Consider the following 46,395-nt stretch of genomic DNA (forward strand, 5'->3'; position numbering starts at 1 on the left):
AGACGACCGACCGATGAGCAGTACCGAACTCCGTCACACCGCGCTGGATGCCCTCCACCGCTCGCTCGGTGCGACGATGACCGACTTCGCGGGCTGGGACATGCCCCTGCGCTACGGCTCCGAGCGCGACGAGCACGTGGCCGTGCGCACCAGGGCCGGCCTCTTCGACCTGTCCCACATGGGCGAGATCACCGTGACCGGCGCCGAGGCGGCGGCCCTGCTGAACTTCGCCCTGGTCGGCAACATCGCCTCGGTCGGTGTCGGCCGCGCCCGCTACACCATGATCTGCCAGGCCGACGGCGGCATCCTGGACGACCTGATCGTCTACCGCCTCGCCGAGACCGAGTACATGGTCGTCGCCAACGCCTCCAACGCCCAGGTGGTGCTGGACGCGCTGACCGAGCGCGCCGAGGGCTTCGACGCCGAGGTGCGCGACGACCGTGACGCGTACGCGCTGATCGCCGTCCAGGGCCCCGAGTCCCCCGGCATCCTGAAGTCCCTCACGGACGCCGACCTGGACGGCCTGAAGTACTACGCGGGCCTGCCCGGCACGGTGGCCGGCGTCCCCGCACTGATCGCCCGCACCGGCTACACCGGCGAGGACGGCTTCGAGCTGTTCGTGAAGCCCGAGCACGCCGTGGAGCTGTGGCAGGCGCTGACCAAGGCCGGCGAGGGCGTCGGCCTGGTGGCCTGCGGCCTGTCCTGCCGGGACACGCTGCGCCTGGAGGCGGGCATGCCGCTGTACGGGCACGAGCTGACCACGTCCCTGACCCCGTTCGACGCCGGGCTCGGCCGGGTGGTCAAGTTCGAGAAGGAGGGCGACTTCGTGGGCCGCGAGGCGCTCACCGAGGCCGCCGCCAAGGCCGAGCAGAACCCGCCGCGGGTGCTCGTCGGTCTGATCGCCGAGGGCCGCCGCGTGCCGCGCGCCGGGTACTCCGTCGTCGTGGGCGGCGAGGTGATCGGCGAGGTGACCTCCGGCGCCCCCTCTCCCACCCTGGGCAAGCCCATCGCCATCGCGTACGTCGACGCGGCGCACGCTGCGCCGGGCACCGAGGGCGTCGGTGTGGACATCCGCGGGAGCCACGAGCCGTACGAGGTCGTGGCGCTGCCGTTCTACAAGCGCCAGAAGTAGACACTGAGCGCGGTCCGTCCCAAGGACGTGACGCTGCGCACATTCACCTGCTCCTCAGCAGTCCCAGCAGTCCCCCATTCATCAGCACTCCCGCGCGTACAGGAGAATTCAGGCCATGAGCAACCCCCAGCAGCTGCGCTACAGCAAGGAGCACGAGTGGCTGTCGGCCGCCGAGGACGGCGTGTCGACGGTCGGCATCACGGAGCACGCGGCCAACGCGCTCGGCGATGTCGTCTTCGTCCAGCTCCCGGAGGTCGGTGACACGGTGTCCGCGGGCGAGTCCTGCGGTGAGCTGGAGTCGACCAAGTCGGTCAGCGACCTGTACGCCCCCGTGACCGGTGAGATCACCGAGGTCAACCAGGACGTCGTCGACGACCCGTCGCTGGTCAACTCGGCCCCCTTCGAGGGCGGCTGGCTGTTCAAGGTACGCATCACGGACGAGCCGGCCGAGCTGCTCTCCGCCGACGAGTACACCGCCTTCACCGCCGGCTGAGGAGTCGTAGCCGTATGACTGTCCTGAACACGCCCCTGCACGAGCTGGACCCGGAGATCGCCGCCGCGGTCGACGCCGAGCTGAACCGCCAGCAGTCGACCCTGGAGATGATCGCCTCCGAGAACTTCGCACCGCTCGCGGTGATGGAGGCCCAGGGCTCGGTCCTCACCAACAAGTACGCCGAGGGCTACCCGGGCCGCCGCTACTACGGCGGCTGCGAGCACGTCGACGTCGCCGAGCAGATCGCCATCGACCGGATCAAGGAGCTGTTCGGCGCCGAGTACGCCAACGTGCAGCCCCACTCCGGCGCCTCCGCGAACCAGGCGGCCCTGTTCGCGCTGGCCCAGCCCGGGGACACCATCCTCGGCCTGGACCTGGCGCACGGCGGCCACCTGACCCACGGGATGCGGCTGAACTTCTCCGGCAAGCAGTTCAACGTGGTCGCGTACCACGTGGACGTCGAGACCGGTCTGGTCGACATGGCCGAGGTCGAGCGCCTGGCCAAGGAGCACCGCCCCAAGGTGATCATCGCGGGCTGGTCGGCATACCCGCGCCAGCTGGACTTCGCCGAGTTCCGCCGGATCGCCGACGAGGTCGAGGCCTACCTGTGGGTCGACATGGCGCACTTCGCGGGCCTGGTCGCCGCCGGTCTCCACCCGAACCCGGTCGAGTACGCGGACGTGGTCACCTCCACGACCCACAAGACGCTCGGCGGCCCGCGCGGCGGCATCATCCTCGCGAAGCAGGCCTTCGCGAAGAAGCTGAACTCGTCCGTCTTCCCGGGCTTCCAGGGCGGCCCCCTGGAGCACGTGATCGCGGCCAAGGCGGTCTCCTTCAAGGTCGCCGCCTCGGAGGACTTCAAGGAGCGCCAGCGCCGTACGGTGGAGGGCGCCCGGATCCTCGCCGAACGGCTGACCGCGGCCGACGCCCGCGAGGCCGGTGTGAACGTCCTGTCCGGCGGCACCGACGTGCACCTGATCCTGGTGGACCTGCGCGAGTCCGAGCTGGACGGCCAGCAGGCCGAGGACCGCCTCCACGAGGTCGGCATCACGGTCAACCGCAACGCCGTCCCGAACGACCCGCGCCCCCCGATGGTCACGTCGGGTCTGCGGATCGGCACGCCCGCCCTGGCGACCCGCGGCTTCACGGCCGAGGACTTCGCCGAGGTCGCGGACGTGATCGCCGAGGCACTGAAGGCGCCTTCCCCCTTCGGTGAGGCCGAGGCGGAGGCCCTGAAGGCCCGGGTCAAGGCCCTGGCCGACAAGCACCCGCTGTACCCCGGTCTGAACAAGTAAGTCCGAAGTACCCCGGCACCGCGCACACTGGACACAGAAGACGCGCGCGGTGCCGGGCGGTGCCCACCCCGCACCACACCCTGAGCACCACCCCCCGTATTGAGGAGTTCCCCGTGGCCATCTCGGTCTTCGACCTGTTCTCGATCGGCATCGGCCCGTCCAGCTCCCACACGGTCGGCCCGATGCGTGCGGCGCGCATGTTCGCCCGGCGACTGCGCAACGAGGACGTGCTGGAATCCGTCACGTCGATACGCTCCGAGCTGTACGGCTCACTCGGCGCGACCGGCCACGGCCACGGCACGCCCAAGGCGGTGCTGCTCGGCCTGGAGGGCGCCTCGCCGCGCACGGTGGACGTGGAGAACGCGGACCAGCGGGTGGAGGACATCAAGGCGACCAAGCGGCTGAGCCTGCTCGGCGAGCACGAGATCGCGTTCGACTTCGGCGCCGACCTGAAGCTGCACCGCCGCAAGGCGCTCCCGTACCACGCCAACGGCATGACGCTGTGGGCGTACGACGCCGCGGGCACGGAACTGCTCTCCAAGACGTACTACTCGGTCGGCGGCGGCTTCGTCGTGGACGAGGACGCGGTCGGCGCGGACCGCATCGTGCTGGACGACACCGTCCTGAAGTACCCCTTCCGCACCGGCGACGAGCTGCTCCGCCTCACGAAGGAGACGGGTCTGTCGATCTCCTCGCTGATGCTGGAGAACGAGCGGGCCTGGCGCACGGAGGAGGAGATCCGGACCGGCCTGCTGGAGATCTGGCGCGTGATGCGCGAGTGCGTGCAGCGCGGCATGTCCCGCGAGGGCATCCTGCCCGGCGGTCTGAAGGTCCGCCGCCGCGCGTCCGTCACGGCCCGCCAGCTGCGCGCCGAGGGCGACCCGCTGGCGCACGCCATGGAGTGGCTCACGCTCTACGCGATGGCCGTGAACGAGGAGAACGCGGCGGGCGGCCGCGTGGTCACGGCCCCCACGAACGGCGCGGCCGGCATCATCCCGGCGGTCCTGCACTACTACATCAACTTCGTGCCCGGCGCCGACGAGGACGGCGTGGTCCGCTTCCTCCTGGCCGCCGGTGCGATCGGCATGCTCTTCAAGGAGAACGCGTCCATCTCCGGCGCCGAGGTCGGCTGCCAGGGCGAGGTCGGCTCCGCCTGCTCGATGGCTGCCGGCGCCCTCGCCGAGGTCCTCGGCGGCAGCCCGGAGCAGGTCGAGAACGCGGCCGAGATCGGCATGGAGCACAACCTCGGCCTCACCTGCGACCCCGTCGGCGGTCTGGTCCAGATCCCCTGCATCGAGCGCAACGGCATGGCCGCGGTGAAGGCGGTCACGGCCGCGAAGATGGCGATGCGCGGCGACGGCTCCCACAAGGTGTCCCTGGACAAGGTCATCAAGACCATGAAGGACACCGGCGCGGACATGAGCGTGAAGTACAAGGAGACGGCCCGGGGCGGACTGGCCGTCAACATCATCGAGTGCTGACCCCTCCCCCGCCGGCCGGCTCTCCCGCGTGACGTCCGGTTCCGGTTTCCACTGCCCGTGTTCAACTGCGCTTGAAAAACGCCCACTTCGCGAGGCCGATGTTCCTCCAGGGGCTACCGTTCAGTAACCGATCTCTCCTACGCTGCCGCCAACTCAGCGACAGCGAAGGGGAGTTCACACATGCGCGCGGTTCGTGTGGTGAGACGGGCAGGGGTGTTCCTGGGTGCCGCCGCCCTGCTGATGGCGGTGCCGGCGAGTGCCCATGGGGCGGAGCCGAAGTTCTCCGGGACGACGGCCATCGGGACGCACAACGCGTACGACAAGGCCAAGTACACCTACTTCGCACAGGCGTTGGACTCGGGCGCCTCGCTGCTCGAACTGGACGTGTACGTGGACAGCATCAGCCATCGCTGGCGCGTCAGTCACAGCAATCCGTTCGGCGACAACAACAACTGCGAGGCCGCGAAGACGCCGGGCGAGCTGTACAGCAAGAGCCGGAACCAGGATCTGGGCAGCTGCCTGGACAACATCGCGGCCTGGAACCAGCTGCACCCCGACCACCCGCCGATCGTGTTCAAGGTCGAGATGAAGGTCGGCTTCAACGGCAAGGGGGGCCTCGGCCCGGACGAGTTCGACACCCTGGTGTCGCAGAAGCTCGGCAGCAGCGTGTACAAGCCGTCCGACCTGCTGGGCGGGACGTACTCCTCCCTGGACGCGGCGGCCAAGGCCGACGCCTGGCCCTCCCGCGACTCCCTCCGGGGCAAGTTCCTCTTCGAGCTGATCCCGGGCACGGTGGAGCAGTCCAACCCGTTCGACCACTACTGGACGGACGAGGAGTACGGCGACCACCTCCGCGACCTGTACGCGGCGGGCAGGATCGGCGAGGCACAGGCCTTCCCGGCCGTGCTCGGCGCCGCGAACGGCGACCCGCGCACCAGCCGTTACGACGCCTCGATCAGGCCCTGGTTCGTGTTCTTCGACGGTGACGCGGCGACGTACGTGAACAACGGCTACGACACCTCGCTCTACTCCGCGAACCACTACATCCTGATCACCACGGGCGCCGACGGCGTATCCCCCGCGATCTCCTCGACCGATCCCACGGACGCCGAGGTCGCCGCCCGGCTCGCCCTGCTGGCCAAGGACCACGCGAGCATCATCACCTCGGACTGGTCGGCCAAGTCGGCGTCGGTCCTGGGATCGGTGACGCCCCGGAGCTGACTTTTCGGCTGCAACGGCGGATCTCCCGTGCCAAGGTGGGGCATAAACACGTCAACTCCTGTCCCCCCACCGGCACTCAAGGGAGTCCCCTCATGCTGCACGGCATCGACGTCAGCGCGTACCAGTCGTCGTCGTACGACACGGACGGCCTCTCCTTCGTCTTCATCAAGGCGACGGAGGGGCGTTCGTACGTGAACCCGAGACTCGCCGCCCAGGCCAAGCACGGCCGCGACGCCGGACTCGTCGTCGGCTACTACCACTTCCTGTGGCCGGGTCATATCGCCGCCCAGGCCGAGTACTTCGTCAGGCACGCCCCCGAGCGGGCGGGCGACCTGCTCGCCGTCGACTGGGAGACGACCAGCGACGGCTCGCACGCCAGCAACGCGGAGAAGGACCTGTTCATCCGCACGGTGAAGGAACTCCGCCCCCACAACAAGGTGTTGCTCTACGCCAACCGGGAGTACTGGCTGAACGTGGACGTCACCTCGTACGCCGGCGACGGCCTCTGGATCGCCGACTACGTGAGCGCGGGCCACCCCCGCATCCAGGCCAAGTGGCGCTTCCACCAGTACAGCAGCGAGCCGCACGACAAGAACGTGGCCGCCTTCGCCGACCGCAGCGCTCTGCGGGAGTGGGCCGCCGGCGACTGAGCCCTGCGTCGCCGGCGAGGACGAGGCCCGTGCGGCCGGGCGACCCGGACGTCAGCCGCGGAAGTCCGCCGGGCGCTCCGGGGACGCCTCCGCCAGGGCGTCGCGCACGGCCTCCAGGCCCGCCTGCAGGCCGTACACCGGGGTGCCCGGCTGCTGGCGCCAGGAATTGTCGAGGCCGCCCGCATCGACCGTGTCGAAGCCGAGTTCGTCGATGAGGTCGCGGACGACCTGCTTGGCGGCCCGGTCGTCGCCGGCCACCGGGAGGGCCATGCGCTCGGGGTCGCCGGCCGGGCGGGGACGGTCGAGGATGTCCTGGGCGTAGGTGCCGTTGAACGCCTTGATCACGGGGTGTCCGAGGTGCCGTTCGGTCCAGCGGCTCTCGGTCAGGCCCTCGTCCTCGATGCCGGCGATCCGGCCGTCGCGCTGCTGCGGGTAGTAGTTGTTGGTGTCGATCACGGCGACGCCCTCGGCCGCCCCGGCCAGCAGGCCGGCGGGGAGGTCCGGGACCCGGTTGAGGGGAACGGTGACCACGACGACCTGGGCGCCCTTGGCGGCCTCCGCCGCCGGGACCGGGGTCGCGCCGGTCTCCTCGGCCAGTTCCTTCAGGGTCTCGGGGCCACGGGAGTTGGCCACGGACACGTCGTGGCCGAGGGCGGTGAGCCGCCGGGTCAGGTTGCCGCCGATGTTCCCCGCGCCGATGATGCCGATCTTCATGACAGAGCCTTCCGGGTCGATGCATGTGCATACGTCAGTCGTCGGCGACAACCTCGGGGGGAACGGGAGTATTCCGGTGACTGGGCCAGGCGGGCGCCCCCTCGCGGTACGTCCTCAGACCCGTACGACGATCTTGCCCGTGTGCCGGTTGGACTCCATCAGACGGTGGGCGTCCCGGATCCGGTCGAGACCGTCGAAGACCTCGCCGAGGACCGGGCGGAGGGTGCCGTCGGCTAGGCCGGAGGCGAGGTAGTGGGCGGCGCGCCGACGGCCTTCGACGCTGCCGGTGAGGGCGATGTTGGCGTAGCCGTGCACGGTGAGCGGCCACTGCCGGGGCAGCAGGATGGGCCGCTCGTCGAGCCAGCCGCAGGAGACCAGGGTCCCGTCCCGGACGATCGCGCCGCCCAGCTCCGCGAAGCCGTCGCCGCCGATCGCATCGAGGACGATGCCCCCGTTATGTTTTTCGCGGTCCTGCAATGGGGCCGCTGGCCTCCGGGCCCGGTATGACTGTGTCCCCTCTGTCGAATGGATGACCTGGGGGGTGGTGTCGCCGGGCCTGGGAGGTGCCGTCGGAGACGCTGATGAGAGACCCGGCCACCGCCCAGTCCGGCGCAATGCCGGGCAGAGACGTGGGCGGCAGGTCTGCATAACGTGGATGCGCGAGCACGGTGCCATTGCCGAGGCCGGTACGGTCAACCACCTGGAAAGGGTGCGATGTTAGACACCGAAGGCGTGGGCGTCTTCCTCGGGATGGACGTCGGCAAGACCGCCCACCACGGCCACGGACTCACCCCGGCCGGGAAGAAGGTCTTCGACAAGCCGATGCCCAACAGCGAGCCGAAGCTGCGGGCCGTCTTCGACAAGCTCAAAGCCAAGTTCGGCACCGTCCTGGTCATCGTGGACCAGCCCGCATCCATAGGCGCCCTGCCTCTGACCGTCGCCCGCGACGCCGGCTGCCAGGTCGCCTACCTGCCCGGACTCGCGATGCGACGGATCGCCGACCTCTATCCGGGAGAGGCGAAGACCGACGCCAAGGACGCAGCGGTCATCGCGGACGCCGCCCGCACCATGCCCCACACCCTGCGGTCTCTGGAGCTGACCGACGAGATCACCGCCGAGCTGACCGTGCTGACCGGCTTCGACCAGGACCTCGCCGCGGAAGCCACCCGCACCTCCAACCGGATACGCGGTCTGCTGACCCAGTTCCACCCGTCGCTGGAGCGAGTCCTGGGCCCACGGCTGGACCACCCCGCCGTCACCTGGCTCCTCGAGCGATACGGATCCCCCAACGCTCTGCGGAAAGCCGGACGCCGCAGACTCGTCGAAGTGATCCGCCCCAAGGCCCCGCGGATGGCACAGAGGCTGATCGACGACGTCTTCACAGCCCTCGACGAACAGACCGTCGTGGTCCCGGGAACCGGCACCCTCGACGTGGTCATCCCGTCGCTGGCCCGCTCGCTCGCCGCGGTCCACGACCAGCGCCGGGCCCTGGAGGCCCAGATCAGCACCCTTCTGGAGGCCCACCCTCTTCACCCGGTCCTGACCTCGATGCCCGGAGTCGGAGTCAGGACCGCCGCCGTCCTGCTGGTCACCGTCGGCGACGGGACTGGCTTCCCCAGCGCCGCCCACCTCGCCTCCTACGCCGGCCTCGCCCCCACAACAAGGTCGTCCGGGACCTCGATCCACGGCGAACACGCACCTAGAGGAGGAAACCGGCAGCTCAAACGCGCCATGTTCCTCTCCGCCTTCGCCTGCATGAACGCCGACCCCGCCTCACGCACCTACTACGACCGGCAAAGAGCCCGCGGCAAAACGCACACCCAAGCCCTCCTCCGGCTTGCCCGCCAACGCATCAGCGTCCTGTTCGCCATGCTCCGCGACGGCACGTTCTACGAGTCAAGAACCCCCGCCGTCACCCTCGCCGCATGACCACCCAAAACCGCTTCAAACCCAACACCACGTCCTTGACGAAGGACATAGAGACACCCCCCCCGCCCGCCGGTCAGTCGCCTGGCCTCCTCGACCACGTCCTCGTCGGCGCTGACGATCACGTGCTCCGCGCCGAGGCCGAGCAGCCGCTGCCGCTTGGCCTCGGTGCGGGTGGTGACGATCGGGACGGCTCCCGCCCGTCGGACGACCTGGATCGCCGCGGAGCCGACCCCGCTGGACACCCTGCTGCTGTACATCCTGCGGGCCTGGTGGGAGAGCGAGCGCGCGGCCGGGCGGGCACGGGGCTGGTCGGCGGCGCTGGCCGACCCGGCGGTCGCGGCGGCGCTGCGCGCGCTCCACGGTGACCCGGCGCAGGCTTGGACGGTGGCGCAGCTCGCCGCTGCCGGCGGCCTGTCCCGTGCGGCCTTCGCCCGTCGCTTCACCGCGCTGGTGGGCGAGCCGCCTCTGACGTATCTGACCTGGTGGCGCATGACGGTCGCCGGACGGCTGCTGCGCCACGACGACCTGTCCCTGCGCCAGGTGGCCGCCCGCACCGGCTACACCTCGGAGTTCGCCTTCGCCAAGGCGTTCAAGCGGGAGTACGGGGTGGCGCCGGGCCGGTACCGGCGCGGGGAGGCGCAGGCATGACGAAGGGGGTGCCCCTCCCCACGGGACGGGCACCCCCTTCGGGCGGGTCACTTGTTCAGGTAGGCCCAGAACTCGTCGAACGACAGGACCTTGTCGCCGTTCAGGTCGCGGGTCTTGATGATGGCCTCGGCGACCGTGTCGGTGACGTTCCAGTCGCCCCCCTGCGCCAGCGCGTGCTTGAACTCGGCAGCGGTGATGACACCGTCGCCGTCCGCGTCGATCCGCTGGAACTGCTTGCGTGCTTCCTCGATGTCGGCCACCGATCCGCCCCTTTTGTTCGTGGTTCTCATGCCGTGTCGGCGTACTGTCGCTGGTCAGATTAACGGCCGCCGCGAGCATGGAGTGCAGCGACCACCCACAGCCCGCCGTCGGTGGAAAGTCCGGTGCCGTTGTCGATCACGTGTGCGAGTCTGGGCCTTCCGGTCGGTGGAGACTCGAGGAGCACGGTTTTGGAGACTTTGCGGGACATTCTCGACGCGGCGGCGCAGGGCGCCTTCCCGCCGGCGGACGGCGGCACGACGGTCGTTCCCCAGCCCTCGCCACGGGACGCCGGTGTCCTGGCCTTCACCGCCCACTCGGTCGTGTTCACCGACGAGGATCCGGCCTGGGTGCGGGAGACGCTGCGCGCGGTCACCGAGGAGTGCGACGCGCTGGCCGCCACGATGAACCCGCGCTTCCTGACCGCGCTGACGGACCGCACCGGGCGCCGTACGGACACGGTCGACGTGATGCTCGTCGGATCCCCGCTGCCGGGCCGTCCGGCGCTCGCGCTGCGGGAGATCGCCGACCCGTCCCACCCGCGGGTGGTCAGCTCGCGCCGGCGGCGCGACGACGTCCGGGTGTGGACCGCGGAGGGTGGGGTGCTGGTGCTGGGGCGCGGGGTGGCGGGCCGGCTGGAGGTGGCGGTCGAGGTGGACGACGCGGTACGGCACCGGGGGCTGGGCCGGGCGCTCGTGACGGCGGCGCGGCAGCTGGCCGACGAGCCGGTGTGGGCCCAGGTGTCGGCGGGGAACGCCCGCAGCATGCGGGCGTTCCAGGCGGCCGGGTACCGTCCGGTGGGCTCGGAGGTGCTGCTTCAGCGGAAGATGCCGGTGTGCCCGAGTGAGTAGCGGCCCGGCTGCGGGTAGACGGCGAGGCCGTGCGGTCCGCTGCCGACCTTGATGCGGGCCAGTTCGGAGCCGGTGCGGGTGTCGATGGCGTACACCTCGGAGTTGTAGCGGCCGGAGAGCCACAGCACCTTGCCGTCGGAGGAGACCCCGCCCATGTCGGGGCTGCCGCCGCCGGGCAGATGCCACTTCTTGGTCAGCCGGTTCTCGGTGAAGTCGAAGATGGAGATGGTGCCCTCGCCGCGGTTGGAGATGAACATCTCCCGGGAGTCCCGGCTGATGTACAGCCCGTGGGCGCCCTTGCCGGTGGCGAGGAAATCCGGCTTGCCGAAGGTGTCCCCGTTCACGATCCACATGCCGTTGGCCACCATGTCGGCGATGTAGAAGAGCTTGCCGTCCGGGGAGACCTTGACGTCCTGCGGCATCGCGCCGTGCAACGGCAGCTTCTGGTGGGCGACGACCTCCATCCGCGCGGTGTCGACCTTGAGGAGTTCGCCGCTGAACTCGCAGGAGACGATGAAGTACCGGCCGTCCAGGGAGAAGTCGGCGTGGTTGACGCCGTAGCAGCCGACCGGGAGTGCCTTCGCGACCTTCATGGTGTGCGCGTCGCGGAAGACGAGCTGACGGTCCATGGAGGCCATGACGATCGCGTACTTGCCGTCGGGCGTGAAGTACAGGTTGTACGGGTCGTGCACGGCGACCGGCCGGCCGGCCTTCCCGGTCCTCGGGTCGATGGGGGTGAGGCTGTTGCCGAGGTCGTTGTTGACCCAGAGGGTCTTCAGGTCCCAGGACGGCACGACGTGCTGGGGCTGCCGGCCGACCGGGATGGTCTTGAGGATCCGGTAGGTCTGCGGGTCGATGACCGTGACGGTGTCGGAGTTGGTGTTGGGGACGTACACCCGGGACGGGAAGTCCTTGACGACCGGGGAGAGTCGGTTCGGCCGGTCGGCCGCGTAGACGTCGGTCGGGTCCAGCACCGGGGGCATCCCGGGCAACCCGTCCACCTGCTGCCTCTTCACCTGCGGCTGGGCGGGGGCCTTGCTGCCGAGGGCCTCGCTCTCCCTGGTCTGGGCGTCACCGCTGCACGCGGACAGCAGTGCCAGGGCGGTGAGGGCGGCTCCGGCGGCCAGGAGGCGGGCGGCTTTCGTGGTTCGCATCAGCTCAGCAGCTCCGTGGTGGTGACCGCGCGCAGGTGGCGGCGGTCGAGTTCGTGGAGTACGGCGGGGAGGGCGGCGACCGTGTCCGGGTATCCGAAGTGCAGGCTCACCACCGATCCGCCCCGCACTTCGGCGAGGACCTTGCGGGTGACGGCGTCGGCTCCGGGGCGGGTGTAGTCGAGCGAGTCGACGTCGTACGACAGCACGTGCGGGTAGCCCGCGGCGCGGGCCAGCCGGGTGACCAGCGGGGAGGCCGTCGGGGAGCGGGAGGGCCGGAACCAGGTGCCGATCGACCCGGTGAGCCGCTTCAGCCGGTCCGCGCAGTCGGTGATCTCCTTGCGGGCCTCCGCCTCGGCCATGGCGTTGACGGAGATGTGCCGCTGGGTGTGGTTGCCGAGGTCGTGGCCGCCGTCGAGGATGCGGCGGGCCAGGCCCGGGTACTGGTCCAGCCAGCTGCCGACGGCGAGCACGGTCAGCCGGGCGCCGTGCTGTTCGGCCGTGCTGAGCAGGGACTCGGCGAAGTCGGGGTCGCCCTGCCCGTGAAAGGTGAGGGCGACCTGGGGGCGGGTGCGCGGGCCGTGGGTGATCTGGGCGGGCAGGCCGGTGTAGGCGCGGGGGGCGGGGGCGGCGTGCGGGGTGGCCGCGGGACGGCCGGACGCGTCGGCCGGTGGGGCGGACCCGGGATGCGCGGCGGTCGTCGCGCCGGGCCGGGCCTCCTGGCCCGCGCCGCAGCCGGCGGCGAACGCGCCCCCGGTGACGAGCCCGGCACCCGCGCGCAGCACCCCGCGTCGGTTGGTCGTGGTCACCCGCACCATTTAAGGGGCGTTGGGTAAGAAAACGGCCGATTGCGCCGATCGAGGGGCGATTTCGGGTCGCAGTCCTACGCAAGGCCGAAGGCCACCAGGTGCCCGTCCCTGGTCCCTACGTAGACGCGGCCGCCGTCGGTGGCGGGCAGGGACCACTTGGACGCCGTTTCGATCGGGAAGGAGCGGCGCAGGTGCAGGGTGCCGTTGACGGGCACGGGGTCGTAGACCCGCAGTGCGCTGGCGGAACCTGATTTGTTGACGGTCCAGACCAGGGCGGAGCCGGGCGTCGTCCCGTTGGAGGTGACCACCGGGGAGGACGAGCCGTAGCCGAAGTTCTCGGCGCTGGTGCCGGCGCTGGTCAGGACCGGGGTGCCGGCGCTGTTCACCGAGTACTTCAGCGCACGCAGCGGCGAGCGGCCGCTCCCGGTGTCGGTGGCCACCGTGTACACGTAGCCGCCGTCGCCGCCCCAGACACCGGGGTGACCCCAGATGCCCTCGAACGGTCCGGCCACGCTCACCGGGTTGTCCGTGCCGTTCGGCCCCTGGCCCATGCCGCCCAGATGGTCCCGGTCCAGCAGGAAGACGCGGCCGTCCTTTGCGACCTGGACCAGCAGCCGCGGGTGCGCGGTGGTGCCGAAGCTGTTCGGAAGAGCGGCCGGACCGCCCGAGCCGAGGTCGGTGTCGTTCGCGTCCAGGGTCTTGTTGTCGGTCGGGCTGAAGAAGTTCCTGGCCGAGAGGGTGCCGTCACTGTTCACGCCGAGCCGCACCACCGACTCGCCGAGGCCGGCCGGGGGCAGGTAGCCGGGTCCGGCGCTCGGCGAGGCGCCCGTTCCGGAGCCGTTGCCGGTGGCAAGGAAGATCCGGCCGTTGCCGTCCGAGACCAACCCGCCGCCGCTCTGCCAGATGCCGGCCTCCTTGCCGTCGGAACCGGCCTCGGCGGACCACAGGGTGAGCTTGCGGCTGGCGACGTTCACGCCGACCACCTGGCCGACGTACGGGCCGTGGTCGCAGTACGAGGCGAACCCGGCGTACACCGACCCGTTGAGCAGCAGCAGGCCGGGCCGCTGCGATGCCGTGAGCGGGTTGAACGGGTGGCCGGGGCTGTTGGTGGGCGTGCCCTTGACGGTCAGCGGCCAGCCTGCGCGCTCGGCGCCGGTGGAGGCGCTCAACGCGTGGATGTACCAGTGCGGGTGCAACGCGTCCGGGCCGTCGTTCACCTTGCTGGTGAGGTAGACCGTGTTGGACGACGCGTCGTACACCGGCGTGGCGGTGATCCCGGTGAGCCCGCTGTCGCAGTTGACGGCCAAGGTGGGCCAGGCCGGACCGAGCTGGCGGGTCCAGCTCGTCTTCCCGGTCGCGGCGTCGATCCCGTAGACGTAGTTGTTCTGTGTGGCGACGACCACGTTGGTGCCGGTGACCAGCGGCTGGGCCGCCACCACGCCGTTGACCGCGGTGGACCAACGCTGCCCGAAGGCGGACGACGACACCACGGACGGCGAGAGCTTCGGCTCGTGCGAGTCCCACCCGGTGCGCAGGTTGTTCACCGAGATGGTGGATTCGACGGCCTGCGACGGACCGGCGATCCCGAGCAGCAGGAGACCCGTCAGCGCGGCCGCCCTGGCCTTCGGCCGCAGCAGCCCTCGCCGTTCTCCTGCTCGTCGGTGCGTCGGTGAAGCGACTCGCGCCATGTGATCCGCCCTTGTATCCGCCTGCTTGGACGCCGGCATCCGGCCGAGGGCCATTGTGGTGACCGAAAGTCACATGACCGGCACCCCGAGGGGGCGTGGCGGAGGATTCATTCGCAGGGACCACACCGCCGGGTCTCCTCGACCCGGCTGCAGGGCCTGTCGCCCTAGCGGTCGGCGACCCGCATCTCGAACCAGGTGGTCTTGCCGCGCGGCAGGAGGTCGACGCCCCAGCGGTCGGACAGCTTGTCCACCAGGAACAGGCCGCGGCCGCTGACGTCCATTTCCTGAACCGGCATCAGACAGGGCAGCCCGCGGGAGGGATCGCGGACCTCTACGCGGATCCAGCCGCGGCGGCGGCGCATCCGGAGGCCGAAGACCCGGGCCCCGGTGTGCCGTACGGCGTTGCCGACGAGTTCGGAGACGAGCAGGACCGCGTCCTCGGTCATCTTGGGGGTCAGCCCCCACTGCCGCAGTACGACGACCTGGGCGAGCCGGCGCGCGGTGGCCGCGGACTCCGGGCGGGACGGCAGCGGCACCTCCGCCTCCGTCGGGTTGCCGAACAGTTCGAGCGCCTTGAGCGCCTGTTCGTCCTCGACCGCGGGCGACCAGCGCGCCGCGGCCGCACGGCTGTGTCCCCGCGGCTGTTCGATGCCCTCCAGCCCCGCCATGCCCCCATGATGGCCGTCCGGAGCCGTCTCCGTGGCCGTTCCGGAGGAATACGCCCCCCTCATGCCCCTGCCGCGCTCGGGCCTGTCGGCATATGCCGATGGCATTTCCGATCTTGGAGCAGCCCATCTGACCTGCGGCGACGGCTCACTTTCGGGCAATCGACGGACTCCCTCGACGAGGCAGGTTTAAGGTTGCCTTAAGGCTCCCATAAACTGCCCCATCGGGGGACCCGGATCAGACAAGGCGTCAACTGCAAGCCCTACCGGGGACGTTCACCGGTGAACTTCACAGGAACTTCGCCTTGCCCGGCCCCTCCTCGACGAAGCTGCGCATGCCCCGCTCGCGGTCCTCGGTGGCGAACAGACCCGCGAACCAGTTCCGCTCGACGGCGAGTCCGGTGTCGATGTCGGTCTCCAGACCGGTGTCGATCGACTCCTTCGCCGCACGCAGCGCGATGGCGGGCCCCTGGGCCAGCCTGGCGGCCCAGGCGTGCGCCTGCTCGTAGACCTCGGCGGCCGGGACGACCCGGTCCACCAGGCCGATCGCGAGAGCCTCGTCGGCCTTCACCATCCGTCCCGTGAAGATCAGGTCCTTGGCCTTGGAGGGACCGACGAGGCGGGGCAGCCGCTGGGTGCCGCCCGCGCCCGGGACGAGACCGAGCAGGATCTCGGGCTGGCCGAGCTTGGCGTTGTCGGCGGCGATGCGGTAGTCCGCGCACAGGGCCAGCTCGCAACCGCCGCCGAGCGCATACCCGGTGACGGCCGCGACGACGGGCTTGGGGATGCGGGCCACGGCGGTGAAGGAGTCCTGCAGGGCGCGGGCGCGCAGGACCATCGCGGTGTGGTCCATCGCCTGCATCTCCTTGATGTCCGCGCCCGCCGCGAACACCCGCTCGCCGCCGTAGATCACCACGGCGCGCACGTCCTCGCGGCGCGTGGCCTCCTCTGCGAGTTCCTTCAGCCGGTCCTGCGTGGCGACGTCCAGCGCGTTCATCGGGGGCCGGTCCAGCCGCAGCGTTCCGACACCTTCGGCGACTTCGAGATTCACGGTCATGCGCAGCAGGTTAACGGGGACTAACGAGTGCGGGCCCGGTGCCGTAGGTCACAGCGCCGGGCCCGTAGCTCAGAGGAGGCTCACTTCTTCCAGTCGGCCCAGGACATGTTCCAGCCGTTGAGGCCGTTGGCCGGGTCCACCGTGCGGTCGTGGGAGTTCTTCACGACCACCACGTCGCCGCTCATCGAGTGGTTGAAGAACCAGGCCGCCGGCACGTTCTTGTCGTAGCCGCCGCGCACGTCACGCAGGCCCACGCAGCCGTGGCTCGCGTTGTAGTTGCCGAAGGCGTCGCCGCCCCAGTAGTTGCCGTGGATGAAGGTGCCGGAGTCGGTCAGGCGGATGGCGTGCGGGACGTCCTTGATGTCGTACTCGCCGCCGTAGCCCACGGTCTCGCCGTTCATTCGCGTCACCGTGAGCTTCTCACGCATGACCATCTGGCCGTTCCAGGTGTCGTAGCCGGGCTTTCCGGTGGTGACCGGGATGGTCTTGATGACCTTGCCGTCCTGGGTGACCTTCATCGTGTGCTTCTTGGCGTCCACGATGGAGACCTGGTTGCGGCCGATGGTGAACTTCACCGTCTTGTGCTGCTCGCCGTAGACGCCGTCGCGGCCCTTGACGCCGTCGAGGTCGAGGTCGACGGTGACCTTCGTGCCGGCCTTCCAGTACTTCTCGGGGCGGAAGTCCAGGCGGTCGTTGCCGAACCAGTGGCCCTCGACGTCGACGGCCGGCTCGGTCTTGATCCTGATGGCCTTCTCGACGTCGTCGGGGTTGGTGATGCCCCGGGTGAAGTGGACCGAGAACGGCATGCCCACGCCGACGGTGGAACCGTCCTCGGGGGTGAAGGAACCGACGAAGGTGCTCTGCGGAGTGAGCGTCGTGAAGCTGGAGTCCTCGGCGGCCTCGCGGCCCGCGGAGTCCTTGGCGACCGCGTGCACCGTGTACTTGGTGCCGGCGGCCAGATGGGTCGACGGCGTCCACGAGGCGCCGCCGCCGGCTATGGCACCGTCGACCTTCGTGCCCTTGGCGTCCTTGACGGTGACCTCGGTCAGCTTGCCCTTGCTGACGTTCACCTTCAGGGCGCCGCTGGTGTCGACGCCCGTGGCACCGGACTTGGGCGAGATGCTGACGGCGGCCGTCGACTGCTTGCCCTGCTGCGTGCTGGAGTCCTTGCCCTTCCCGTCACCGGAACCGGACCGGGCCCCGGACCCCGAGTCACCGCCGCCGCACGCGGTGAGGGTCACGAGCAGGGCGCCGGCTATGAGCGCCAGCCCCTTACGGCCTCTCTCCCGGCCCCCCACCGACGCCCCCGAAACAGGCCGCACGTTCACTTGTTCTCCCCTCGCCGGGCCAGGTCAGGCCCGCTCCCCACCACACTTGGTGTGCGCATGTTAACCGCAGGGTTTTGAGCGAGGTGTCAGGTGAATGTCACCGTTCAGTCGCAAATTCAACCGGCCGCCCTCGCCCGCAACCCCGTCCCTCATCTGGTTACTTGACCGCGCTGCCCGCTTTCCACTCCTTCCAGCCCATGTTCCACCCTCCGAGTCCGTTGTCGGGAGAGACTGTTTTGTCCTTGCTGTTGACGACCTCGATGACGTCTCCGACCAGGCTGCGGTCGAAGAACCAGCCCGCCGGAGTGTCCGAACTGCCGCCCTTGACGTCCCTCAGCCCGACGCAGCCGTGGCTGACGTTGACCCGGCCGGGAGCGTCCGGGGACCAGTAGTTGCCGTGCAGGAAGGTGCCGGAGTCGGTGAGCTTCATGGCGTGCGGGACGTCGGGGATGTCGTACTCGCCGCCGAAGCCGACCGTCCGGCTGTTCATGCGGGTGACCTCGAGCATCTCCATCACCACCATCTTCCCGTTGTAGGTGGTGGTCTCGGGCGCGCCCGCGGTGATGGGCACGTTGGCGAGCAGCTGACCGTCGCGCCGGACCTCCATCATGTGCTCGGCCGCGTCCACCAGGGAGACCTGGCTGCGGCCGACGGTGAAGGTGAACGTCTTGTCCTGCAGGCCGAAGGCGCCGGGCGCCCCTTCGACGTCCCTGAGGCCGAGGTCGACGGTGACCTCGGTGCCGGGCTTCCAGTAGCGCTCGGGCCGGAAGTCCAGGCGGTTGTTCCCGAACCAGTGCGGTCGGATCTCCACGGGCGGGTTCGCGGTGACCCGTACGGCCCGTTCGACGGCGGCGCGCTGGGTGATCTCCCGGCTGAAGGAGAGGGAGACGATCATTCCGGTGCCGACGGTGGAGCGGTTCTCGGGGGTGACGTAGCCGATGAACCGCTCCGCGGGGACGAGGGTGGTGAAGGTGGAGTGCCGGGCCGAGCGCCGGCCCTCGGCGTCCAGCGCGACCGCGTCCACGGTGTACTTGGCGGCGAGCGCCAGCCGTTTGTCGTCCGGTGCCCAGCTGAGCCCGTCGGCGCTGATGTGCCCGGGGACCGGGGAGTCCTGCGCGTCCTGGGACTTGACGACCTTCACCTTCTCCAGGCGCCCGTCGGGCACCCGTACCCGTAGCCGCTCCCCGGGTTTGACGGCCGTTCCGCCGTCGTCGGGGGTGACCCGGATGACGTCCTCGGCAGCCGGATGCTTGCCGAGGACCCGGTCGAAGTCCAGTCCGCCGGGGCTGCCCGAGGAGCAGCCGGCCAGCAGACCCGCCCATGTCAGTACGGCGGCCAGCGCGGCCCCCGCGCGCCGTGCGCGCCCGTTTACGTGCCTCACGTGGGACTCAACGACCGGGCACGCTCCTGGGAAACGTGAGTGCGACGCCAGGGCTGGGCAGAACAGTGGGGAGGACGACGGGGAGCCTCCCCCCGGAGGGGGTACCCCAGCCCGCGTCGGAGCCGTCGGGGCGCAGCCGTACCGGGCGGCCGAGCGTGTCCTGGGCCGGAAGGGTCCGGGCACGCCCGGCCCTTCGGCGCGGCCGACTGCGCCCCGGGGGCGAGCCACTGAAAGAGGGGCCGACTGGTGACGAGCGCAGCCGAGCAGCGGGCACTGGCCGAGGGGCGGGCCGCCGAGAGCGGGCACCCGGCGGCCCTGGTGGACGGCGTCCGTCGCGCCCTGCCGGCCGCCCCGCCCGCGTGGCCGGGTGCGCCGACTCCGCTGGGGGCCCGGTTCCGGGTGGGTCCGGACGGGGTCGCGGGCACCAACTTCGCGCTGTGGGCGGGCGGGGCGGAGGCGGTGCGGCTGTGTCTGTTCGACGAGCGGGGCCGGGAGACGCAGATCCCGCTGACCGAACTGACGCACGAGATCTGGCACGGCTTCGTCCCGGGCGTGATGCCGGGGCAGCGCTACGGCTATCGCGTCGGCGGCCGCTGGGACCCGTGGACCGGCGCCCGCTGGAACCCGGCCAAGCTGCTGCTGGACCCGTACGCGCGGGCGGTGGACGGCGAGTTCGGGCTGCCGCCCGAGGTGTACGGGCACGTCCGGGACTGGCCGCAACAGCATGTCGCCGACACCGTGCGCGACGACCGGGACTCGGCGCCGTACGTCCCCAAGGGCGTCGTGGTCCACGATGACGACGACTGGGCCGACGACCGCCGCCCCAAGACACCGTGGGCGGACTCGGTGATCTACGAGCTGCACGTGCGCGGCTTCACCAAGCTGCATCCCGGCATTCCCGAGGAACTGCGCGGCACCTACGCGGGTCTGGCGCACCCGGCCGCGATCGAGCACCTGGTGAAGCTGGGGGTCACGGCCGTGGAGCTGCTCCCCGTGCACCAGTTCGCCCACGAGGACCACCTGCTGCGCCGCGGCCTGAAGAACTACTGGGGCTACAACTCCATCGGCTACTTCGCCCCGCACGCGGCCTACGCGGCCTCCGGTACGACGGGCCAGCAGGTCGGCGAGTTCAAGCGGATGGTCCGCGCGCTGCACGCGGCCGGCATCGAGGTCGTCCTCGACGTGGTCTACAACCACACCGCCGAGGCGGGCGAGCTGGGCCCCACGCTCTCCCTGAAGGGCATCGACAACCGCGGCTACTACCGCCTCCAGGACGATGCCCGCCGCTTCGCCGACTACACCGGCTGCGGCAACACCCTGCACGTGGTCCAGCCCCAGGTCCTGCGGCTGATCACGGACTCGCTGCGCTACTGGGTGACCGAGATGGGCGTGGACGGCTTCCGCTTCGACCTGGCGGCGGCCCTGGCCCGCTCGATGCACGACGTCGACATGCTGTCGCCCTTTCTGGCCGTCATCGCCCAGGACCCCGTGCTGCGCCGGGTCAAGCTCATCGCCGAGCCGTGGGACATCGGCTCGGGCGGCTACCAGGTGGGCGCGTTCCCGCCGCTGTGGACGGAGTGGAACGACCGCTACCGCAACGCCGTACGCGACTTCTGGCGCCATGCCCTGCCCGACGTACGGGAGATGGGCTACCGGCTGTCCGGCTCCAGCGACCTGTACGCCTGGGGCGGCCGCCGGCCGTACGCCTCGGTCAACTTCGTCACCGCGCACGACGGTTTCACCCTGCGCGACCTGGTGTCGTACGACACCAAGCACAACGAGGCGAACGGCGAGAACAACCGGGACGGCACCGACGACAACCGGTCCTGGAACGGCGGGACGGAGGGCGGGACGGACGACGAGCGGGTACGGGCCCTGCGGCGCAGGCAGCTCAGGAACCTCCTGACGACCCTGCTGCTGTCCACCGGCGTGCCCATGCTGGTCGCCGGCGACGAACTCGGCCGCACCCAGCACGGCAACAACAACGCCTACTGCCAGGACAACGAGATCAGCTGGCTGGACTGGACCCTGCTGGACGACCCGGCCTGGCGCCCCCTGTTCGACCTGACCTCCCGGCTGATCGCCCTGCGCCACCGGCACCCGGTGCTGCGCCGCCGTGCCTTCTTCTCCGGCCGCGCCCACTCGGCGGACGGCCTGCGCGACCTGGCCTGGTTCACCTCCCGGGGCGAGGAGATGACCGAGGGCGACTGGTACGCACCCGCCGCCACGCTTGGCATGTATCTGTCCGGACGGGACATCCCGGGCCGGGACGAACGGGGCGCGCCGGTCCTGGACGACAGCTTCCTCACCGTGCTGCACGCGGGCGAACGGCCGACGGGCTTCGTCCTGCCGGGCGCGCCCTGGGCGGAGCGGTACGAGGTCGTGGTCGACACCTCGCGCGAGGAGCAGTCCGAGGCGCCCGGCACGGTCCACCCGGCCGGTACGGAGATCACGGTGCCGGCGCGGGCGGTGCTGCTGCTGCGCGTCGACCGACACTGTGCGAGTCCTGTGCGTGACGCGGATCACGCCGGCCGAGTGCAGCGCGGGAGGGGGTCCAGGGCCTTTCCCCCTGTGGAGACAGTCGGCGAGAACGGGGACCACGGGAATGGAGCAGGCTCGGGCAGGTGAGTACGACGCGTTCGTGACGGCCCGCTGGTCGGTGTTGCTCCATCTCGCACGTCTGCTCACCGGAGGGGACCGGCATCGCGCCGAGGACCTGTTGCAGGAGTCCTTGGTCAAGCTGTGGTTCGTCTGGCCGAAGGTCGCCGACGAGGCGCCGGAGGCGTATGTGCGCAAGGTGCTGGCCCGGGCCGCGGCCCGCTCGGCGCGCCGGCGCTGGTGGGGCGAGCGGCCGGTCGAGGAGCTGCCCGAGGTCGCGGCGGCCGGCGACATGTCCGCGAGCGTCGCCGAGCGCTCCCGGCTGGAGGAGGCGCTCGCCCAGCTGACGCCGCAGCAGCGGGCTGCCGTCGTCCTGCGCTACTACCAGGACCTGCCCGACCGGCAGGTCGCTCAGACCCTGGGCTGCCCGGTGGGCACGGCCCGGTCCCACGCCGCGCGCGGGGTGGCCCGGCTGCGCCGGCTCCTGGCCGACGTCATCGAGCCGGTGGGGTGAGGAAAGAAGTCATGGATCACTTCGAACGGCAGCTGACGCAGCTGATGCACAGCACCCAGGAACACAGCCCCTTCGAGGCCAGGAACCAGGACCGGCTGTACGCCGGCGTGCGCACCCGGCGCCGGGTGCGGGCGGCACGCCGGGCCGCCGGTTCCGTGCTGGCGGCCGCGGGGCTCGGCCTCGGCCTGTTCCTGTGGCCGCACCCCCCGGCCACGGACCGGCCCAGCGCGCCCCACCCGCGGCCCGCCGTCAGCCCGTCGCCCGCCCCGAGCACGTCGCCCTCGCCGGACGACTCGCCGAGCCCGCCGCCCAGTTCGACGGCGACCACCCAGGGACCGAACCCCGGCGGAACCATGGAGACCTCGGTACCGCCCGCGACGTCCACGACCACCGACCCGGCCTCCGGCCCGCCCACCGGCACGACCACGGCGACCCCCCCGGAACGGGACTCGAACACCTCACCCCCGCCCACGGACACCGCAAGCCCGGACGACTCGTCGGACCCGCCCTCCCAGGTGGCCAGCCCGACCGGCTGACACGCCGCCCTCCTCCGTCACTTCACCGCCGCGCGCTCCCTCAGCGCGCTCCGCACTCAGGAACAAAAGGTACCTACGTGATAAATCTCCGCCCGCGTCGGGCCACACCGTCGAGGACTCCGCTGCCCCGGCGCGCCCCTCTGCCGACCGATCACGAGGAGCCCGTCCTGGACCTGGCCGTGCCGGTGTTCAACGAGGAGAAGGACCTGGAGCCGAACGTCCGGCGGCTGCACGCGCACCTGCGGGACACGTTCCCCTACCCGTTCCGGATCACCGTCGCCGACAACGCCAGCACCGACCGCACCCCGCACATCGCGGCCCGGCTCGTGGAGGAGCTGGCCGAGGTGGAGTGCATACGGCTGCCCGAGAAGGGGCGCGGGCGGGCGCTGCGCGCGGCCTGGTCGGGCTCCCGGGCGCCCGTGCTGGCGTACACCGACGTGGACCTCTCCACCGGGCTCGCGGCGCTGCTGCCGCTGGTCGCACCGCTCATCTCGGGCCACTCCGAGCTGGCCATCGGCACCCGCCTCGCCCCCGGTGCCCGGGTGGTGCGCGGTCCCAAACGGGAGGTCATCTCCCGCTGCTACAACGTTCTGCTGCGCTGCACGCTCTCCGTCGGCTTCTCCGACGCGCAGTGCGGGTTCAAGGCGGTGCGGCGCGATGTCGCCGAGCGGCTGCTGCCGCTGGTGCGGGACGGGGAGTGGTTCTTCGACACCGAACTGCTGGTGCTCGCCGAGCGGGCGGGCCTCAGGATCCACGAGGTGCCGGTGGACTGGGTGGACGACCCCGACAGCCGGGTCGACATCCTCGCCACCGCGCTGGCCGACCTGCGCGGGATCGCCCGGATGCGCCGCGCGCCGGCCCGCCGCCGTACGGGGTCGAGCGCCGCATGACCATGACCCTGGACCACATACCCGCGCCGGCCCCGGCCCGCCCGTCCGGTCTCCGCGAGCGCCTGCGGGCCGCCGTCCGCCACCACGGACCGGTCCTCGCCTTCTACGGCGCCCTGAAGCTGGCCGGCTTCTGTTCCTTCATGTACCTGCTGGACTCGGCCGGTGACTTCCGCACCAAGCACCCGCGCTTCGGCGGCGGAGCGCACACCTGGGACGTCCTGGCCACCTGGGACGGCTGGTGGTACCAGCAGATCGCGCTGCACGGCTACGACCCGAAGCTCGTCCACATCCCCGGCGCCACCGGCCTGATCACCCTGGAGGGCAACTCGGCGGCGTTCTTCCCGCTGTACCCGGCGCTGATGCGGCTGACCTCGGCGGTCACGGGCCTCGGCCCGTTCGGCTCCGGCCTCCTGGTCTCGGTCCTCGCCTCGTTCGTCGCGGCCCTCGGGATCTACGCGGTCGCCGACTGGTTCGGCGGCCGGCGGGCCGGGCTCGCGGCGGCCGGGCTGTGGGCGGTCTGGCCCGGCTCCGGCGTGGAGTGGGCGGTCTACTCCGACTCCCTCTACGTCGCCCTCGCCGCCTGGGCCTGCTACGCCGTCATGACCCGCCGCTGGCTCACCGCCGGCGTCCTCACCTTCGCGGCAGGTCTCAACCGGCCCACGGCCGCCGCGCTGATCGCCGCGCTCGCCGTCGCCGCGCTGTGCGCGCTGCGCGACCGCCGCGACGGCGTCCTGCGCCCGCTGCTGGCCATGGCCATGGCCCCGCTCGGCCTGCTCGGCTACCTCGGCTGGGTGGGCCACCGGATGGGCGACTACGGCGGTTACTTCAAGCTCCAGTCGGGCGCGTGGGCGCACAGCTTCGACTACGGCAAGCAGACCTTCGACGTCCTCACGTCCGTCCCCGTGGGCCACTTCACGTACCTGTCCGCCTGGCCCTTCGCCGACGTGATCGGGGTCGGGGTCGTCCTGCTGGCGTTCGCCCTGCTCCCCCTGCTGCTGCGGCTGCGCCCGCCGGCGGTGGTGGTCGTCCACACCGTGCTCACCCTCGTCCTGGTCCTCGGCAGCCAGCAGATCTTCGCCAACGTCTCCCGCTATCTGCTCCCCTGCTTCCCCCTGTTCGTCCCCCTCGCCGTCGCCATGCGCCGCCTAGGCGTGCGCACACAGTGCACCCTGTTCGGCATCGCCGCCCTGGCCTCCGGCTCGTACGCGGGGTACGCACTGTTCGAACTCGGGGTGCCGTAGGGGCCGGAGCGGCTACGCCAGACTGTCCCGCCACGCCCGATGCAGGTCCGCGAACCTTCCCGTGCCCGCGATGAGTTCGTCCGGGCGGCCGTCCTCGACGATGCGGCCGTGTTCCATGACCAGGACGCGGTCGGCGATCTCCACGGTGGAGAGGCGGTGGGCGATCACCACGGCGGTGCGGCCCCGCAGGACCGTCGACATCGCCCGCTGGACGGCCCGTTCGCCCGGGACGTCCAGGGAGCTGGTGGCCTCGTCCAGGATCAGGACCGCCGGGTCGGCGAGCAACGCGCGCGCGAAGGAGACCAGCTGGCGCTGGCCGGCCGAGATGCGCCCGCCGCGCTTGCGTACGTCGGTGTCGTACCCGTCGGGCAGTGCGCTGATGAACTCGTGCGCGCCGATCGCCTTCGCGGCCCGCTCGATCTCCTCGCGGGTGGCGTCGGGCCGGCCGATGGCTATGTTGTCCGCGACCGTGCCGGAGAACAGGAAGGCCTCCTGGGTCACCATGACCACCCCGCGCCGCAGCTCGGGCACGGCCAGCTCGCGCAGGTCGACCCCGTCCAGCAGCACCCGGCCGTCGGAGGGGTCGTAGAAGCGGGCGAGCAGCTTGGCCAGGGTCGACTTGCCCGCCCCGGTGGAGCCGACCACGGCGACGGTCTGCCCGGCCGGGAGGGTCAGATCGAAGCGGGGCAGCACCTCGCCGCCGGTGCGGTAGGCGAAGCGGACCCCGTCGAAGACGACCTCGCGGCCCGGGAACTCGCTCTTCGGCGAGGGGAGTTCACGGGGCGCCGAGGGCTCCGGCACGGTGGGCGTCTGCGCGAGCAGCCCGGCGATCTTCTCCAGGGAGGCGGCCGCCGACTGGTAGGAGTTCAGGAACATGCCGAGCCGGTCGATCGGGTCGTACAGCCGCCGCAGATACAGCACCGCCGCCGCCAGCACACCCAGCGCGAGCGAACCGGACGCCACCCGGTAGGCACCCCACAGGACGATCGCGGCGACCGCCGTGTTGGCCACCAGGCGGGATCCGACCACGTACCGGGCCATCTCCAGCAGGGCGTCCCCGTTCGTCCGCTCGTGCCGCCTGTTGAGGACGGCGAACTCGGCGTCGTTCGCGGCCTCCCGACGGAACGCGCGCACCGGGCGGATGCCGTTCATCGTCTCCACGAACTTCACGATCACCGCCGCGATCGCCGTGGAGCGCGCGCGGTACACCCGCCCCGCGCGCCGCTGGTAGACGCGGACGAGCCCGTACAGCGGCACGAAGGAGGCCACCGCGACCGCGCCGAGGCCGAGGTCCAGCCACAGCAGCATCGCCGAGATGTAGACGAAGGACAGCACGACGGTCACGAGCTCCTGGAGTCCCTCGTTGAGGAGTTCGCGCAGCGACTCGACGTCCGTGGTGGAGCGGGAGATCAGCCGTCCCGAGGTGTACCGCTCGTGGAAGTCGACGCTCAGCGCCTGCGCGTGCCGGAAGATCCGCCCGCGCAGGTCCAGCAGCACGTCCTGGCTCACCCGGGTGGAGGCCTCGATGAACGCGAACTGCAGCCCGCCGGAGAGCAGCGCGCACAGCAGATAGCCGACGGCGACCGCGATCAGCGGACCGTGGTCGTGGTCCCGGAACGCCGGTACGGCGGTGTCGAGGGCGTACGCCACCAGCAGCGGGCCCGCCTGCACCGCCGCCTGCTGCAGCAGCAGCAGGACGGTGGTGAAGGCGACCCGGGCCCTCATGGGCGCGAGCAGCGAGCGCAGGAGGGAGGCGGTTGCCCCGGGCGGAGTGGGCAGGACGTCCTGGTCGAAGGGATCGCCTGCGCCGCCGGTGCCCTCGGGGCGGGGGAGTTCGTCGTCGTTGTCCGTGGCGGGGGCGGCGGTCGTGGTGGTGGTCATCGGAGGTCCCCTCGTTCCCCTTCTCGGCCTTGCTCGCCTGGTCCGCCTGGTCCGCCTGGTTCGCCGGACATCAGGTGTGCGTACTCGGCGTTGGTGCGCAGCAGTTCCTGGTGCGTGCCGACGGCGGTGATCCGGCCGCCCGACAGCAGGGCGACCCGGTCGGCGAGCAGCACCGTGGACGGGCGGTGGGCCACGATCAGCGCCGTGGTGTCCGCCAGGACGTGCCGCAGCGCGGCCTCCACAGCGGCCTCCGTGTGCACGTCCAGGGCGGACAGCGGATCGTCCAGCACGAGGAACTCCGGCCGGCCGACGACCGCGCGGGCCAGCGCGAGACGCTGGCGCTGACCGCCGGACAGGCTCAGGCCCTGTTCGCCGACCCGGGTGCCGGTGCCCTGCGGAAGCGCGTGCGCGAACTCGGCCTGCGCCACGGCGAGGGCGCGGTCGAGGTCCGCCTCCGAGGCGTCGTCCCCGGCCCCCATGAGCACGTTCTCACCGACGCCGGCCGAGAACAGGGTGGGCTCCTCGAAGGCCACGGCGACCTTGGCGCGCAGCTCCTCGCGGGACATCGCGGTGATGTCGACCCCGTCCAGGGTGATGTGCCCGGAGGTCAGCTCGTGCAGGCGGGGGATGAGGGCGGTGAGCGTCGTCTTTCCGCTGCCGGTGGCTCCGACCAGGGCCATGGACTCGCCGGGGCGGACCTGGAGGTCGATGCGGTCGAGCAGGGGTGGGGAGTCCGGGGGCGCGTCCGGGTAGCGGAACCGGACGTTCTCGAAGCGCAGTCCGCGCGCAGCGGCACCTCGCGGCGCCGAGTCGCGCGAGCCGCCGCCGGCCGACGCGTCCTCCGGCTCCTCGTCCATCACCTCGAAGTACCGCTCGGTCGCCGTCGCCGCCTCCTGGCTCATCGCCAGCAGGAAGCCGATCGAGTCCACCGGCCACCGCAGCGCGAGTGCCGTGCTCAGGAAGGCGACCAGCGTGCCCGCGGACAGCTGCCCGTCGGCCACCCGGACCGTGCCCAGCACCAGCGCCGCCCCGATCGCCACCTCGGGAAGCGTCACGATGACGCCCCAGATGGTCGCCAGCAGCCGCGCCTTGCGCAGCTCCGTGCCGCGCAGCGTGCCCGCCAGCTCCCGGAACGCCCGTGCCTGGCTGCGGTGCCGGCCGAAGCCCTTGATGATGCGGATGCCGAGCACGCTCTCCTCGACCACCGTCGTCAGGTCCCCGACCTGGTCCTGGGCGCGCCGCGCCACCTCGGCGTAGCGCCGCTCGAAGACCACGCAGGTCCACATGACCGGGACGGCCGGCCCGAGGATGACCAGCCCGAGCACCCAGTCCTGCATCAGCATGATCACCACGCCGATGAGGATCGTCACCCCGTTGACCAGCAGGAAGGTCAGCGGGAAGGCGAGGAACATGCGCAGCAGCATCAGGTCGGTGGTGCCCCGGGAGAGCAACTGGCCGGACGCCCAGCGGTCGTGGAAGGACACGGGCAGCCGCTGCAGACGGCCGTACAGGCCCGCCCGCATCTCCGCCTCGACGTGCGACAGCGGCCGGGCCACCAGCCAGCGCCGTATGCCGAACAGGACGGCCTCGGCGACGCCGAGCAGCAGCAGGTACAGCGCACCGAGCCACACCCCGGCCGGGTCCCGGTCGGCGACCGGTCCGTCGACCAGCCACTTCAGTACGAGCGGGATCACCAGTCCGGTACAGGAGGCGACGACCGCGACGAACGCGGCCGTGAACAGCCGGGCCCGCACGGGGCGGACATACGGCCACAGCCGCAGAAGGGTGCGTACGGCGGAGCGGTCCTCGGTGGTTGCACGTGTAGTGGGCATCATCGCGAGCCTACGGATCCGCACTGACATCGCCCACCGAGTTTTGGCCCGACCCGTATCCGTCCCTGGTCCTACGACCTGGGGGTTCCCTCCGCTCAAGCGATGCCGGGAGCTTTGGCTGTTCGAGGAGTCGTACGAGGGAGTCGAGGAGCCGCGGGCAGGGGGTCGTAGTCCGCCGTCAACCGATCGGTTGATGCCGCTTCGAGCGCGACGGCCGATGTGCCGGACCCCGCCCGCACGGGACTCTCGACGCATGCCACCCGTCATCGAAGTCACCGATCTGCGCAAGTCCTACGGCGGCCGCGCCGTCGTGGACGGCGTCTCCTTCGCCGTCGAGGAGGGCGAGATCTTCGGCATCCTCGGCCCCAACGGCGCCGGCAAGACCACCACCGTCGAGTGCGTCGAGGGGCTGCGCGTCCCGGACGCCGGCCGCGTCCGGGTCACCGGCCTGGACCCCGTCGCCGACCACGAGCAGGTCGCGAAGGTCCTCGGCGCCCAGCTCCAGCAGAGCGAACTCCAGCCCAAACTCACCGTGCGGGAGGCGCTGGAGCTGTACGCGTCCTTCTACCCGCGCCCCGCCGACTGGCGGACGCTGGCCGAACGGCTGGGGCTGGCCCCGAAGTCGGACACCCGCTTCGCCAAGCTCTCCGGAGGACAGCAACAGCGCCTGTTCATCGCACTGGCCCTGATCGGCAACCCCCGTGTCGTCGTACTGGACGAGCTGACCACCGGCCTCGACCCGCGGGCCCGCCGCGACACCTGGCAGCTCATCGAGGACGTCCGCGCCAGCGGGGTCACCGTGCTGCTCGTCACCCACTTCATGGAGGAGGCGCAGCGGCTGTGCGACCGGATCGCGGTGATCGACAAGGGCCGCGTCGCGGCGCTGGACACACCGGCCGGGCTGATCCGCCGCTCGGCGGGCGCGACCGTCATCAGCTTCACCCCCTCCGCCCCGCTGGACGAGCGTGAGCTGGCCGCCCTGCCGGCGCTCGCCTCGTGTGAGCACCGCGACGGCCGGATCACCCTCTCCGGCACCGACGAGACCGTCAACGCCGTCATCACCCTGCTCGCCCGCCACCGCGTCACCGCTCACCAGCTGCGGGTTCTCGACGCCACCCTCGACGACGCGTTCCTGGACCTGACGAAGGAGGCCACGGCATGAACACCGCCGTCCTGCGCACCGAGTTCCGCCTGTTCCGCCGGGAACCCGGCGCCGTCTTCTGGATCTTCCTGTTCCCGACGCTGCTCCTGGTCATCCTCGGCTCGATCCCGTCGTTCCGGGAGGCCGACAAGTCCCTGGGCGGGCTGCGGCCGGTCGACGCCTACGTCCCCATCGCCGTCCTGATCGCCCTGATCATGTCCGGGGTTCAGTCGCTCCCCCAGGCCCTGACCGGTCACCGGGAGCGCGGCATCCTGCGCCGGATGCGGCTCACACCGGTACGGCCCTCAGCCCTGCTGTCGGCGCAGATGGTCGTGCAGGGCACGGTGGCGCTGGCCTCGGCGCTGCTCGCGCTCGTCGTCGGCCGACTGGCCTTCGGCGTACGGCTGCCCGAGCAGCCGGCCGGATATCTGCTGGCCCTGCTGCTCGCCGCCGGGGCGGCTCTCGCCCTCGGCTCCGTCGTTTCGGCACTGTCCCGCACCACGAAGATCGCGAGCGCGATCGGCTCGGCGGTGTTCTTCCCGATGATGTTCTGCGCGGGTCTGTGGCTGCCGGTGCAGGCGATGCCGCACACGCTGGCGCGGGTGGTGCAGCTGACCCCGTTCGGCGCGGCGGCCCGCGCCCTGGGCGAGGCGGCCGCCGGGCACTGGCCCGGGTGGGGGCACCTGGGCGTGCTCGCGGCCTGGACGGTGCTGCTGACGGCGGCGGCCGCGCGTTGGTTCCGCTGGGAGTGAGCGAGCCGTGCCGGACACTGGTGCCATGACGACCACCGCCCGACAGCAGCCCCGGGCCTCCTTCGACGCATGGGGACCCTGGGCGCTGCTGGCCGCCGGCGTCGTCGCGGGGACGATCTCCGCCCGCCTCACCGGCATGGACCGTTCCGAACTGGTCGTCACGGGAGTGCTCGTGGCCGCGAGCGTCGTGCTGCAGGCTGTGTGGGGGAAGGCGAGACGGAAGCGGCCGGGTCCCAACCGCGCCGACGCCGGCCTCTACCTGCTGCGCTGGGCCATCGGCTTCGTGCTGACCTGGATCAACCCGTTCTTCGCCTTCTACGCCGTGACCGGCTACTACACCGCCGTCCGTGAGCTGCCCCGCCGCCTGGTGATGCCCGGTCTCTTCCTGACCGCCGTCACCATGTCCGGCAGCGAGATCGGCGGTATGCCGCCGCACGGACTGGTCCTGTGGCTCGGCTTCTTCCTGGTCCTCGGCGTCAACGTCGGCATGGTCAGTGTGTTCACCCGGTACGCCTTGCAGGAGCAGGCCCGGTCCGACGTCCAGAGCGACACCATCGCCGAACTGGAGCGCACCAACGCGGCGTTGCAGCAGGCCCTCGACGAGAACGCCGCCCTGCACGCCCAACTCCTCGTCCAGGCACGGGAGGCCGGGGTCGCCGACGAACGCCGCCGGCTCGCCGCCGAGATCCACGACACCCTCGCCCAGGGGCTGACCGGCATCATCGCCCAGCTCCAGGTCGTGGCGAACGCACCCGATCTGGCCGTCGCCCGCACCCATCTCGAACGCGCCTCCGCACTCGCCCGGCACAGCCTCGGCGAGGCCCGCCGCTCGGTGCACAATCTGGCTCCGGTGGCGCTGGAGCACGACGGCCTGCCGGAGGCACTGAAGAAGACCGTCGCCGAGTGGAGCGAACGGGTCTCCATACGTGCCGAGTTCACTGTCACGGGCACCGCGGAACAACTGCACGAGGAGGTCGCGGCCACGCTGCTGCGCATCGCCCAGGAAGCCCTGTCCAACGCGTCCCGCCACGCACACGCCACCCGCGTCGGCGTCACCCTCTCCTTCCTGGGTGACGAGGTCATCCTGGACATCCGCGACGACGGCCGCGGCTTCGACCCGCTCGCCGCCCCCGAACGCACCCGCTCCGGCGGCTTCGGTCTCGACGGCATGCGCGCCCGCGCCGAACGCATCGCCGGCGCCCTGGCGGTGGAGTCCGAGCCCGGCCACGGCACGGCGCTGTCGGCTCGCGTACCGTTGGTCCGCCATGACCAGTGACACGGGTATCTCTCTGCTGATCGTCGACGACCATCCCGTCGTACGGGACGGCCTTCGCGGCATGTTCGAGTCCGCCCCCGGCTTCACCGTCCTCGGCGAGGCGGCCAACGGCGTCGAGGCCCTCGAACGGGCCGCCGCACTCGACCCGGACGTCGTCCTCATGGACCTGCGGATGCCGGGCGGCGGCGGAGTCGACGCGATCGCCGAACTGACCCGGCGCGGCACCCGCGCCAAGGTCCTCGTGCTGACGACGTACGACACCGACTCGGACACCCTCCCCGCGATCGAGGCGGGCGCCACCGGCTACCTCCTCAAGGACGCCCCGCGCGACGAGCTGTTCACCGCGGTCCGGGCGGCCGCGGAAGGCCGCACGGTCCTCTCCCCCGCCGTCGCCTCCCGCCTGGTCCACGCCGTCCGCTCCCCCGGCAACGAGCCCCTCTCCACCCGTGAACGCGAGGTCCTGACCCTGGTCGCCAGGGGCACCTCCAACCGCGAGATAGCCCGCGAACTGTTCATCAGCGAGGCGACGGTCAAGACCCATCTCACGCACCTGTACACCAAGTTGGGCGTGAAGGACCGGGCCGCGGCGGTGGCGGTGGCTTATGACCGGGGGATCCTGGGCTGAGGCGTTCGCCCGGGGCGCGGCCGCAGGTTCACCGGGCGTCGCGCAGCCGAAGCAGGTACGCCGCGGTCAGCGCGACGGCACGGTCCGCGTCGTGCGACAGTTCCACGAGCGCACCTGACGCCCTCGTCCCCGGGATGCCCGCCAGCGCCTGGGTCAGCCGGCCGCGTGCAGGCGCCCCGGTGGTGTCGTGGGCGAGGCGGTCGCAGATCCTGGTCGCGATCCGGTCCGCCGCCGCGGTGTCGCTCGCCAGCACGCTCAGCGCATCGGCCGCGTCGGTGTCGTTCCTTCCCTCCACGATCATGTCGATGAGGGTCGGGACCGCATCGGCCGCACCGTGTGTGCCGAGCGCCAGAGCCGCATATCCGCGGACCACGGCGTCGGGGTGCGCGAGGGCGTCCCGCAGCCGCTCGGCGGCTTCCCCACCGGGCATCTCCGCGAGGGCCTGGACGGCGCGTTCCCGCACCACGGCCACCGGTGAACGAAGGCCCTTCGCCAGCAGTTCCGGGCCGCCGTCGCCCGATCGGGCCAGCGCCCATCGAAGGGCCCCGGCGACGTTCGGCTCCGTCTCGCCGAGTGCCGCCTCGACCAGGGCCTCGACCGGCACCGGAACCTCGCCGCCCGAGGAGAGGGCGGCGCGCTGGCGCACGTCGGCGCTCTTCGACCCCAGTGCCTGCAGGAGCGCCACGACCTGGAGGACGTCCTCCCAGCCGGCGGGCTCCGCGGCATGGATCCGGCGCAGCCGCGTGAGCAGCTCGGTCTCGGCCGCGATGCGGTCACGCGTCTGACGGATGAGGTCGTCGACGAGTGCCGAGGGCACGAAGCCCGGATCGTCGAGCGCGCGTCCGATCTCACGCAGCGACAGTCCGAGCGACCGCAGGCTCTCGACATGGAAGATCCGCCGGATGTCCTCGCCGGAGTACTCGCGGTATCCGGAGCCGGTACGACCCGAGGGGCGCACCAGACCGAGCGACTCGTAGTGCCGGAGCATGCGGGCGCTGACCCCGGACCGTCGTGCCACCTCACCGATCAACACGTTCTATCGTCCCTCCTGGCCGGACCCGCCGAGGGCCACGACGCGCTTCGCCTCCTCGATCGCGAACTCGAATCCGGCGTCCGGGTCGCGCAGCAGCCGTTGTGTGGCGAGCGCGTGCGCGCGCGTGCACGGGTCGGCGGCCGTCGTCGCGGAGCGAAGCACCGGCACGATCACTTCACCCAGCGCGACCAGGGCCCGGCCGAGACTCAGTTTCGTCTCCCGGTCGCCGCGCCCGAGCTGCGTCGCCAGCACCGCGGCCAACGCGGACTCCTCGCCTTCCGGCACGAGCACGACCGCGGCGCGCCAGGCGCTTCGCGCCACCTCGTCGTCGGCGTCGGACAGGAGGGTCCTGGTGATCGCCGGCCACGCCTGCCGGTCCCCGATCTTGGACAGCGTGTGCAGCGCCTGGCTCCGTGCCTGCGCACGTTCCGAGCGGAGTTCGCGGAGCAGCCGGGGAAGCGTCATGGACACCGGGTGGCGGGTGAGCGCCCAGGTCAGCATGTCCCGGACCAGGAACTCGGGTTCGATCGCGCATCGCTCGACGAGCTTGTCGACGAAGCGCGGGTCGGGCGTCGTGCCGGCCGCCAGAGCGGCCCGCAGTCGTGCGGACGAACGGTTGTCCTCCAGCCCCTGGAGTGCTCGTACCGCATTCGTGTCCTGTCCCGTGACCGTCATCGAGACCACCTCCTCGGCAAGGAGTGAAGACCCTGTCACCGTGTCAAGGTCAAACAGCCGCGACCGGCTGCCCACCTGCCCACCTGCCCACCTGCCCACCTGCCCACCTGCCCAAATAGCATGACGTCTTATTCGTTGGAGCAACCATCCTTACGCTGAGTACGTTCGACGTCTCCGGTCAGGACCGCTGTTCCGGTGGGTGCCGAGCGAACGGGGGATGGATGATCGACGCGTACGCGGATCCGGGCACGCCCGACATTCGGGGCGGGTGGCACTACCTGTGGTGGCTGGTGCTGCGTCAGCCGTGGCGGTCGTTGGCCGGCGCATTGCTGGGCAGTGCGTGGATGGTGCTGATGGCGGCGCAGCCGTACATGATGGCGCGGGCCGTGGACGACGGGCTGGTGGCGGGGCGGTTGGGGGTGCTCGGCTGGTGGACCGCCGCGATGTTCGGGCTCGGGGCGCTGAACGCCTGGGTGAGCATCATGCGGCACCGCACGATGACGCGGGTGCGGATGGACGCCAACTTCCGCACGGTCAAGCTGGTCGTCGGGCACGCGGCCCGGCTGGGGGCGGTGCTGTCGCGCCGGGCCGGGGCCGGGGAGGTCGTCACCATCGGGGTCGGTGACGTGGCGACCCTCGCGCAGGCGCTGACGGTGGTCGGGCCCGGGGTGGGCTCGATCGTGGTGTATGTCGTCGTGGCGGGGCTGCTGTTGGCCATCTCGGCGCCGCTCGCCGCCGTGGTGCTTCTCGGGGTGCCGGTGATCGCGCTGCTCACCGGGCCGCTGACACTGCGGCTGCAGGGCGCGGAGAGCGAGTACCGGGAGCGGCAGGGCGTGCTGACGGCGCGCATCGGCGACCTCGCGGGCGGGCTGCGTGTCCTCAACGGGCTGGGCGGCAAGGGGCTGTTCTCGGACGCCTTCCGGAAGGACTCGCAGCGGCTGCGCGCACAGGGCTATCGGGTGGGCGCTGCGGCGAGTTGGGTGCAGGCGCTCGGGGTCGGGCTGCCGACGTTGTTCCTGGCCGTGGTGACCTGGCTCGCGGCCCGGCTGGCGGCCGAGAAGTCCATCAGCGTGGGCGAGTTGGTGGCGGTGTACGGCTATGTGGCGGTGCTGATCGGGCCGGTGGCGTTCTTCGTGCAGATGGCCTACGAGCTCAACCGGGGCGTGGTGGCCGCCCGCCGGGTCGTACGGCTGCTGCGGCTGGAACCCGAGCCGGACACGGGCACGCTGGCCGCACCGGACGGGCCGGCCGAGCTGTGCGATCCGGCGTCCGGGGTGCGGGTGGCGCCGGGCCGGCTGGTGGCGCTGGCCGCCGTCCGGCCCGCGGAGGCCGCCGCCGTGGTCGACCGCCTGGGCCGGTACGGGCCCACCGGGGCGACCTGGGGCGGGGTACGGCTCGACGCCGTACCGCTGGCCGACGTACGGGACCGGATCATGGTCGCCGACAACGAGGCGGACCTGTTCGCCGGACCGCTGAGGGAGGTCGTGGCCGCCGAGCACCCGGCCGAGGAGGCCGCGTTGCGCCGGGCGGTGTACGCGGCCGCCGCCGAGGATGTCGTACGAGGGCTGCCGGACGGGCTGGACTCGGCCGTGACCGGGCAGGGGCGCAGCCTCTCCGGTGGGCAGCGGCAGCGGATCCGGCTGGTGCGGGCGCTGCTCGCGGACCCCGAGGTGCTGCTGGCCGTCGAGCCGACCTCGGCGCTGGACGCGCACACGGAGGCCACGGTCGCCGAGCGGCTGCGGGCGGCTCGGGAAGGCCGGACGACGGTGGTGGTGAGCACGTCGCCGCTGGTGCTCGACCGGGTGGACACGGTGCTGTTCCTGGTCGACGGCAAGGTGACGGCGAGCGGCCCGCATCAGCGGCTGCTCGTGGCGGAGCCCGGGTACCGGGCGCTGGTGGCGCGAGACGCCGATGACGCTGCTGACACTGCCGAGGAGGCCGTACGGTGACGACGACGGACACGGGGCTGCTGCCGGTCGCCGACCGGGCCGGGGTGCGACGGGCCACCGGGCGGCTGCTGCAGGCCGACCGGCGGGCGTTCGCCGTCGCGCTGGTGCTGAACGCGCTGTCTGCCGGGGCGGGGCTCGCCGGACCGTGGCTGGTCGGGCGGATCATCGACGAGGTGCGGGCGGGACACGGGGTCGGGGCGGTGGACCGGCTGGCGCTGTGGATCCTGCTGTGCTCGCTGGCCCAGCTGCTGCTGGCGCGCTGGGCGCGGTACGTGGGACACCGGTTCGGGGAACGGACGCTGGCCCGGGTGCGCGAGGAGTACGTCGACCGGGTGCTGGCGCTGCCCGCCTCGGCGGTGGAGCGGGCAGGCACCGGTGACCTGACCGCGCGCGGTACGGCCGACGTGGCGACCGTCGGCACCACGCTGCGGGACGTCGGACCGGAGCTGCTGGTGTGCACCGTGCAGGCGCTGTTCGTGCTCGGTGCGGTGTTCGCGCTCGACCCGGTGCTGGGGCTGTTCGGCGTGCTGGGACTGACCCCGATCTGGCTGGCACTGCGCTGGTATCTGCGCCGGGCGCGGGACGGTTACCTCGCCGAGGGCGCGGCCACCTCGGAGATCGCCGAGATCGTGGCGGCGACCGCGACCGGGGCCCGGACGGTCGAGGCGTTCCGGCTCCGGCGGCGGCGGATCACGGCGAACCGGGACGCGCTGGAGAAGTCCCGCCGGACCCGCTTCTACACCCTCCGTCTGCGGTCGGTGTTCTTCCCCGCGGTCGAGGTGACGTACAGCGTGCCGGTGGTGGGCGTGCTGCTGCTCGGCGGATGGCTGCACCAGCGGGGTGCGGTGGGCGTCGGGGCGGTGGTGGCCGCGGCGCTGTACCTGCGGCAGTTCACGGAGCCGCTGGACCAGATCCTGATGCGGGTGGAGCAACTGCAGAGCAGCGGTGCCTCGTTCGCCCGGGTGGAGGGGCTGGCGCAGGCGCCCCGGGCCGAGGCGGAGGGCGGCTGTCCGGAGCCGGCGGACGACCTGATCGACGTGCGCGGGGTGCGGTACGCGTACGAGCGGGGCGGTGAGGTGCTGCGCGGGGTGGACCTGACGGTGCGTCCCGGTGAGCGCCTCGCCGTGGTGGGTCCGTCGGGCGCCGGCAAGACCACGCTCAGCAGGCTCCTCGCGGGCATCGACTCGCCCGGGGCGGGCACGGTGACGGTGGGCGGCGTACCGATCGCGTCCCTGGAACCGGAACGCCTGCGCCGCCAGGTCGTGCTGGTCACCCAGGAGCACCACGTGTTCCTCGGCACGGTCCGCGACAACCTCCTGATCGCCGAACCCGTTGCCACGGACGACGACTTGTGGGCGGCCCTGAAGGCAGTGGGCGCAGACGACTGGGTGCGCGACCTCCCGTCCTCCCTGGACACTCCCCTCGGCCCGAACGGCCACCCCACCGACGGCTCCCAGGCCCAGCAACTCGCCCTGGCCCGGGTCGTACTGGCCGATCCCCACACCCTCATCCTCGACGAGGCCACGGCCCTTCTCGACCCCGCCACGGCCCGGCACACCGAACGCGCCCTGGCCGCGGTCCTCGAGTCCCGCACGGTCATCGCCATCGCCCACCGCCTCCACACGGCCCACGACGCGGACCGCGTGGCGGTCATGGAGAACGGCCGTCTCACCGAGCTGGGCACCCACGAGGAACTGGTGACCGCGAACGGGGCGTACGCGGCCCTGTGGCGAACCTGGCACGGGGACACGGTCGCCGAGGACTAGTCCGTCCCTGCGGTCCAACCGGTGCAGCATCCCGACCAGTTGCCCGGTGGGACCGCCTTCGGACCAACAGTCCGCATATCGAACATGAACATCCGGTCAACGAACCATTTCCAGCCAAGTTTCTGACGCGGTCCTGACAGATGCCGTGATCCCCTGCCACTCTTCCCACGGCCGACTCACAGCAACCCCACAGTTCCCCATGCTCGCGTGAGCCGGCTCTGCACCTGCACGTGGTTCCGCGTAACGCCCTGTTCTGCCCGGACGTCCCAACCCACCGTCCGGTCTCCCCTGGCCGCGCGACCCGCGGTCACGCAGAAGGAGTCAGTGTGAGCAGCACCTCTCGCAGACGCACCTCCCACACAGCGCACCGCCGCACCGCCACCGTCGCCCTCGCGGGTGTCACCGCCCTGATCGCCGCGGCCGTCCAGTCCGGCGCCGCGACCGCCGCCCCGGCGAAGCCGCAGGCCGGCAAGGTCAACCCCGCCCATGTGGCCGTCAAGCTCACGCCCTCGCAGCGCGCCGAGCTGATCCGGCACGCGGACTCCGAGAAGGCCGCCACAGCGCGGTCCATAGGCCTCGGGGCCAAGGAGAAGCTGGTCGTCCACGACGTCGTCAAGGACGCCGACGGGACTGTGCACACCCGCTACGAGCGGACCTACGCGGGTCTGCCGGTGCTCGGCGGCGACCTCATCGTGGACACCGCCAAGTCGGGCGCGACCAAGTCCGTCATCAAGGCCGGCAGCGCCTCGCTGAAGGTCGCCGGCCTCACCCCGGCCGTGTCGAAGGCCGCGGTCGAGAAGCAGGCCGTGCAGCGGGCCAGGGCCCTCGGCGGCAGCAAGTCGGCCGCGGACAGCGTGCGCAAGGTGATCTGGGCGGGCAGCGGCAAGCCCGTTCTCGCGTACGAGACCGTCGTCGGCGGGCTCCAGGACGACGGCACCCCGAACCAGCTGCACGTCGTCGCCGACGCCGCCACCGGCAAGAAGCTCTTCGAGTACCAGGGCATCAGGACCGGCGTCGGCAACACCCAGTACAGCGGCCAGGTGACGCTGACCACGACCCAGTCGGGTTCGAACTACACGCTGACCGACGGGGCGCGCGGCGGCCACAAGACGTACAACCTCAACCACGGCACCTCGGGCACCGGCACGCTGTTCTCCCAGACCAACGACACCTGGGGCAACGGCACCACGTCCAACGCCGCCACCGCGGGCGCCGACGCCCACTACGGCGCCGCGGTCACCTGGGACTTCTACAAGAACACCTTCGGCCGCAGCGGCATCAAGAACAACGGTGTCGGCGCGTACTCCCGGACGCACTACGGCAACGCGTACGTGAACGCGTTCTGGGACGACAGCTGCTTCTGCATGACCTACGGCGACGGCTCCGGCAACGCCGACCCGCTGACCTCGCTGGACGTCGCGGGCCACGAGATGAGCCACGGCGTCACCTCCAACACCGCCGGCCTCAACTACAGCGGTGAGTCCGGGGGCCTCAACGAGGCCACCTCCGACATCATGGGCACCGGCGTGGAGTTCTACGCCAACAACAGCTCGGACGTCGGCGACTACCTCATCGGCGAGAAGATCGACATCAACGGCGACGGCACCCCGCTGCGCTACATGGACAAGCCCAGCAAGGACGGCGCGTCCAAGGACAGCTGGTACTCGGGGATCGGGTCCATCGACGTGCACTACTCGTCGGGCCCCGCGAACCACTTCTTCTACCTGCTGAGCGAGGGCAGCGGCACCAAGGTCATCAACGGTGTCACCTACAACTCGCCCACCGCGGACGGCCTTCCGGTCACCGGCATCGGCCGCGACAAGGCGCTGCAGATCTGGTATCGGGCGCTGACCACCAAGTGGACCTCCACCACCAACTACGCGGGCGCCCGCACCGGCACCCTCGCGGCGGCCGGCGAGCTGTACGGCACCACCAGCGCCGAGTACAAGGCGGTGCAGGACGCCTGGGCGGGCGTGGCGGTCGGTTCGCGCTCCGGTGGCGGCGGGGGCGGCGGCACCTCGTACGAGAACACCTCGCCGGTGTCGATCCCGGACAACGGGCCCGCGGTCACCTCGAACATCACCGTTTCCGGCAGGACCGGAAACGCGCCGAGCAACCTCTCGGTGAGCGTGGACATCACGCACACCTGGCGCGGCGACCTGGTGATCGACCTGGTCGGCCCGTCGGGCACCTCGTACCGCCTGAAGAACTTCTCGTCCTCCGACTCGGCGGACAACGTCAACGAGACCTACACGGTCAACGCCTCCTCCGAATCGGCCAATGGCACCTGGAAGTTGAAGGTCCAGGACCAGGCCGCGCAGGACGTCGGCACGATCAACAGCTGGAAGCTGACGTTCCCGTAAACCGCACCCCACCAGCACCGGAACAGGGCGTCGTCCGGGGGTTCAACCCCCTCGGGCGGCGCCCGTTTTACATTCCTGAAACGTTAACCAGACAGTCGAATTCCGGCCAACATCACTTAGGGGTCCTGACATGTACGCGTCCCTGATGTCACTCTCTCTCCACCCGCCGCAGCAGCACAGCAACTTCGCAACGCCACATACTCCGGCCAGTAACCCCACACTGCCCGGACTCCCCCACGAGAAGGAGCTTCTGTGAGCCCCCTCTACGCGCGTCACAAGCGCACCACTCTGGCCATCGCCACCGCTGTCGCGGCCGGAGCCCTGCTCTCCACCGGGCTGACCACCAGCGCCAGTGCCCAGACCCCGGCCGGGTCCGCCGCCGCCAAGCCCCTGGCCGCAGCCCCGGCCTCGCTGTCCGCCGCTGCCCGTACCACCCTGATCCAGAAGGCACAGGCCGGCGCGGCCGGCACCGCGCAGGAGATAGGCCTCGGCGCCAAGGAGAAGCTGGTCGTCAAGGACGTCGTCAAGGACACCGACGGCACCGTCCACACCCGCTACGAGCGCACCTACGCGGGCCTGCCGGTCCTCGGCGGCGACCTGGTCGTCCACACCGCCAAGTCGGGCAGATCCGAGGGCGTCACCAAGGCGAACAAGTCCGCCATCAAGGTGGCCTCGCTCAAGCCGCAGATCTCCGCCGCCAAGGCCGAGAAGCAGGCGCTGGGCGCCGCGAAGACCCTTGGCTCCGCCAAGACCGCCGCGGACGGCGCCCGCAAGGTGATCTGGGCCGGCTCCGGCAAGCCCGTCCTCGCCTACGAGACGGTCGTCGGCGGTCTGCAGGACGACGGCACCCCGAACAAGCTGCACGTCATCACCGACGCCGCCACCGGCAAGAAGCTCTTCGAGTACCAGGGCATCGAGAACGCCACCGGCACCGGCAAGACGCTGTACTCGGGCACCGTCAGCCTGAACACCAACCTGTCGGGCTCGACGTACCAGCTGTACGACACCACGCGTGGTGGCCACAAGACGTACAACCTGAAGCACGGCACCAGCTCGGGCACCGGCACCCTGTTCACCGACTCGGACAACGTCTGGGGCACGGGCAAGGCCTCCAGCTCCTCCACCGACCAGACCGCGGCCGCCGACGCCGCCTACGGCGCGCAGGAGACCTGGGACTTCTACAAGAACACCTTCGGGCGCAGCGGCATCAAGAACAACGGAGTCGGCGCCTACTCCCGCGTGCACTACGGCAGCTCGTACGTCAACGCCTTCTGGGACGACGACTGCTTCTGCATGACCTACGGCGACGGCGAGAGCAACCTCGACCCGCTGACCTCGCTGGACGTGGCCGGTCACGAGATGAGCCACGGCGTCACCGCCAACACCGCGGGCCTGGAGTACTCGGGCGAGTCGGGCGGCCTGAACGAGGCCACCTCGGACATCTTCGGCACCGGTGTGGAGTTCTACGCGAACAACGCCTCGGACCCCGGTGACTACCTCATCGGCGAGAAGATCGACATCAACGGCGACGGCACCCCGCTGCGCTACATGGACAAGCCCAGCAAGGACGGCGGCTCGGCGGACTCCTGGTCCTCCTCGGTCGGCAACCTGGACGTCCACTACTCGTCCGGCGTCGCGAACCACTTCTTCTACCTGCTGTCCGAGGGCAGCGGCGCGAAGACGATCAACGGCGTGAGCTACAACTCGCCGACGTCCAACGGCTCCACGGTCACCGGCATCGGCCGCGCCAAGGCGCTGCAGATCTGGTACAAGGCGCTGACGACGTACTTCACGTCCACGACCAACTACAAGGCGGCCCGCACCGGCACGCTGAGCGCGGCGGCGGCCCTGTACGGCTCCACCAGCACCGAGTACAAGGCGGTGGCCGCGGCCTGGTCGGCGGTCAACGTCAGCTAGTCGCACACACCACTTGAGACAGGGCGGTACCCGGGCGGAAGGCGTCCCGGGTACCGCCCTACCCTTGTGACCCATGTCCTCGGCGCCCTTCACCTACGAGCCGGTCGGCGCGACCCGCGACGACCTGACCGTCTGCCCGCCCGGCTTCCACCCGCTGTTCGAACGCATACGGATCGGCGAGGGCCCTGAGGTCTTCCGCCGGGCCGCGGAGGCTGTCCTGACCTGGGAGATGCACCGCTCGCTCGGCGTGGGCATCGACGCCACCGCCGACCGCGCGGCCCCCGACGTCGACGTCACGGTCACCCTGGCCGGCCTCATCAAGGCCCCCTGCCGCATCGTCTGGACCGTCGACGAGCCCCGCCGGGCCGGCTGGGCCTACGGCACCCTGGAAGGCCACCCCGAGTGCGGCGAGGAGGCCTTCGTGGTCGACCGCACCGGCGACGGCACCGTCTGGCTGACGGTGGCCGCCTTCAGCCGCGCCCAGAAGTGGTACGCCCGCGCGGGCGGGGCCGCGACGCGCGGGCTGCAGCACGCCTACGCCCGCAGGTGCGGCAAGGTGCTGAGGGAGCTGGCCACCCGGGGGCTGGAGGACTGACGCTCACCGCATCAGCAGCCCCGCCCCCTCCACCGCCTCCTCCGACGGCACGGACACCAGACCCAGTTCCGCGCCGGAGGCGAGCAGGCGGTGGGCCGGCAGGATGCGGATCGTGTAGCCGTAGGGGCCGGTGCGGTCCAGGGAGAGCGGGCCCTCGTAGACGCGACGGCCCTCCAGGTCCGGGGCGCCGGTCGCCTTCAGCTGCACCACCGTGGCGTCCGTGATGCGGTCCTGCGCGTCGACCCGGCCGGAGACCGCCTGCACCTCCACGTCGTCCGGTCCGAGGTCACCGAGCCCCACCCGCACCCGCAGCCCCACGGTCGAGCCCAGTTCCGCGGTGGCCGTCGTGGCCGTCGTCTCCACGTGGTCGACGCTCACCCGGGGCCAGGCGGCCCGCACCCTCGCCTTCCAGGCGGCCAGTTCACGCGCCGTGTCCTCGCTCAGCGCGCGGTGGGACTGGGCGGCCGGCGTGTACAGGCGGTCGACGTACTCGCGGACCATCCGGCCCGCCAGCACCTTCGGGCCCAGCAGGGTGAGGGTCTGGCGGACCATGTCGATCCAGCGGTCGGGCAGCCCGCCCCGGCCGCGCTCGTAGAAGCGCGGGGTGACCCGCTGTTCGAGCAGGTCGTACAGGGCCGCGGCCTCGATGTCGTCACGGCGGTCCGGGTCGGTGCCCACGCCGTCGGCGGTCGGCACGGCCCAGCCGAAGTCCGGCTGGAACCACTCGTCCCACCAGCCGTCCAGCACCGAGAGGTTGAGGCAGCCGTTGAGCGCGGCCTTCATCCCGGAGGTGCCACAGGCCTCCAGCGGGCGCAGCGGGTTGTTCAGCCAGACGTCGCAGCCGGGGTAGAGCTTCTGGGCCATCGCCATGCCGTAGTCGGGCAGGAAGACGATCCGGTGCCGCACGCGCGGGTCGTCGGCGAACCGCACCAGCTCCTGCACCAGCCGCTTGCCGCCGTCGTCCGCCGGGTGCGCCTTGCCCGCGACGACGATCTGGACCGGCCGCTCCGGGTGCAGCAGCAGCTCCATCAGCCGGTCCCGGTCGCGCAGCATCAGCGTGAGCCGCTTGTACGACGGCACGCGCCGCGCGAACCCGATCGTCAGCACCCCGGGGTCGAGCACACCGTCGATCCAGCCCAGCTCCGCGTCCCCGGCGCCGCGCTGGCGCCACGAGGCGCGCAGCCGCTCCCGCACCTCCACCACCAGCTGTTCGCGCAGGGTACGGCGCAGCTCCCAGACCTCCTGGTCCGCGATGTCCGCGACCGAGTCCCAGCGCTCGGAGCCGCCGACGCTCAGCGCGTCCTCGGCCCGCTGGGCGCCGATCTCCCGGGCGCCCAGCCGGAGCACTTCGGGGGCGACCCAGGTCGGGGCGTGCACCCCGTTGGTCACGGAGGTGATCGGCACCTCCTCGGGGTCGAATCCCGGCCACAGTCCCGCGAACATCTCCCGGCTGACCTGCCCGTGCAGCAGCGAGACCCCGTTCGCCCGCTGGGCCAGCCTGAGCCCCATCACGGCCATGTTGAACAGGTTCGGCTCGCCGCCCGGGTAGGTCTCCATGCCGAGCGCAAGGATCCGCTGGACGTCGATGCGCGGGAGCTCGCCGTCCACCCCGAAGTGCCGGGCGACCAGTTCCCGGTCGAACCGGTCGATCCCGGCCGGGACGGGGGTGTGCGTGGTGAACACCGTGCCGCCGCGCACGGCCTCCAGCGCCGAGTCGAAGTCGAGTCCCCGGTCGCCCAGTTCGGCGATCCGCTCCAGCCCCAGGAAGCCGGCGTGTCCCTCGTTGGTGTGGAACACCTCGGGTTCCGGGTGCCCGGTGAGCCGGCAGTACGTCCGCACGGCCCGGACACCCCCTATCCCCAGCAGCATCTCCTGCAGCAGCCGGTGCTCGCTGCCGCCGCCGTACAGCCGGTCGGTCACCCCGCGTTCGCCGGGGTCGTTCTCCTCCACGTCCGAGTCGAGCATCAGCAGCGGCACCCGGCCCACCTGGGCCAGCCAGATCCGGGCGTGCAGCGCCCGGCCGCCGGGCAGCGCGAGGGAGAGCCGGGCGGGGCTGCCGTCGGCCTCCTTCAGCAGGCTGACGGGCAGCTCATGGGGGTCGAGCACCGGGTAGTGCTCCTGCTGCCAGCCGTCCCGGGACAGGGTCTGGCGGAAGTACCCGTGCCGGTAGAGCAGGCCGACACCGATCAGCGGGACCCCGAGGTCGCTGGCCGCCTTGAGGTGGTCGCCGGCGAGGATGCCGAGGCCGCCGGAGTACTGGGGCAGCGCGGCCGTGATGCCGAACTCGGGCGAGAAGTAGGCGACGGCGGCGGGCAGTCCGTCGTCCTGCTGCTGGTACCAGCGGTCGCCGGTCACATAGTCGTTGAGGTCGTCGACGGCCGCGCGCAGCCGGCGCAGGAACCGCCGGTCCCCGGCCAGCTCGGTGAGCCGGGCCGGGCGCACCCCGCCCAGCAGCCGCACCGGGTCGCCCCCGGCGGCGGCCCAGCGTTCGGGGTCGACGGACTGGAACAGGTCGCGCGTTTCCACATGCCAGGACCAGCGCAGATTGCGCGCCAGGTCGCTCAGCGGCCGGAGGGGTTCGGGGAGAACGGGACGGACGGTGAACCGACGGATCGCCTTCACATTCCACCTCGGACGCGTTACGGGGTGAGACGCACGGCGCCGTACGTCTCGTCGTCAGGGTCGACGTTAGTGGTTACCGGGGCGTCGGTGGGGACGTGGCGGGCGCGGGTGTCGGGACGCGGCGGTGGCGTAATGGCCGCCCTGGCGGGAAACCGGGAAAGGGGCCGGTCTTGTGCGTAGACATACGCGTGAGTAGTTAACAAAGTGCCGGATTGCCCACCCGAATAGGGTGGGAAGGCTCCTCCGGTACGTCCCACAGCAGCACCACGTCTCACCTGCAGGACCCACCTCCCCACAGCCATCCGCCCACACCCACGTTGAAGCGGACAGGAGCGGTCATGCCCGCCACGCACCACTCGTCAGCACCCTCGACACCCAGCAAGGCGGCCGGAAGGAAAACTTCTGGCAAGAAAACCGGAAAGCCCGCCGAGGAACTTCGCGAGGAGGCCCCGGCCCCGCCCAGGCAGCAGCTTCCCGCCCCGCCGGAACCGACCGTTCTCGGCCGAATTCCCGTCCTCGACGTGCGCCCGGTGGTCCAGCACGGGCGCAGGCCCGCCAAGGCGGTGGCCGGTGAGTCGTTCGAGGTGTCGGCCACCGTGTTCCGCGAGGGCCACGACGCCGTCGCCGCGAACGTCGTCCTGCGGGATCCCGAGGGCCGCCCGGGCCCCTGGACCCCGATGCGTGAACTCGCCCCGGGCACCGACCGTCTGGGCGCCACCGTCACCCCGGACGAGCCCGGCCGCTGGACCTACACGGTCGAGGCCTGGTCGGACCCGGTCGGCACCTGGCGGCACCACGCACAGATCAAGATCCCGGCGGGCATCGACACCGGCCTGGTCCTGGACGAGGGCGCTCGGCTGTACGAGCGGGCGGCCGCCGGAGTGCCCGAGGGGCAGCGGGACGTGGTCCTGGCGGCCGCCGCAGCGCTGCAGGCGGAGGACCGCCCGGCCGCCTGGCGGCTCGCGGCGGCCCTGGCGCCCGAGGTGGAGGCGGTGCTGTCGCGGTATCCGTTGCGGGAGTTGGTGACCGCGTCGGACGCGATGCCGCTGCTGGTGGAGCGGGAGCGGGCCCTGTTCGGTTCGTGGTACGAGTTCTTCCCGCGTTCGGAGGGCACGGCGGAGCAGCCGCACGGCACCTTCCGTACCGCTGCCCGGCGGCTGAGGGCGATCGCGGAGATGGGCTTCGACGTCGTCTATCTCCCGCCGGTCCATCCGATCGGCACGACGTTCCGCAAGGGCCGCAACAACACCCTCACCGCCCGTCCCGACGATGTCGGGGTGCCCTGGGCGATCGGCTCCCCGGAGGGCGGGCACGACGCCGTCCACCCCGCTCTGGGCACACTGGAGGACTTCGACCACTTCGTGGGCCGGGCACGGGAGTTGGGCCTGGAGGTGGCCCTGGACTTCGCGCTGCAGTGTTCCCCGGACCATCCGTGGGT

At 71.4% G+C, this 46,395-nt stretch carries 38 protein-coding genes and 2 pseudogenes; 24 read left to right on the forward strand and 16 right to left on the reverse strand.

Going from position 1 to position 46,395, the window contains the following annotated elements:
- Positions 1–13 precede the first annotated feature (13 nt).
- The 6 genes from gcvT (at position 14) to AC07DS_RS32795 (ending at position 6,272) form a co-directional block, all read left to right on the forward strand.
- Positions 14–1,132 (forward strand): glycine cleavage system aminomethyltransferase GcvT, encoded by a 1,119-nt coding sequence (gene gcvT / locus AC07DS_RS32770; protein WP_479151209.1) that lies wholly within the window; start codon positions 14–16, stop codon positions 1,130–1,132.
- A 115-nt stretch (positions 1,133–1,247) separates the two neighbouring features.
- On the forward strand, positions 1,248–1,625 hold the full coding sequence (gcvH, locus tag AC07DS_RS32775; RefSeq protein ID WP_479151211.1) for a glycine cleavage system protein GcvH: 378 nt from the start codon (positions 1,248–1,250) through the stop codon (positions 1,623–1,625).
- Between the two features lie 14 nt (positions 1,626–1,639).
- A complete protein-coding gene (gene glyA / locus AC07DS_RS32780; protein ID WP_479151213.1) occupies positions 1,640–2,920 on the forward strand; it encodes a serine hydroxymethyltransferase in 1,281 nt (426 codons plus the stop codon).
- A gap of 113 nt (positions 2,921–3,033) precedes the next feature.
- A complete protein-coding gene (locus AC07DS_RS32785) occupies positions 3,034–4,401 on the forward strand; it encodes an L-serine ammonia-lyase (RefSeq protein WP_479151215.1) in 1,368 nt (455 codons plus the stop codon).
- 180 nt (positions 4,402–4,581) lie between these two features.
- Positions 4,582–5,622 carry a phosphatidylinositol-specific phospholipase C domain-containing protein gene (locus tag AC07DS_RS32790; protein ID WP_479151217.1) on the forward strand — a complete coding sequence of 347 codons (1,041 nt, stop codon included), beginning with the start codon at positions 4,582–4,584 and terminating at the stop codon, positions 5,620–5,622.
- 92 nt (positions 5,623–5,714) lie between these two features.
- Positions 5,715–6,272, forward strand: a complete 558-nt coding sequence (locus tag AC07DS_RS32795) for a GH25 family lysozyme (protein WP_479151219.1) — start codon at positions 5,715–5,717, stop codon at positions 6,270–6,272.
- 51 nt (positions 6,273–6,323) lie between these two features.
- Here the strand turns inward: AC07DS_RS32795 and AC07DS_RS32800 are convergent, their stop codons facing one another.
- Positions 6,324–6,986 carry an NADPH-dependent F420 reductase gene (locus tag AC07DS_RS32800; RefSeq protein ID WP_479151221.1) on the reverse strand — a complete coding sequence of 221 codons (663 nt, stop codon included), beginning with the start codon at positions 6,984–6,986 and terminating at the stop codon, positions 6,324–6,326.
- 114 nt (positions 6,987–7,100) lie between these two features.
- Positions 7,101–7,463 carry a zinc-binding dehydrogenase gene (locus tag AC07DS_RS32805; protein WP_479151223.1) on the reverse strand — a complete coding sequence of 121 codons (363 nt, stop codon included), beginning with the start codon at positions 7,461–7,463 and terminating at the stop codon, positions 7,101–7,103.
- Positions 7,464–7,700: 237 nt separating this feature from the next.
- On the opposite strand from AC07DS_RS32805, the gene AC07DS_RS32810 reads away from it, so the two are divergent.
- On the forward strand, positions 7,701–8,915 hold the full coding sequence (locus tag AC07DS_RS32810) for an IS110 family RNA-guided transposase (protein WP_479151225.1): 1,215 nt from the start codon (positions 7,701–7,703) through the stop codon (positions 8,913–8,915).
- Here AC07DS_RS32810 and AC07DS_RS32815 read toward each other — a convergent pair.
- Positions 8,876–9,172 (reverse strand): zinc-binding dehydrogenase, encoded by a 297-nt coding sequence (locus AC07DS_RS32815; RefSeq protein WP_479151227.1) that lies wholly within the window; start codon positions 9,170–9,172, stop codon positions 8,876–8,878. The two genes, AC07DS_RS32810 and AC07DS_RS32815, sit on opposite strands and share 40 nt — an antisense overlap.
- On the opposite strand from AC07DS_RS32815, the pseudogene AC07DS_RS32820 reads away from it, so the two are divergent.
- Positions 9,150–9,563, forward strand: a pseudogene (locus AC07DS_RS32820) (helix-turn-helix transcriptional regulator); the annotation flags it as partial. The gene AC07DS_RS32815 and the pseudogene AC07DS_RS32820 overlap by 23 nt on opposite strands.
- Positions 9,564–9,610: 47 nt before the next feature.
- Here AC07DS_RS32820 and AC07DS_RS32825 read toward each other — a convergent pair.
- A complete protein-coding gene (locus AC07DS_RS32825) occupies positions 9,611–9,823 on the reverse strand; it encodes an EF-hand domain-containing protein (protein ID WP_145887416.1) in 213 nt (70 codons plus the stop codon).
- Between the two features lie 189 nt (positions 9,824–10,012).
- Between AC07DS_RS32825 and AC07DS_RS32830 the strand changes: the two genes are divergently transcribed.
- Positions 10,013–10,672: a GNAT family N-acetyltransferase gene (locus tag AC07DS_RS32830; RefSeq protein WP_479151229.1), complete on the forward strand. Its 660-nt coding sequence runs from the start codon at positions 10,013–10,015 to the stop codon at positions 10,670–10,672.
- On the opposite strand, the gene AC07DS_RS32835 is transcribed toward AC07DS_RS32830, so the two are convergent.
- The 7 genes from AC07DS_RS32835 to AC07DS_RS32865 all read right to left on the reverse strand — a co-directional run bounded on the left by AC07DS_RS32835 (position 10,639) and on the right by AC07DS_RS32865 (position 18,751).
- Positions 10,639–11,826 (reverse strand): YncE family protein, encoded by a 1,188-nt coding sequence (locus AC07DS_RS32835; protein ID WP_479151230.1) that lies wholly within the window; start codon positions 11,824–11,826, stop codon positions 10,639–10,641. The two genes, AC07DS_RS32830 and AC07DS_RS32835, sit on opposite strands and share 34 nt — an antisense overlap.
- Complete coding sequence (locus AC07DS_RS32840; protein WP_479151232.1) at positions 11,826–12,641, reverse strand: polysaccharide deacetylase family protein; 816 nt, start codon at positions 12,639–12,641, stop codon at positions 11,826–11,828. The genes AC07DS_RS32835 and AC07DS_RS32840 overlap by 1 nt, the downstream gene beginning before the upstream one ends.
- A 65-nt stretch (positions 12,642–12,706) precedes the next feature.
- Positions 12,707–14,320 (reverse strand): outer membrane protein assembly factor BamB family protein, encoded by a 1,614-nt coding sequence (locus AC07DS_RS32845; protein WP_479151234.1) that lies wholly within the window; start codon positions 14,318–14,320, stop codon positions 12,707–12,709.
- 164 nt (positions 14,321–14,484) lie between these two features.
- The gene (locus AC07DS_RS32850; protein ID WP_145887424.1) at positions 14,485–14,988 is read right to left on the reverse strand and encodes an ATP-binding protein; all 504 of its coding nucleotides are present in this window, start codon (positions 14,986–14,988) and stop codon (positions 14,485–14,487) included.
- A gap of 286 nt (positions 14,989–15,274) precedes the next feature.
- On the reverse strand, positions 15,275–16,042 hold the full coding sequence (locus AC07DS_RS32855) for an enoyl-CoA hydratase/isomerase family protein (RefSeq protein ID WP_479151237.1): 768 nt from the start codon (positions 16,040–16,042) through the stop codon (positions 15,275–15,277).
- 80 nt (positions 16,043–16,122) lie between these two features.
- Complete coding sequence (locus AC07DS_RS32860) at positions 16,123–17,370, reverse strand: L,D-transpeptidase (RefSeq protein ID WP_479151239.1); 1,248 nt, start codon at positions 17,368–17,370, stop codon at positions 16,123–16,125.
- Positions 17,371–17,527: 157 nt separating this feature from the next.
- Complete coding sequence (locus tag AC07DS_RS32865) at positions 17,528–18,751, reverse strand: L,D-transpeptidase (protein WP_479151241.1); 1,224 nt, start codon at positions 18,749–18,751, stop codon at positions 17,528–17,530.
- A 246-nt stretch (positions 18,752–18,997) separates the two neighbouring features.
- Here AC07DS_RS32865 and glgX point away from each other — a divergent pair, with 246 nt between their 5' ends.
- From glgX to AC07DS_RS32890, 5 genes and pseudogenes are all read left to right on the forward strand, one after another.
- Positions 18,998–21,379 (forward strand): glycogen debranching protein GlgX, encoded by a 2,382-nt coding sequence (gene glgX / locus AC07DS_RS32870; RefSeq protein ID WP_479151242.1) that lies wholly within the window; start codon positions 18,998–19,000, stop codon positions 21,377–21,379.
- Complete coding sequence (locus AC07DS_RS32875; RefSeq protein WP_479151244.1) at positions 21,357–21,863, forward strand: SigE family RNA polymerase sigma factor; 507 nt, start codon at positions 21,357–21,359, stop codon at positions 21,861–21,863. Before glgX ends, AC07DS_RS32875 begins: the two co-directional genes overlap by 23 nt.
- 11 nt (positions 21,864–21,874) lie before the next feature.
- The gene (locus AC07DS_RS32880) at positions 21,875–22,399 is read left to right on the forward strand and encodes a hypothetical protein (RefSeq protein ID WP_479151246.1); all 525 of its coding nucleotides are present in this window, start codon (positions 21,875–21,877) and stop codon (positions 22,397–22,399) included.
- Between the two features lie 122 nt (positions 22,400–22,521).
- Positions 22,522–23,277 (forward strand): annotated as a pseudogene (locus tag AC07DS_RS32885) (dolichyl-phosphate beta-glucosyltransferase); the annotation flags it as partial.
- Positions 23,278–23,285: 8 nt separating this feature from the next.
- Positions 23,286–24,530: a hypothetical protein gene (locus AC07DS_RS32890; RefSeq protein ID WP_479151247.1), complete on the forward strand. Its 1,245-nt coding sequence runs from the start codon at positions 23,286–23,288 to the stop codon at positions 24,528–24,530.
- A gap of 12 nt (positions 24,531–24,542) precedes the next feature.
- On the opposite strand, the gene AC07DS_RS32895 is transcribed toward AC07DS_RS32890, so the two are convergent.
- Entirely contained in the window at positions 24,543–26,411 is a 1,869-nt protein-coding gene (locus tag AC07DS_RS32895; RefSeq protein WP_479151249.1) for an ABC transporter ATP-binding protein, read from the reverse strand.
- Positions 26,408–28,243 (reverse strand): ABC transporter ATP-binding protein, encoded by a 1,836-nt coding sequence (locus AC07DS_RS32900; protein ID WP_479151251.1) that lies wholly within the window; start codon positions 28,241–28,243, stop codon positions 26,408–26,410. The genes AC07DS_RS32895 and AC07DS_RS32900 overlap by 4 nt, the downstream gene beginning before the upstream one ends.
- A 253-nt stretch (positions 28,244–28,496) precedes the next feature.
- Here AC07DS_RS32900 and AC07DS_RS32905 point away from each other — a divergent pair, with 253 nt between their 5' ends.
- From AC07DS_RS32905 to AC07DS_RS32920, 4 genes are read left to right on the forward strand one after another with little or no spacing between them, the layout of a single operon-like run.
- On the forward strand, positions 28,497–29,405 hold the full coding sequence (locus AC07DS_RS32905; protein ID WP_479151253.1) for an ABC transporter ATP-binding protein: 909 nt from the start codon (positions 28,497–28,499) through the stop codon (positions 29,403–29,405).
- On the forward strand, positions 29,402–30,136 hold the full coding sequence (locus tag AC07DS_RS32910; RefSeq protein ID WP_479151255.1) for an ABC transporter permease: 735 nt from the start codon (positions 29,402–29,404) through the stop codon (positions 30,134–30,136). Before AC07DS_RS32905 ends, AC07DS_RS32910 begins: the two co-directional genes overlap by 4 nt.
- A gap of 25 nt (positions 30,137–30,161) precedes the next feature.
- Positions 30,162–31,412 carry a sensor histidine kinase gene (locus AC07DS_RS32915; RefSeq protein WP_479151257.1) on the forward strand — a complete coding sequence of 417 codons (1,251 nt, stop codon included), beginning with the start codon at positions 30,162–30,164 and terminating at the stop codon, positions 31,410–31,412.
- Positions 31,402–32,037: a response regulator gene (locus tag AC07DS_RS32920; RefSeq protein WP_479151259.1), complete on the forward strand. Its 636-nt coding sequence runs from the start codon at positions 31,402–31,404 to the stop codon at positions 32,035–32,037. The genes AC07DS_RS32915 and AC07DS_RS32920 overlap by 11 nt, the downstream gene beginning before the upstream one ends.
- Positions 32,038–32,065: 28 nt before the next feature.
- Here the strand turns inward: AC07DS_RS32920 and AC07DS_RS32925 are convergent, their stop codons facing one another.
- Entirely contained in the window at positions 32,066–33,070 is a 1,005-nt protein-coding gene (locus AC07DS_RS32925; RefSeq protein WP_479151261.1) for a MerR family transcriptional regulator, read from the reverse strand.
- Positions 33,071–33,073: 3 nt separating this feature from the next.
- Complete coding sequence (locus tag AC07DS_RS32930; RefSeq protein ID WP_479151263.1) at positions 33,074–33,745, reverse strand: HEAT repeat domain-containing protein; 672 nt, start codon at positions 33,743–33,745, stop codon at positions 33,074–33,076.
- A gap of 221 nt (positions 33,746–33,966) precedes the next feature.
- Here AC07DS_RS32930 and AC07DS_RS32935 point away from each other — a divergent pair, with 221 nt between their 5' ends.
- The 5 genes from AC07DS_RS32935 (at position 33,967) to AC07DS_RS32955 (ending at position 42,335) form a co-directional block, all read left to right on the forward strand.
- Positions 33,967–35,694 carry an ABC transporter ATP-binding protein gene (locus AC07DS_RS32935; RefSeq protein WP_479151265.1) on the forward strand — a complete coding sequence of 576 codons (1,728 nt, stop codon included), beginning with the start codon at positions 33,967–33,969 and terminating at the stop codon, positions 35,692–35,694.
- Entirely contained in the window at positions 35,691–37,460 is a 1,770-nt protein-coding gene (locus tag AC07DS_RS32940) for an ABC transporter ATP-binding protein (protein ID WP_479151267.1), read from the forward strand. Before AC07DS_RS32935 ends, AC07DS_RS32940 begins: the two co-directional genes overlap by 4 nt.
- A gap of 326 nt (positions 37,461–37,786) precedes the next feature.
- Entirely contained in the window at positions 37,787–39,823 is a 2,037-nt protein-coding gene (locus AC07DS_RS32945; RefSeq protein WP_479151269.1) for a M4 family metallopeptidase, read from the forward strand.
- A gap of 252 nt (positions 39,824–40,075) precedes the next feature.
- Complete coding sequence (locus tag AC07DS_RS32950) at positions 40,076–41,740, forward strand: M4 family metallopeptidase (protein WP_479151271.1); 1,665 nt, start codon at positions 40,076–40,078, stop codon at positions 41,738–41,740.
- A gap of 73 nt (positions 41,741–41,813) precedes the next feature.
- Positions 41,814–42,335: a DUF1990 domain-containing protein gene (locus tag AC07DS_RS32955; protein ID WP_479151272.1), complete on the forward strand. Its 522-nt coding sequence runs from the start codon at positions 41,814–41,816 to the stop codon at positions 42,333–42,335.
- 3 nt (positions 42,336–42,338) lie between these two features.
- On the opposite strand, the gene AC07DS_RS32960 is transcribed toward AC07DS_RS32955, so the two are convergent.
- A complete protein-coding gene (locus tag AC07DS_RS32960; protein ID WP_479151274.1) occupies positions 42,339–44,957 on the reverse strand; it encodes a glycosyltransferase family 1 protein in 2,619 nt (872 codons plus the stop codon).
- 338 nt (positions 44,958–45,295) lie between these two features.
- Here AC07DS_RS32960 and AC07DS_RS32965 point away from each other — a divergent pair.
- On the forward strand, positions 45,296–46,395 hold a 1,100-nt coding region (locus tag AC07DS_RS32965; RefSeq protein WP_479151275.1), incomplete at its 3' end, for a maltotransferase domain-containing protein.

The organism is Streptomyces sp. NPDC044064 (genome assembly GCF_056434245.1).

Excerpts from the sequence above, each read along its gene's own strand:
- gcvT (WP_479151209.1), top strand. The coding sequence starts at position 14 with ATGAGCAGTACCGAACTCCGTCACACCGCGCTGGATGCCCTCCACCGC.
- gcvH (WP_479151211.1), top strand. The coding sequence starts at position 1,248 with ATGAGCAACCCCCAGCAGCTGCGCTACAGCAAGGAGCACGAGTGGCTG.
- glyA (WP_479151213.1), top strand. The coding sequence starts at position 1,640 with ATGACTGTCCTGAACACGCCCCTGCACGAGCTGGACCCGGAGATCGCC.
- AC07DS_RS32790 (WP_479151217.1), top strand. The coding sequence starts at position 4,582 with ATGCGCGCGGTTCGTGTGGTGAGACGGGCAGGGGTGTTCCTGGGTGCC.
- AC07DS_RS32795 (WP_479151219.1), top strand. The coding sequence starts at position 5,715 with ATGCTGCACGGCATCGACGTCAGCGCGTACCAGTCGTCGTCGTACGAC.
- AC07DS_RS32800 (WP_479151221.1), bottom strand. The coding sequence starts at position 6,986 with ATGAAGATCGGCATCATCGGCGCGGGGAACATCGGCGGCAACCTGACC.
- AC07DS_RS32810 (WP_479151225.1), top strand. The coding sequence starts at position 7,701 with ATGTTAGACACCGAAGGCGTGGGCGTCTTCCTCGGGATGGACGTCGGC.
- AC07DS_RS32815 (WP_479151227.1), bottom strand. The coding sequence starts at position 9,172 with ATGTACAGCAGCAGGGTGTCCAGCGGGGTCGGCTCCGCGGCGATCCAG.
- AC07DS_RS32835 (WP_479151230.1), bottom strand. The coding sequence starts at position 11,826 with ATGCGAACCACGAAAGCCGCCCGCCTCCTGGCCGCCGGAGCCGCCCTC.
- AC07DS_RS32840 (WP_479151232.1), bottom strand. The coding sequence starts at position 12,641 with ATGGTGCGGGTGACCACGACCAACCGACGCGGGGTGCTGCGCGCGGGT.
- AC07DS_RS32845 (WP_479151234.1), bottom strand. The coding sequence starts at position 14,320 with ATGGCGCGAGTCGCTTCACCGACGCACCGACGAGCAGGAGAACGGCGA.
- AC07DS_RS32850 (WP_145887424.1), bottom strand. The coding sequence starts at position 14,988 with ATGGCGGGGCTGGAGGGCATCGAACAGCCGCGGGGACACAGCCGTGCG.
- AC07DS_RS32855 (WP_479151237.1), bottom strand. The coding sequence starts at position 16,042 with ATGACCGTGAATCTCGAAGTCGCCGAAGGTGTCGGAACGCTGCGGCTG.
- AC07DS_RS32875 (WP_479151244.1), top strand. The coding sequence starts at position 21,357 with ATGGAGCAGGCTCGGGCAGGTGAGTACGACGCGTTCGTGACGGCCCGC.
- AC07DS_RS32880 (WP_479151246.1), top strand. The coding sequence starts at position 21,875 with ATGGATCACTTCGAACGGCAGCTGACGCAGCTGATGCACAGCACCCAG.
- AC07DS_RS32890 (WP_479151247.1), top strand. The coding sequence starts at position 23,286 with ATGACCATGACCCTGGACCACATACCCGCGCCGGCCCCGGCCCGCCCG.
- AC07DS_RS32895 (WP_479151249.1), bottom strand. The coding sequence starts at position 26,411 with ATGACCACCACCACGACCGCCGCCCCCGCCACGGACAACGACGACGAA.
- AC07DS_RS32900 (WP_479151251.1), bottom strand. The coding sequence starts at position 28,243 with ATGCCCACTACACGTGCAACCACCGAGGACCGCTCCGCCGTACGCACC.
- AC07DS_RS32905 (WP_479151253.1), top strand. The coding sequence starts at position 28,497 with ATGCCACCCGTCATCGAAGTCACCGATCTGCGCAAGTCCTACGGCGGC.
- AC07DS_RS32910 (WP_479151255.1), top strand. The coding sequence starts at position 29,402 with ATGAACACCGCCGTCCTGCGCACCGAGTTCCGCCTGTTCCGCCGGGAA.
- AC07DS_RS32915 (WP_479151257.1), top strand. The coding sequence starts at position 30,162 with ATGACGACCACCGCCCGACAGCAGCCCCGGGCCTCCTTCGACGCATGG.
- AC07DS_RS32920 (WP_479151259.1), top strand. The coding sequence starts at position 31,402 with ATGACCAGTGACACGGGTATCTCTCTGCTGATCGTCGACGACCATCCC.
- AC07DS_RS32930 (WP_479151263.1), bottom strand. The coding sequence starts at position 33,745 with ATGACGGTCACGGGACAGGACACGAATGCGGTACGAGCACTCCAGGGG.
- AC07DS_RS32935 (WP_479151265.1), top strand. The coding sequence starts at position 33,967 with ATGATCGACGCGTACGCGGATCCGGGCACGCCCGACATTCGGGGCGGG.
- AC07DS_RS32955 (WP_479151272.1), top strand. The coding sequence starts at position 41,814 with ATGTCCTCGGCGCCCTTCACCTACGAGCCGGTCGGCGCGACCCGCGAC.